Here is a 56,680-nt window from a genome sequence, read left to right as displayed (position 1 = left end):
GGCAGCCGAGTGGCTTGGATCAAGCAGCGATCCTTGCGCGTAACGGCCATGCACTCTGTTTCCTCCGCCGTGTAGCTGCCTAGCTCGCCAAAGGTGGCATCCAAAGCCGCTGCCACATAGCCCACTGCCACGTGGTCGATAGGACGGGTGCGGCTGACCTGTTCCCCGTACTTGCTCAGCCAGCCTTCTGCATAGTGGGAATGGGTAAGTTGCACTTCCCCACCCGAAGCTGTCACGTCAAACTCCAGCCGCCCAAACCCCAAAAAGCTGAAGATCTGAGCCGCCACTGCCAAGCGCTCTTGGGCACTCTGAACACCGAGAGTCCCGAAAGCTCCCCGCAGAAGACTGTAGAAAATCTCCTGAGCTGCCCTACGCAGGATCCCTACGCCATCGATCCATTCGGGATCCTCAATGGTTTGCTGCAGGAAGAGGTTGTAGTGGTGACAGTGAAAGATGACCGGCTCCCCAAACAGAGAGATTAGCTTGCGGTCGCGGTCGAGATGGAGATGTTCAAACATGGGCAAGTGAGTTGAGATAAGACCCATAGGCACGGCAACTGCCCTTAGCCAAAGCTCGCCGGCTATTCTCGACTACTCAGGCCTGTATGGCAATAGGCAAGCGCTCTCTGCCCAAAAGAGCGGCCACCGCTTTATAGAGAGTGCGCAGCTCCTGCCGGCTCAAGTTGCCTTTTTCCAGGCGAATGCGGTCTATGCCTGTTTTCAAAGATAGGCGCAGAGCCACAAAGTTGGGATCTGGAGCGTAGCGCTTGGCGTAGTCCATTAAGGCCTGGGCCGCAGACACAACGCTGTCCTGCACAGGGGGCAACAGGGGCTTGCCGTCAATCAGGATAGCCTTGATGCGCTCGCTGATGCTCTTGAGATCTGTAGTGGCTTTTGTGAGGAACAAAACAAAGTAGGGGCTTTCGGGGAAAGACTTTATTATCACCCGCAGCCGCGGCGAGCCTGCCATGAGGTAGTCCGCTTCCTCCTTGGGGCTAACTATGCGGCAAATGCGGTTATTGGCCTGGAGTAGGTCGCTAGCGTAGGCGCCCAAAAATTCTAGCTCTTTCTCCTCCTGGGCATCGCTAGCGTAGATGACTTTGGCTACTACAGCTCCATCAGTAGCCCTTCCTATCAAGGCAGCAACGACGCCTGGAAGCCCCGCAATGTGCTGCTCGATGACGCTACTAAGAGTTCGAATAGCCATTGCAGCTGAGTCCTTCCTAGAAGTACGGGGAATAATCTAAGTATATACACAGTCTACCCTACCCAACTGTTGCACTTTGTTGTTAAGTGTTTCCAGGGAAGTCTTCTGGCCGGCTTAGCTCCAGGGATCCCAATTTTCATGGAATTTGCCTTCCAGGATGGCCTGGCGCATTTTCTGCATGTAGCGCACTAGCTCAGTGATGTTGTGGATAGAAAGCAGAGTGTAGCCCAGGAGCTCCCCTGCGCGGATGAGGTGACACAGGTAGGCGCGGCTAAAGTGGCGGCAGGTGTAGCAGGGACAGTCGGGATCAATGGGATCTAGGCTGCGGCGGTGTTCGGCATTCTTGATGTTCCAGCGTTTGCCCCGGCTGATTACCGTACCATGGCGAGCATAACGGGTGGGGATCACGCAGTCAAACAAATCCACTCCAGCAGCCACTGCGGCCCGTATCTCAGCATAGGTGCCCACCCCCATAAGGTAGCGAGGGCGATCTGCCGGCAGTAGAGGAGCTACCTGCCGCACCACGGCGTGCATCAGCTCCACTGGCTCTCCTACACTCACCCCGCCAATGGCATACCCCGGCAGATCCAACCGACAGACCTCTTCCACCGCCTGGTGGCGCAGCTCTGGGTAAACCCCTCCCTGGACAATGCCAAACAAGGCTTGATCTGAACGGCGATGGGCCTCTACACAGCGCTTCAGCCACTGATTGGTTCGCCGCACCGCTGCAGCTACCGCTTCTGGACTAGCAGGGTAGGGGGGACACTCATCAAAAGCCATGATGATGTCCGCGCCCAAGGCATTTTGGATTTGAATGGCAAGCTCAGGGGTAAAGCGAACCAGACGCCCGTCGTAGGGGGAGCGGAAGGTCACCCCTTCCTCGTCAATTTTGCGAATGGCGCTGAGGCTGAAGACCTGGAAACCCCCCGAGTCGGTGAGGATGGGGCCCGGCCAGCCCATAAAGTGGTGTAGCCCCCCTGCTTCTTGGATGATGCTCTCGCCAGGCTGCAGGTGGAGGTGGTAGGTGTTGCAGAGAAGGATGGGGGCACCGGTTTCCTTAAGCTGGGCAGGGGTGAGGGTCTTCACGTTGGCCAGAGTTCCCACCGGCATGAAGCAAGGGGTGGGAATTTCGCCGTGGGGGGTGATGAAATATCCCGCCCGCGCCTGTGTGTTGGGGCAGGTGCCCTCGCAAACAAACGTAAAAGCTGCCAAAGTTAGCGCTCTGGATCCATTGCGTGCGCAGCCGAGCTTAGCATAAGAGTAGGATCCCTTTGCAGAACCTGCCTCTGCCCTTGACAGGGATCCTCTTTCTTGGGCAGACTTATAGATCGCTGCGGAACTGGCGGAATGGTAGACGCGCTAGATTCAGGTTCTAGTGGCAGCAATGCCATCGGGGTTCAAGTCCCCGGTTCCGCATCTAAGTACAGCTAAGATCTCTGGCTTCACCTCTACTTCCTCTTACAGAGTCAGCTTCTTTTCAATTTGAGCCAGCTTAATACGGGCAAGGGCCAGGTTTCCTTTCTCTCGATCCAGGGCCAGATAGAAAAACAAGCCAGGTATATTCCTGAGTAGATACATCAGGTGGTACTGAGTCTCCAGAATGATAAGTATCTCTTCAATTCTGTCAGTGAATCCAAGGGACTCCGCAGCTCGCATCTTAGCGCGGATCACCTCTGTGTTTCCGGCAACAGCCAGCTCTAGATTAGCTTCGGGAAAGGTAGGGCTGTTGGTACCCTTGTATCCCAGGCACATCCCGGTTTTCCAATCCCCCAGTGCTACCCCCAAGGCACCATCAATGCTCAAGGCCTCTACCAGGCTATCTTGGAGCTTTTGCATAGCTAAAGCTATACTCCTTTTGCCGAGCTTGTGGTATCATGCTAGGCCCTTTGTTAAAAAGTTTCAACCTGAAGTTCCCATACGAACGATAGGAAATAGCCTGGTCATCCTAACTAACACCATAGGTTGGAGTTTATTGTATCAATCTTCCCTGGCTTTGACACCAGTACGAATGTCGAGACTGAGATCCGACCAGCTTTTTTCTCTTCTGCCTACAGCGGATCTGGATAGGTCAGGTCTGGGCCTGTAATTTCGCCTCGTCTGACGGAGCTGCTGAGCAGGGCGAGAATGCAGACAGCTCATCCAGCAGGAAGCGGGCTTGGAGAGCGGATCCCTGTAGCTTCCGGTGGAGAGGCTTGGAAGTTATGCTGGGGTTACCTCTTTTACCTTGAGACTATCGACCTCCGAGATCGGTGGATCGGGATCCCTTCCTGGCCTATGCCCAAAGCCCCCCTCCCTCCCAACGAAAAAGAGCGGCTGGCTGCCCTGCGGCAGTATCAGATTCTCAATACGGCACCTGAAACTGCCTTTGACGAGATCGTCCGCCTTGCCGCCTACATCTGCGGCACGCCCATTGCTCTGGTCAGCCTTATCGACGAACACCGCCAGTGGTTTAAAGCCAAATTCGGCGTCGATGTGCAGGAGACTCCCCGGGATGTGGCTTTCTGCGCCCACGCCATCTTGTCGCCTAAAGAGCCGCTGGTGGTGCCCGATGCCACTCAGGATCCCCGCTTTGCCGACAACCCTTTTGTTACCCAAGAGCCCCACATCCGCTTCTATGCTGGCATCCCTTTGGTAACTCCAGAAGGGCAAGCCTTAGGCACGCTTTGCGTTGTCGATTATCAGCCTCGGCAGCTTAGCCCGGAGCAATTGGAGCAGCTCAAGGCTCTGGCCCATCAGGTAGTAGCTCAGTTGGAGCTGCGCCGTAGCTTGAGGGAACTGGCTCGGACGCCTTTGCTGCCTAAGTCGGGGGATACTAAACCTGCCCGCAAAAACCGCTTTCTCCTCAAAGTTACCGCCGGTTTTGGCCTAGCTGCCTTGCTTTTGGGCGGGATCACCTACTCAGCTCAGCGGAATGCCTCTCAACTGCCGCAACTGACAAGCCGAGTGGCCCACACTCTGAAAGCAATCCAAAGCTTGGAGGGATTGTTGGCGGAAATCTGCGCCGCCGAGGCCGGTCAATATGGTTATCTTCTGACCAATAATCCTCGCTATCTCAGTGAGTACCAAGCCATCCCTGAAGCCACCTCCACCCATCTGCGCTTGTTGAAAGAGCTCACTGCTGACAACCCCCTGCAGCAAGAGCGCCTGAAGCGCCTAGAGCTGCTGCTGGAGCAACGGCTGAGGGTTTTCCAGGATTTGATCCGGCTGAGGGAGCAAGAGGGGCTACCTGCCGTTCAGGAAGCTCTAGGAAGCAGCGAAGGGCCAAGGTTAACGGAGCAAATTGTCGAGTTGATTCGGGTGCTGCAGCAGGAGGAGAATCGCCTTCTGGAGCAACGCAATCAGGAACTGCAGTTAACCTGGGTGAGAACCAATCTTGTTGCCCTGGGGGGGCTGATTTTCACTTACCTGGTTCTGAGCGCCGTTTACTTCCTCATCCGCCGGGAGACTGCCGAGCGAGAAGAGGCAGAACGATCCCTCAAGCAAGAGCGAGATTTTACCAACGCGGTTATCGATACGGCAGGGGCGCTGGTGGTGGTCATGGATCCAGAAGGGCGTATCCTGCGCTTCAACCGCGCTGCTGAGCAACTCTCTGGCTACTCGCTGGCGGAAGTCAGGGGCCGGCTACTGTGGGAGGTGGGTTTGATCCCAGCGGAGGATTTGCCTGGTGTAAAGCAGGCTTTTGAACAGCTCAGGGGCAATCCCTCCCTATTCTTGAACCGCCATGAAAACTTCTGGCGCACCAAGCAAGGGGCACTGCGGCTGATTGACTGGACCAATACCGCCTTAATCGGTGCCAACGGTGAGGCAGAGTTTCTCATGAGCACTGGCATCGACATCACCGACCGCAAGCTGGCGGAGCTGGCCTTGAAAGAAAGCGAAGAGCGCTACCGGGATCTCTTTGAAAATGCTAGCGACCTCATCCAGAGCGTGGATGCCGAAGGGCGCTTTTTGTATGTCAACCGCGCCTGGAAAGAAACCCTGGGCTACGACGAAACTCAAATCCAGCAAATGAGGGTTTTCGACATCATCCACCCCGACTATCGGCAACACTGCCAGGCTCTTTTCCAGAAGCTTCTAGCAGGGGAGAAACTGGAGAGGGTAGAGACAGCTTTCCTCACGGCCAGCGGTGAAACCGTTTGGGTGGAGGGCAATGTCAACTGCCGCTTTGAAGATGGGGTAATGGTGGCTACGCGAGGCATCTTCCGCAACATTACCGAGCAGAAGAAAGCGGCAGAAGAATTGGAGCGGCAAAACCGCCGGGCTCAGTTGCTAGCCAATCTCAGCTTGAAGATCCGCGAATCTTTGGATATCGCCGAGATCCTAGAGACGGCGGTAACAGAAATCCAAGCCCTGCTCAAAGCCGACCGAGTCTTGGTCTACCGCTTCCAGCCGGATGGATCCGGGATCATCTGCAGCGAGAAAACCCAGCCGGGGATCCCCTCCTTGATGGGAGAGGTGATCGAGGATCCCTGTTTTCAGGAAAAGTACGCCCAGCTCTACAGCCAGGGCCGCGTTCGCGCCGTCAGCAACGTGGAGACCGAAGGGCTGGAGCCCTGTTACCTGGAGCTGCTGCGAAAAATGCAGGTCAAGGCCAACCTGGTGGTGCCCCTATTGATGGAGCAGCGGCTGTGGGGGCTGTTGCTGGCTCACCAGTGCTCGGCACCCCGCCAGTGGCAGCCGTTTGAGATTGAGCTGTTGGCGCAACTGGCCAACCAAATCGGCATTGCCCTCACCCAAGCAGCCCTTTTGGAGCGGGAGAGAAAGCGCAGCCTCGAGCTAGAACAAGCCCGCAAAGCGGCAGAGCAAGCTGCCCAGGCCAAGAGCAGCTTCTTGGCCACCATGAGCCACGAGATCCGCACCCCCATGAACGCGGTGTTGGGGATGACGGGCCTGCTGCTGGAGACCCCCCTCAATGCAGAACAGCGGGATTTTGTGGAGACTATCCGCGTCAGTGGCGACGCGCTGCTGACTCTCATCAACGACATCCTGGACTTCTCCAAATTGGAGGCCGGGGAAATGGAGCTGGAGATCCTGGATTTTGATCTCCGCTCGTGTCTAGAAGAGGTGGCGGATCTGTTTGCTTCCACTGCCCACGCCAAGGGCCTGGAGCTGGCAGTGCTCATGCCGCCGGAAGTGCCGCGCTATCTGCGGGGGGATGCGTCGCGCCTGCGGCAAATCCTCAACAATTTGGTAAGCAATGCCATTAAGTTTACCCATCAAGGGGAGGTGGTCATCCAGGCCGAGCTGATGCAGGAAACAACCACCCACGTCCAGCTCCGGCTTTCGGTAAGGGATACAGGGATCGGGATCCCCAAGGAGGCCCAAGCCAAGCTGTTTCAGCCCTTTACCCAAGTGGATGCCTCCACCACCCGCAAGTACGGGGGCACAGGACTTGGCCTGGCCATTTGCAAGCAACTGACAGAGCTGATGGGGGGCAAGATTTTCCTAGAGAGCGAGGAGGGCCGCGGCAGCACCTTCAGCGTCGAGCTGACTCTGGAGCGGCAGCCCTATGCCCAGCAGCTTTCCCAGCCTGCTGTTCGCATCCCGGTGGATTTGCAGGGCAAGCGGCTGTTGGTGGTGGACGACAACGCCACCAATCGCAAGATCCTGCGCTGCCAGGCCACGGCTTGGGGAATGGTGGTGGAAGAGGCCGAAAATGCCTATCAGGCTATGGACAAACTGCGCCAAGCCGTTCGGGAAGGCAGACCCTTCCCCCTGGCCGTTTTGGATATGCAAATGCCGGAGGTGGATGGGGAGACCTTGGGCCGCTGGATCAAGGCAGATCCGCAACTGGCCGAGACGCAACTGGTGATGATGACTTCACTGGGACTGGGGGAGCACTCCCGCCGCGCCACCGAGATTGGCTTTGCCGCCTACTTGGTTAAGCCGGTAAAACAAAGCCGCCTGCAGGAAGCGCTGGTCATGGCGCTGGGCAAATCCTCTGGCCTGGCCACTTCGCTGCTATCCATGAGCACTGCCGCTTCCCAAAGTGCGCCCTCACCCGGCCGTCCCCAGCAATCCCTGCGCATCCTGCTAGCAGAAGACAACCCCGTCAACCAGAAGGTGGCCCTGCGCCAGCTCCAGAGCTTGGGCTACTTGGCGGATGTGGTGGCCAACGGCCAAGAAGTGTTGGATCTGCTGGAGCAAGTCAAGTACGACCTCGTTTTCATGGATTGCCAAATGCCAGTAATGGATGGCTACGAGGCCACGCGCCGTCTGCGCCAGCGAGAGCAGGGATCTGGCCACCACACCGTGGTGATTGCCCTCACGGCCAACGCTATGCACGAGGATCGGGAGCGCTGCCTGCAAGCAGGGATGGACGACTATCTCAGTAAGCCGGTGCTAAAGGAGGATTTGGAGAGAGTGATCAACTACTGGAGCCGCCAGATCGCCTCCTCCGCACTAGGAGCAGCCAATGGGCCTACCTCCGAGGTGGCTTCGCCCGCTCCGCCTTCTCCTAAGGGTGCCAGCGGCAACTCTGATCCCACGCTGCCCTATCCCATCGACTCGGCTTACTTGGAGCGGGTTACGGCGGGCGACAGCCAGTTTCAGCGGGAGCTGCTGCAGGTGTTCGTCCAGGATTGCCAGAACCTGTTGCCGCAGCTGCGCCAAGCCGTTGCAGCGGGTAATGCTGAAGACTTGAGGAAAATTGCCCACCGCCTCAAGGGAGCCAGCGCCAACGTGGGGGCCCATGCCTTTTCTCAAGCAGCCCGCGAGCTCGAGCACCTGGGGGTGCAACTGGCCCAGCAGGGATCCCTGGACAGTGCTGCACCAGAATGGGCCAGGGCTTCCCAGGGCCTAGAGGAGCTGGAGCGCATCCTAGCCGACATTTGCCAGTACTTGCAGAATTTGTAGGGGGTAGAGCCTTAGCAAAGCAAAAGCTCGGCTGCCAGCCGAGCAGAAAGGGTCTGTGCCAGGGCTTGGGATTACATCAGGCCGATTTGAGAGAGGATCCCTTGGCCCGTGAGCAGCTCGGTCAAAACGCCAATTACAAAGCCCAACATCGCCAGACGGCCATTCCATTTTTCGGCAAAGGGCGTAAAGCCAAACTTAGCTTCTTGGTTTTCCATGGCTGCAACTCCATCAGTAGGTGACATTTCCAATGTGGCTCAGATATTAAAAAGTGTCAAGTTTTGTGTCGAGAGCTAACAAGCCGCAGGCAGTGGATCCCTAGCTGCTTTTGACGGCAGTCCAGACAGCGTCAACCAGACGTAGCTGCTCCTGCGACAGCACTTTGAGGTACTTTAGCCTGGCAAAGGTCGCCTCATCGGGGTATATGGCTGGGTTTTGGCGATCCCGGGGGTTGATCCTGGGTAGGGCAGCAGCGTTGGGGGTGGCAAAGCGGTTGTAGTTGCTCAGTTGGGCGCCAATTTCCGGCTCCAGAATGAAGTTGATGAAGCGGTTGGCCAGCTCCGGGTTAGGAGCTTTGGCAGGGATAGCCATCACGTCAAGCCAAATGTGGGCGCCCTCGCGGGGGACAAAGTAGCCAATGTTGGGATTTTCTTCGGCAGCTTGCAGGGCATCGCCGCTGTAGACAACCGCCACATTGGCTGTCCCGGAGACCAGTTGATTTTTGCCGCCCACCCCGCCAATGAGACCGGCGCTGCGGCGTTTGGCTTGAATCAACAGCTCCTGAATCTGCTGCAGCTCTGCGGGAACGGTAGTACTGGGGTCAAAGCCCAGGTAGAAGGCGGCAGCCGCAAGCATAGAGCGCATCTCGTCGATCATCACAAAGGGGCCGTACTGCTGCTTAGGATCAAAGATCAGCCCCCAGGAACGCTCAAAGTTTTCCGGCAGGCGGTCTTTGCGGTAGCCAATGCCGGTGGTGCCCCACTGGTAGGGAACGGTGTAGGTGTTTTCTGGGTCAAAGGGCAAGCCGACAAACTTCTCGTCCAGGTTGCGGAGATTGGGAATGAGGTTTTTGTTGAGAGGCTGCAGCAGGCCCAGCTCCACCATGTTGGGCACAACGTAGTCGGTGGGCACGACAATGTCGTACTGGCTGACGCCGCCCCCCCGCAGCTTGGCAATCATGTCCTCGTTGGACTCGTACACACTCACCACTACGCGGCTGTTAGTGGCTTTCTCAAAGGCCGTGAGAATGGCTGGGTCAATGTATTCCGACCAGATGTAGAGTTGGAGGGTTGGTTTTCGGGCAGCAGTTCCTAAGCGCCAAAAGAAAAGCAGGGCCAGTAGACAGCAGAGCAAAGCAACGGCCGTGGCAATTCTCTTTTTCATGGGCATTTTCAAACCTAGTGGAGCTGGACGTCGCCCTTACACCTAGCCATGGATCTGGAGCGATCCTGTCCAGCCAATCGCGGTTCAAATCCCTGCTCTAGCCTACCACCTGGACTTCCCCGTTGCTGTTCTCCCCAACCAAGAAGAGCAACTGATATAGCCGCTGCTGCTCGGCAGGGTTACAGTAACGCTGTTGCTGCGTGGGCCAATCTTGGAGAGCCAGCTTCTGTTGTTCCTGCAGCCAGTTCTGCAAGCTTGAGTCGGCAGGTAGCTGGGCCTGTAGAACTTGCAAGTCGTTAAAGCGGCCCAACTGTTCCTGCAGACGCTTGAGGGCCTTCACCCAGCTTTGGAGGGTCTCTCCGTAGAAGGGGGCAAAAAACTCTAGCTGGTAGCGCAGGCGTTTGGTGGCTTTGCGCAGGTCATGCAGTTGTTCAGCCTGAGCTTCGGTTTCGGGGAAGGCCGGGATCCGCCAACCCGGCTGCAGGAACCACGCCGCTACTAGCGGCGCCAAAAGATGGGGCAAGCTCTCCTGCACAGGAAGCTGGGCCGCAGGCCGGTAGCGAGGAGAAATCAGCCACTCTTCGCAAGCAGCCTGGAACTTCAGGAAGTCCTCCTCTGCCAAAATGCGGCGGGAGTGTTTCTCGGCTTGAGCTTGGCGCCGCTGCAGCTTTTCCTTCAGCTCCTCTAGCTCCGCCTGCTGGTCTGCCGGGATCCCTTGCCAACAGGGTTCGTGGAGGATTTCTAGCAACACGTCCAGATCCCGCTGCGGGCCCAGCGTCTTGATCAACTTTCGCAAACGTTTGGGCCTGAGCGGCTTGGGCAGGCGCAGGGATCCCTGAAACACTTCCGCCCAGGTGCCGATGCGGCGCAAGCTCACCCGGATCTGATGAAGGGATTCTGCCGCCTCCGGGTGGTGCTTGAGCACTCTCCCCACATGCTTCTGCAGCCGCTGCCATTGCTGGCTCAGCAGTTGGTGGGCCAAAGCAGCTAGCGGGGGCAAGCTTGAAGACGAGAGCAAGAGTGACTCCGAGGACTCCGCCTTGCCGAGGCTCTCAGTTTTCGATTCAGCAGCAATGATGTCCACCGCAAGTCTCTTCTACCCACGACAACCACTCCAAAGAGCGGCAAGCCCCCCTGCCCTAGCCTACCCAGGCTAGCTTGAGCCGCCCCCTGCTCCCCCCTTTTTAACCAAATCTTAACCTTTCGTCTAGGGCCTTGGGACTGCTGCCGGCAGGCGAGGCTGGACCACCGACCAGATGCGGGCAGCCACCTCCAAGGGGGATCCCTCGGCGTCAATGCGGACAATCCGCTGCGGCTCGGCGGCAGCCAGCGTCTGGAAGCCCTGGTGGACGCGGCGGTGAAACTCCAGGCGCTCCTGTTCGAGCCTGTCGGCAAGCCCAGACCTAGCTAGCCCCACCTCAGGCGGGAGATCCAGCCATAGGGTGAGATGCGGCTGCAGACCGCCAGTGGCCAAGTGGTTAAGCTGGCGAACCTGCTGCAAATCCAGCCCCCGTCCGTAGCCCTGGTAGGCCAGGGTGGAATCGGTAAAGCGGTCGCAAACCACCACCTGGCCGGCTGCCAAAGCCGGAAGAATACACTTTTGCACATGCTCAGCCCGGTCTGCCGCGTACAGAAACAACTCAGCCAGCGGCGTCAGGGGATCCCCATGCAACAAGATCTCCCGCAGCGCCCGGCCTAGCGCTGTCCCTCCCGGCTCGCGGGTACACAGACAGGGATAGCCCGCCTGGCAAAGCTGCTGCGCAAGCAGGGCCTGCTGGGTAGTTTTACCTACCCCCTCCCCACCTTCTAGAGTGATGAACACTTCCCCATCCCTGGCCGAAGGACTAGCGCAGCTCAAGCTGTGGCTGCAAGTCAAAGGAGTGGCCTGGCACCATCACGTACACATCGGGGATGTTGGTGGGCTGCAGGTTTTGCAGGGCCAGCCCTTCGAGGTTGGAACGCAAGGCGTTGTTGATAGTGGTTTCCAGTTGGGATAAAACCTGCGCCTCGTCGCCTTGGGCAGCCAAGCCGGGAAACTGGCTGTAGAGGGCGCGGGCCAAGCTGCTGGCCAAGGGAAGCTGGATGAGGGTGAGGTTGGATCCCCCCAGTTGGGGGCCTAGAGTGTTCGCCCGTCCGCGGATGCCCAAGGCCTGCAGGGCATTGGCCGTTTGGCTGACGGGAATGGTGCAGGTATCCACTTTGTAGATGGGCACCGAGGCCACGGTGAGGGCAGAGACACTGGTGAGTTGGACCACGGTAAAGGAGGCGGTGCCGTTGTAGGCAAAGCAAAAATCCCGAAAAGCCGCCGGCACATTGGCAGCGCGAATGGGGCGCTCATCGTCAAAGCCGCCCGACTCGGCAAAGATGTTGCGGATGGCAAACCCTCCGAAAAAAGCCAGCAGGGCCACCACCAGCAAAGCCGTCAGATCCGAGGAGGAGATCCCCCCTGAAGATCTGCCGCTGCGGCCTCCCCCTCCATATCCTCCTCTTCCCCCGTAGCTGGAGGTGGAGCCATAGTCACCCCTGTAGGAGCCGGCATAGGCGGAAGAGCGGGCGGATCCCTCAAAGCCCCGGTTGCTAGAGACAAGGCGCCGGGGAACCAAGGCTTGTCCAGCAGAGCTGGGCCGAGAGGACGCCGTCCCCCTAATGCGATCAGCAGCCCGCGAAGATCCAGCAGCAGCTTCTCGGCCTGGGGTGGCCCTCTCTTTAGCCTCCTCCGCTGGCAGCGCGCGCCTGGCAAGAGGAGCGGCGGAGGCCTTCCCGTCGTTCTGGGCCTCTTCATCCTCCAGCCAGTCTTCCGCACTTTCCTCAGAGGGGCCAGGACCTTCCTCCGGCAGGGGAGGTGGGGAACGCCGGCCTTGGGACTCCGAGCTGCTGGGAGCAGAGGCATTCCCTTGGCCGCTAGCAGCCGTTGCGTCTGGAAAATGGTTTGGATCGCGCTCCTCAGAGAAGGTCATTTTTCAGGCTCCCAACGCAAGACTGGCACTCCCATCTTCCTAGACCGAGTTAGACTTGCAGCTCTTTCTCCAAGCTAGCCTAGACGGCGCTCCAGGGTAAGCAACTGCTCCTTGAGAGCCCTCAGGGCCTGGCCGCGGTGGCTGACGGCTTCTTTTTGCGTTGGGCTCATCTCAGCAAAAGTCAGCCCCACCTCTGGCACCCAGAAGAGCGGGTCGTAGCCAAACCCCCCCTCTCCCCGGGGCTGGGTCAAGATTTCTCCGTGGCAGAGACCCTCTACCAATGCCTGCACCTGGCCCTGGGGATCCACTACAGCGATGGCGCAGTGGAAGGTAGCTTGGCGGTTGGAGATCCCTTCCATCTCCCGCAGCAGTCGCTGAATGCGGGCGGCATCGTCAGGGGCATAGCGGGCCGAATGAACCCCAGGGGCACCCCCCAGGGCTGCCACCGCCAGGCCAGAGTCATCGGCAATGGCCCACTCCCCCAGAGCCGTTGCTACGGCCTTGGCTTTGAGAAGGGCATTTTCGACAAACGTGCTGCCGCTTTCCTCCACTTCTATCGCTGCCGGCAGGGGACGCAACTCCCACCGGGGAGCATGGGCCTGGAAAAAGGCGTGGAACTCCCGCCATTTACCGGGGTTGCTGCTGGCCAGAACTAGGGAACGGGGCATGGGGAGTGAAACTCATCTGGCTCCGCTATCTTAGCCGAGCGCTTGGCTGCAATCTGCAGGGCTACCCTCTCTGGCCGTTAAGCCCGCGCTCTTCAGTGGATCTCCAAAAGCATGTTGTGCAAGGCTGTGTTGATGACGAGGGTAGATCCCCACCGTTCTACCTTTCCCCCATCCCAGTGCATGTGGCCGCAGATGTAGTAGCGCGGCTGGAGCAGATCCAAAAGGGGACGCAGAGTGGGCATGCGGCGGTGGTACCACTTGCCCCCTTCGTCCAACAAGCCCCGCGGCGGCGCGTGGCTAAGCAGCAGGTCAATGCGATGCGGCAGTTGGCTGTAAAGGGCAAGTAGCTCTTGCAGGTGACTGCGGGTAAGCGTCCAGCTCCAGCCGCAGGGAGGCGTCCAGGGCACTGCCAGCACCTGCAGCCCTAGCCACTCAAAGCAACAGGACTGGGTAATGGCCCGTCCCCAATTGCCGGCAAAGGCATCCAACACCGCGGCGGCTGGGTCATGGTTGCCGGGCAGAAAGAGCCAGGGCTTGCCTAGCCCGTCCACTGCCGCCAGGAAAGACTGCAGCTGGGCTACCTCGGCTGGGGCTGCCGGATGAAAGCCTTGGGTGGCGTTGCGGGAGGGCTTGCCGGCCTTGGAGCAGAAATCGCCGCAGTTGATGTAGCCATCCACCTGCGGCAGATAAGCCAGGGCCTGCCGGATCAGCCGGTCGTTGCCGTGGTAGTCAGAGCCAAGCAGCAGTTTAAGCCCCATAGCGCAGCAGCGGCGTTGGGGATCCCTGAAGCAGAGCGGCCACCTGCTCCCAGGAGCTGCGGTACCAGGCCCGTTGGGCCTCCAGCTCTTCTTCCAGGGATCCCGTTGGACCAAACTCAGGGCAAGCATGCCCCAACGAACGCAGGCCCGCCACCAGAAGCGCTGGCGACAGCCACCACCGCTGGCCTAGGCGCAACAGATCCACCTGGGGATAGGTTTGCAGGTAGTGGCGCAGTTGCCGTTGTAGGGTGGCCGCGGAGGGTAGGGGCACGGTCTGCTGATGCACGGCAATGAGCGGCGCTTCGCCAGAAAGGCAGTGGAGCAGCCACTTGAGGTGCTCCAAAGAGGGGGGCCAGCTCCACAGCCACAATTGGTCGTAGCGGCGGCCCGCCTGGGGGCGGTCGTAGTCAAGAGTCAGCGGAGAGCGCCGCTCAGGTGCCAGAACCAAGGTGGGACGGCGAAAGCCGTAGAAGAGGATGGTTCCCTGCGCCTGGGGCAGGAGGTCAGAAAAGCGGTCCACAACCTGCCACCGCAGCGGTCGGATGAGAGGCGGAGCAGGGCGGTAGAGAAGAAGGGGGGAGAGATCCCTTCTCTGTTGGGAGGGGGAGGATTTTCCGGGACTAGCCGCTTGGGCAGGCCGGATCCCGAGAATTTCCAGCTCTAGTTGGGTCTCGTCTTCCCACCGCTTGGCTTTGAGGGTGTAGGCAACATCAATCCGCTCGGGCAGGGGATAGGCTGCGGCCCCTCGCCAGACAGTGGCCCAGAGGGGACGGCGGCGGGCCCTGGCTCCCAGGGGAGAGCGGCAAGACTCAGGGGGATCCTGCAGCAGCAGCTTCAAGTGACTGGGGGCATTCTCGGCTGAGGAAACACCGCCCACAGCCCCAGGTCGGGGGCCAAATCGCTGCTGTTGCAACACCTGCAGGTTGCGGCTACAGAAGACTGGCTCCGGGTTGCCGATACCGCAGGGCTGGAGGCGCTGCAACTCTTGATAGAGGTCAAGAGTGAGGTCAGCTAGCGCCACCTCCAGGTCAATCTGCACCAGGGGCCGGATTTGTTCTGGCTGCAGGCGCTGTTGGGCCAATTGCCGCAGCCGCTTTTCCAAAAGGGGCCAGTTCTCTGCTTTTAGGCTAAAGCCGCCGGCGGCTGGGTGGCCGCCATGCTTAGTAAACAGATCTTTGCAGAACTCCAGGGCCTGGAACACGTCGAACTCCGGGATCCCCTGCCGCGCCGAGCCAGTAATCTCCCCCTGGCGCGACTGGCTGCCGATAAATACTGGACAGCCAAAGCGCTCCGCCAGCCGCGCGGCCACCAGGCCAATGACCCCTTTGTGCCAGCGCTGCTGGGGGGTTCCCAAAAGGATTAACACCCGCTCCTGCGGCGGATCCCAGTCTCGTTGGGCAATCTGCTCCAAAGCCTCGGCCTCGATGCGGCTGCACATCTCCTGCCGCACCTGGTTGAGGCGTTCACAGCGGCGGGCAAGTTTCTCCGCCTGCTGGGGATCGTCGGTGGTCAGCAGTTGAATCCCCATTGCCGGTCGGCCAATTCGCCCAATGGCGTTGATGCGGGGCCCCAGGCCAAACCCTACCCACTCTGGCCGCAGCTCCTCCGGGGATCCCGTCATTCCCATCACCGCCAAGAGGGCGCGGATCCCGGCCACCTGGGAAGTGGGCAAAAGGGCTAGCCCCTGCTGCACCCAGAGGCGGTTTACCCCTGTCAGAGGGGCCAAATCGGCAATGGTGCCCACTGTACACAGCTCCAGCGCCACTCGCCCTAGCCGTTCATCGCCGCGGCGCTCCGCCAAGGCCTGGGCCAGTAGGTAGGCCACCCCCACCCCGGCCATTCCCCGGTAGGGAGACGACTCTGGGAGCTGCTTGGGGTTGAGGATGGCGTCGGCAGGGGGCAATTGGGAGGGCAGATCGTGGTGATCGGTCACGATCACCGCCAGCCCCAGCTCTTTGGCTAGACGGATGGGCTCGTGGGCAGCAATGCCGTTGTCTACGGTGAGGATAAGGCGCACCCCTTCGCGGTGCAGCTCCTGGACTATGCGGCTGTTGAGACCATAGCCCTCCGTAAGGCGGCTGGGAATGCGGTAAACCACCGGCGTGCCCCGCAGCGCCCGCAGCAGCAGGGCTGTGCTGGTCATGCCGTCGGCATCGTAGTCGCCGCAGATGGCGATGGGCTCCTGCCGGCGCAGGGCTTTCTCCAACAGCTCTACCGCCAGGGGCAGGTCGGCGAAGTCCCGGCTGGGCGGCGGCAGGCAAGAGGGATCCGGCTGCAGGTAGTGGCGAACCTCGGCAGGGCTGCGGAGGCCGCGGTTGAGCAGGATCTGAGCCAGCAGCGGCGAAATCCCCACCGCCTCCGCCAACTGGCGCGCCCTTGGCTGATCCTCAGGCTGGAGTAGCCAGCGCTGCTCGAGGATTGCCGCCATCGCCGGAGGAGATGACAATGCTACAGTTAGCCTAGAGATCCTCCTTGAGCTTACTCCAAAACGCTACTCCGCTGGCTTGCGATGTACTCTCTCCTACTTACCTACAGCCTCAACCCCCTGAGGGGACTGAAGCTGCTGGTTCGATCCTCTGAGCAGGCGTCCCTGGGGAGTTTGGCGCGTCAGCTCTGGAGATCCCGGCAAGGGGGGCCGCGTCTTCAGATTGCGCTAGGCCGCCTGGTGCCCGAGCAAACCAAGCCCCTTTCCCCCTGGGAGGTGCTGCTGCGCTCGCAGTTTTTCATCGCCCTTGAAGCTACCTGGCCGGATCCCTCTCTGCCAGCTCTTCCCTCTGGCCAGGGATCCGCCATTCAGCTTGCCCGCTACACGGAAGGCTCCCAACCCTACAAGACTGAGATTATTCGCTTTTCCCTAGGAGGATCCCCTGCCCCTGCTGCCCCGCGTCGCTACAGCTACCGTCGCCGTCGCTTCTAGGGAGTGCAGGCAGCAAGCGTTGCCAAATCCTCCTCACTATACTGGAGGTAGACCTCATTGCGCTTCTCCTGTGAACGCTGGGCTGCGCCACTGCCGCCAAAGGAGAGACCAACAGTGGGCTAGGTGGGGGGGAGAGACTAGTCTCTTGCCTAGCAGGGCTTGGCCAAGGCTGACAATGGCGGCTTGGTGGGGCAGCTCTCTGGTGGCTAGTCTCCTTGCCTTGCCGCCTGCCTTTGCCCTCATCCGTTACCAAGTCCATGTCCTGGCTGAGCGACCAGAAGCCTTAGCTCAGGTGCGCAGGCAGGTGCCGGATGCCTATTTTGTGCAGGGGGATGGCCAGGTCTTCATTCTGGCGGGAACGTTTGTCAACCGCAGCCACGCCCAACGCCGCCAGGCCGAGTTGGAACAGCTAGGGCTGCCCGTGCGGGTGGTGAGCCGCCAAGACAAGGATCCACCCCTGCCGCCGGCCTTGCTTGCCCCGCCAACGGCTCCCCCTTTCGACCCGCAGCGGCCTTTTGCCACCCAAGTGCCCAACCCCAGCAGAGATCCACGGCTGGAGGAGCGGGTGCGCCGCTTCTTTCCCCAGGCTATAGAGGTGCGTTACCGCGGCCAGCCTGCCCTACAGACGGGGACTTTCTCTCGCCTATCACTGGCGCAGGAACAGGCCCGTTGGCTGACTGCTCAGGGCTTGCCGGCAGTGGTCGTGTCGCTGGCAGAAGAGAATGCCGCTTCACCACCGCCTGCCCAAGGGGAACGCTATTGGGTGTTGGTGGCCGATCCCAGCGGCGAAAAATTGGCTGCTTTGGAGCAACTGCTGCCGGGATCCCTGCCCCTAATCTACGACAGCCGGCGGGTTGTGCGCACCGGCGGCTTTGCCGATCTGGCAACGGCCAGCGAGCAAGTGCGTTACCTAGCTAGCCACGGCTACGAGGCAGGGATCTTTCCCGCTGACCTGCGCCGCTCCCAACCTATCCTGGTTCGGGACTCTCCTCCCTCCTTGCCTGAAGCTAGCTCGGCCGGGTTTTGGGTGGTGGTTCAGGCTGGCGAAGAGGCGCTGCCCAAGGTGCGGCAGTTTGCGCCCGATGCCTTTGTGCGCGGCTCAGTGATTCAGGTGGGCACCTACCGGCAGCGGGCCAATGCCGAACGAGCGCGGCGCAGCCTAGCCGAGGCGGGGTTTGATGCCCGCATTTTGCCGGTGAAGTAAATGCTCCCCCTTCAGGCCTGCCGTGCCGTGAGAGGGAGACAGGGGTGGAGTCCTAGCGAGCCTGCTTGGCCTGTTGCAGCGTCTGCTCAAACACTTCCAAAGGCTGAGCCCCCGAGAAGGCAATGCCGTTCAAGATGAAATGGGGGGTACCGCTGATGCCCAGTTGAGAGGCCAGATCCATGTCTCGCTGTACAGCCCGCTCTGCCGACCGGCTGCGCCGATCCCGATTGAACTTCTCCACGTTCAAGCCCAGCTTTTGGGCTGTAGCTACGTAAAACTCCTCCCCTAGCTGGGACTGGTTGGCAAACAGCTCGTCGTGGAACTCCCAAAACTTGCCCTGGCGGTGAGCAGCCCAAGCGGCGCGCGCTGCCGCCATCGCCTCAGGGTGAATGCTGGTCAAGGGTAGGTGCTTGTACACCAAGGTTACCTCGTCCCCATGTCTAGCCATGAACTCCTTCAGAGTCTGATGGGCACGGGCACAGAAGGGACACTGAAAGTCGGAAAACTCCACCAAAACTAGCCGCAAGGACTCGGAGCCGGTTCTGGGGGAATCGCCAATGACAGCGCGGGGGTTCTGCCGCAACTGCCGGCCAAACTCTTCTGCTAGCTTCTGCTGTTGCCGCTGCTGCTCTTCATACTGCCGCTGCTGGTACTCCTGCACGGCCTCCAGGATCACCTGCGGATTCTTGCGGATGATCTCCAGCACCTGCTTCTCCAGGTCTGCCGGAGCTGCAAAGACAACAGGTGCCGTGCCGCTCATTCCCAGCCAAACTAGGAGCATGCCGAGCAGGCCGAGCTTGGCCAGCCCTTGTCCCCACCTGCCAAAAGCCCTCGCCAGACTTCCCATCCCAACTCCCCCTCGAGTACAAGCTTTTATTAGGCTAAGCCCAGGCAGCAGCCCTGTCTACCACCCCTTCGGGGGGTTAGGAGTGGGTGGCTTGCAAAAGCTGCTCCTTGATCCGCTGCAACTGGCTGGCCCAGCGGGGATCCGGCTCAACAGCCTCTTTTGCCTCAGGGCCCGCCTTGACACGCTGGCGCTGCTTCTTGCCTGAAGTAGACTTCTCCCCTGCTGTTTTGGAACCTTTGGCCGGTTCCCGGGCGGAGTCCTTGGCGGGGGAAGGGGAGACTGCTGCTTTGGCTTCGGCACCTTCCCGTTTCTCGCGCGGCTGGGCAAGTTCAATGCGCAAGTTGACGTCACCAAAGCTGTGGCCGTTGAATTTCTCGATATACTGCTGCGCCTGTTCCTCAGTGCTTACCGTAACAAAACCAAAGCCGCGGCACTTGCCGGTCTTCCGATCCCGAATGACCTTGGTGGAAATGACCTCACCTGCAGATCTGAAGAGCTTCTCCAGGGCCTCGCGATCTACCTCTGCCGGCAGATTTCCAACGTACAGACGAACGGGCATAAAACCGTGAAGCTCCTTAGCGAGAGGACAGAAGTCCAGCCTGCACAGGGCCAATCCAGAAGCGCCGCATAAGGCCACCTTTTAGAAATTTACCTCAACTTTTAGCCAAAAAAGTTAAGACAACCCAGCTGGTCAAGGGGATCCCTTCTAGGCTAAGCCGGTAACGTTTAAGCGATCCCGATGCAGGAAGGGACGGGCCTGAGGGCCGGTATAGTCAGCTACAAGATGGCCTCGCCCCCGCAGTTGGTAGCGGTAGGTTACTAGGCCTTCCAAGCCTACCGGGCCCCGGGGTGGCAGCTTTTGGGTGCTAATGCCCACTTCTGCCCCAAAGCCGTAGCGAAAGCCATCGGCAAAGCGGGTGGAGGCGTTGTGAAAGACCCCTGCTGCGTCCACTTCGTCGAGAAAGCGCTGGGCAGCGACGGCATCTTCGGTCACGATGGCCTCGGTGTGCCGGGATCCGTACCGTTGAATGTGGGCAATGGCCTCGTCGAGGGAATCCACCATTTTAATGGCTAGAATCAAGTCGGCGTACTCAGTGCTCCAGTCAGCTTCAGTGGCCGGGATCAGATCGGGCACCAGCTCGCGGCAGCGGGGATCCCCGCGCAACTCTACCCCTTTCTCGCGCAGCGCTTGCACGGCCAGAGGCAAGAACCGGGGAGCAATCTCTGCATGGACTAGCAGGGTCTCGATAGCGTTGCAGGCGGCAGGGTACTGGGTTTTGCTATCTAGGGTTAGCCTCACCGCCATGTCCACATCAGCAGCCCGATCCACGTACAGGTGGCACAGCCCATCCGCATGGCCCAGAACCGGGATGCGGGTATTCTCCATAATGTAGCGGACAAAGCTGCTGGAGCCGCGGGGAATGATTAGGTCCACCAGACCTTCCAGTTGCAGCAGCTCTTTAATCTCCTCGCGACGGGTGAGCAACTGCAAAGATCCCCTAGGAAAGTCGGGAACTTGCCGCAGCCCCGCCTCCAGCGCGGCCATCAACGCTTGGCAGGAGTAGAGCGCCTCCGATCCGCCTTTGAGCAGGACGCTGTTGCCCGTCTTGACTGCTAGGGCAGCAATTTGCACCAGGGCGTCGGGCCGCGACTCAAAGATGACGCCTAGCACTCCCAGGGGATAGGTGCGCCGCTCCAGCACCAGCCCCTCGTCCAGCTCGCGGATGAGGAGGGATCGCCCTACCGGGTCGGGCAGCCGCCTCACCTGCTGGACTCCGGCTACCATCTCCGCCAACTTGTGGGCATCCAACTTTAGGCGGGCATAGGCCGCAGCCGACAACTCCCCCCTTTTAACCGGCTCCGCTGCCCGCTCCAGATCTTCCCGATTGGCCGCTAGGATGGCCTCTTGCTGTTCCAGTAAAGCTGTGGCCATGGCCTCGAGAGCCGCATCCCGAACCTCAGTGGGCAAGGTGGCTGTGCGCTGAGCGGCAGCTCGAGCCGTCTGCACCTGGACTAGCAGGGAGGAGTTGGCAGTTCTTGCAGGAGCTCCAGGAGACATGGGCAGAGAGGCAACAAAACCCAACCCAAAAGGCTACAAAAAGTTCCAATCTAATGGGATCCTGGGAGCAGCCTTGCCAGAATCCCTATGCTAGCTTGGGCAAAACTGGGCAGCACTCTCAGCAGCCTATCAGAATTTGGGCACTGCTAGCTGCCCCTAGAGGATCCTAGTCTGGCGAAACCCAGCCCATCTTCAACCAGTACTGTGTTTTCCAGGAGGGTCAATGAGAAAGCGGGGGTTTGTGGTGAGTGCAACGGCTGCCGTGGTTACAGCCGTGTCGTTGGTTGGCGTGCAGCTATCCATGCCAGGTTGGGCGGGGTTTCGCCGGGATCCCAAAGAAGTGGTGGACGAAGTTTGGCAGATTGTCAATCGGGAGTACGTCGATCCTTCCTTTAACTCCGTCGACTGGGAAGCGGTGCGCCGCGAGCTGCTCAGCAGAGAATATGCCACCCGCGAGGAGGCCTACAAGGCCATTCGCGAGGCCCTCAAGAAGCTCAACGATCCCTACACCCGCTTCTTGGATCCGGAGCAGTTTGCCAGCATGCAGATCGACACCTCGGGGGAGCTGACCGGCGTGGGGATCACGCTGGGTGTGGATCAGGAGACCAATGAGCTGGTTGTGATCTCGCCAATTGAGGGATCCCCTGCCGATCGCGCTGGGATCAAGTCCAAGGACGTTATCGTGCGTATCGACGACAGATCCACCGAGGGCATGGACACCAATACTGCCGTCAGCCTCATTCGCGGTGAGCCAGGCACCCGGGTGCGGCTAACCATTCGCCGCGAGGGAGAAGGGCTGAAGGTGTTTGACTTGGTGCGGGAGAGAATTGAGCTAGCTACAGTACGCCACGAGGCTCGCAAAGAAAATGGCCTGCTCATTGGCTATATCCGCATCACCCAATTTTCCGGCAACGCCGCCGAAAAGGTGCGCCAGGCCATTCGCGACCTAGAAAAACAAGGGGTGGCTGGCTACGTGCTGGATCTGCGGGCCAATCCTGGGGGGCTGCTCCACGCCAGTGCCGAAATTGCGCGCCTGTGGATCAATCGGGGGAGCATTGTCTCGACGGTGAATCGGCAAGGGGAGCAGGATCGCCTTGTGGCCAACAACAGCGCCCTCACCGACAAGCCTTTGGCGGTCTTGGTGGATGGGGGTTCTGCCAGCGCCAGCGAGATCCTCTCCGGCGCCTTGCAAGATAACCGGCGCGCTGTGATCGTTGGCACGCAAACCTTTGGCAAGGGCCTAGTGCAGTCGGTGCATCCCCTCTCCGACGGGTCGGGGTTGGCAGTCACCATTGCCCGCTACCGCACTCCCAAGGGCACCGAGATTGACCAAAAGGGTATCACTCCCGACATTGTGGTGGAGCTGTCGGAGGCAGATCTGAAGCGCCTCAGCAAGAACCGCGAACTGGTAGCCACTGCCGCTGATCCGCAGTATGCGGCTGCCATTCGCGCCCTCCAGGCCCAAATTGCGGCCCGCCGGCAACAGGCTTCCAGCGTCGTTCGTTCCTCTTCTCAGTAGGCGGTGCTAACCCTAGGTGGGAAAGGCTTTATCGTCGGCAGGCAGGGTAGGCGAGGATGGCAGGATCCATGAATTTGAACTTGGCCGGACGGGATCTGCTCAAACTCAGCGACCTGAGCCCGGCGGAGCTGGCGGCCTTGCTGGCCCAAGCGGCAGAACTGAAGCGGGATCCCTACCGGGCAGACCTGCGGGGTCGAGTGCTGGGACTGCTATTTCAGAAGGCTTCCACCCGTACCCGGGTTAGCTTTACCGTTGCCATGGCCCAGTGCGGGGGCAGCACCCTGGACTTGGTGCCAGCGGCAATGCAAATAAGCCGCGGCGAGCCCCTGTCGGATACAGCCCGCGTCCTCTCCCGCTACCTGGACGCCATTGCCATCCGCACCTACGACCAGCGGGAGCTGGAGCTCTTTGCCGAGTATGCCGAGATCCCCGTGATCAACGCCCTCACGGATCAGTTTCACCCCTGCCAAGTTTTGGCCGATCTGCTCACCATTCAGGAGAACTTCGGGCAACTGGCAGGCCTGACCTTGGCCTATTGTGGCGACGGCAACAATGTTGCCCATTCCCTCCTGCTGGGCTGTGCTCTAAGCGGGATCCACATCCGCGTTGCCACACCCCCTGGCTACGAGCCGGATGCGGCAGTGGTGGCAGAAGCGCAAGCCTTGGCCCAGGGATCACAGGTGCTGGTTTTGCGGGATCCCTACGAAGCCGTTGCGGGAGCCCAGGTGGTCTATACCGACGTCTGGGCCAGCATGGGCCAAGAGGATCAGGCGGCAGCCCGCAAAGCCCACTTCCTGCCCTACCAGGTCAATGCCGAGCTCATGAAACACGCAGATCCAGAGGCGATTGTGCTCCACTGCCTGCCCGCCCACCGGGAGGAGGAGATTACTGCCGAGGTTTTGGAGGGATCCCAGTCCCGCGTTTGGGATCAGGCGGAAAATCGCCTTCACGTGCAAAAGGCGCTGCTAATCCAACTGCTGGGAGCAGGGTGAGGATCCTCACCCCCGGCTCGAAGAGAGGGTCAGCGGTTGTTGGGGCGGCGGGCAGCGATCGCCAGGCTGACGTTGGGCAGCCGCTGCAGAGCATCCATGACCTCCACCACCTTGCCGTGGGAGAGGGCCAAGTCAGCGTTGATGACCACTAAGCGCCGCCCTTCAGCCGGCTTCTCGGCCAGAATACGTTCCACCGTGGGGATCAGGGCACCAAGATTGGCAATTTTCTGCCGGTTGACAGCAATTTGGCCTTCGGCCGTGATGCTCACCGTAACGTCTGGCTGACGGCGGGCTTCGGCTGTGGAGGCCTCTGGCAAGTTGACATCGAGCGCCTCGGACCGGGTAAGCACTAGGCTGGCGATGACGAAAAACACCAAGATCGAGAAGATGACATCGATTAAGGGCACGATGTTGATCTCGGCGGGCCTGAAGTTCTCCTCTGGGATGCGCATAGGCTAGGAGGGCTCAAGCGGGGAGTAGGGAGGCAGAGTGGAGCTGGGGCCGGGCTTGGCGTAGGAAGACTGGGGAAGCTGCTGGGCTTGCATCTCTAGCCGCTGCCGATGCAGCAACTCCAGCTCGCCGCCGTACTCCTGGATCTTGGAGAGTTGCCGCAGGTACAGAGAGCGAAAGACATTGGAGATCAGCAAGGTGGGAATAGCCACGATCAACCCGAAAGCCGTCGAGTAGAGGGCTTCGGCGATGCCTTGTCCCACCCCCTGCGTATTGGTGCCGCCAATATCCCCCAGTTGGATGGAGCTGAGGATTTGGATGATGCCGGTAACCGTGCCCAAGAGGCCTAGGAAGGGAGCAACGGTAATCACCGTGTCAAAGAGAGTGTTGAAGCGCTTTAATAGCGGCACCTCTGCAGCCAGGGCTGTCTCAAGGGCCAGTTTAAAATCCTCAGGGCTGGCTTCGTTGAGCTCCAGGGCAGCCAAAAAGATGCGCGCAATGGGCAGGTCGGCATTTTGCTCCAGCAGGTACTGGGCGGCCCTGGGGTTGCGGCGGTACTGGCTGAGGGCTTGCCGCACCACCTCCTCCTGCCGATGGGTAACCTTCCACCAGAACAAGGCCCGCTCGAGGCAACAAGCCACCGAGAGAACCGAGAAGGTCAACAGGGGGATGGAGTAGTACCAACCCTGGATCAGAAGCTGCAGGACTCTCGCCATAGGATCCGGATGACCCCCTCCCAGCGGCACCTCACGCTCATCCTGTCATAGCACTTTCCCGCCGGAGCTGGGATCCCTTTTTGCCCACTTGGGGTTGCTTTCTTTCCCAGGGCAAGCTGCTGATTTTCCAGCAAGGGCGCTATCCTAAGGCGTGGAATCCAGAGGCTGCCGGCGTATTCACTGACAACCTATGCCTACTCAGCCCTTCCCCCCTTTGGCCCTCCTCAGTGTCTCTGATAAAACTGGCCTTGTCCCCCTGGCTAAGGCACTGGTCCAGGAGCACGGCTTTCAACTGGTCAGCAGCGGCGGTACGGCCAAGGTGCTCTCTGAAGCTGGGATCCCGGTTACCCCCATCTCGGCCCACACCGGTGCGCGGGAGATTCTGGGGGGACGGGTGAAAACGCTGCACCCCCGCATCTACGGCGGCATTTTGGCTCGCCTGGAGCGCAGCGAAGACCGGGCAGACTTGGAGGCGCTGGGGATCCCGCCCATCCAACTGGTGGTGGTCAACTTCTACCCTTTCGAGCAGACGGTGGCCCAACCCGGAGTGGCTCTGGAGGAGGCTTTGGAGCAGATCGACATCGGCGGGCCGACGTTAGCGCGGGCAGCGGCCAAAAATTATCCCTATGTTACGGTGCTCACGGATCCCAGCCAGTACCCTCAGTATTTGCAACTGCTCTCTAGCTCCTCCAGCGAGGCGGAACGGCTGGCCTTTCGCTTCCAGTGTGCCCGCCGCGCCTTTGAGCGGGTCTTAGCTTACGACCGCGCCATCGTCAACTACCTGGCCCGCTCAGAGCTGTCCCAACCCTCTCAACCTCCAGCTTCTGCAGGCGCTGCTGAACAGGTTTTTCACCTGCAAGGAATCCCGTGGCAACGCCTGCGCTACGGGGAAAACCCCCACCAGGCTGCCACCTGGTATGTGGTGGATGCGGCTGCCCCTGGCTGGCATCGGGCCAAGCAGTTACAGGGGAAAGAGCTGAGCTACAACAACCTGCTGGATCTGGAAGCGGCCCGCGCCCTGGCGGCAGAACTGAGCATAGGACTTGCCAACGGCTCTAAGCCAGCGGTAGCGGTGGTTGTCAAGCACAACAACCCCTGTGGGGTAGCCGTTCGCCCAACCCTAGCTGCCGCTCTGGAGGCTGCTTTGGCTGCCGATCCCGTTTCCGCCTTCGGGGGCATCGTTGCCCTCAACCAAACCTTGGATGCGGAGACCGCCCGGCGGCTGGCGGGGCCTTTTTTGGAGTGCGTGGTCGTCCCGGGCTGCACGCCTGAGGCAGCTGAGCAGCTGGCGGCCAAAAAGAACTTGCGGCTTTTGGTTCTGCCGGACTTTGAGGTGGGGCCAGCCCAAACCATTCGCACCTTGGCCGGCGGCTTTCTGGTGCAAGAGGCCGACCGGCTGCAGGGATCCGTTCGCCAACCCTCCTGGCAGGTGGTGACCGAGCGCCAGCCTACCCCCGAGGAGTGGGCGGATCTGGAGTTTGCCTGGATAGTCTGCAAACACGTGAAATCCAACGCCATCGTCGTTGCTCGCCAGGGGCAAACCCTCGGCATTGGAGCAGGCCAGATGAACCGGGTGGGGGCCGTCGAGCTTGCCCTTCGCCAGGCCGGTCCACGGGCCGCGGGAGCGGTTTTGGCCAGCGACGGCTTTTTCCCCTTTGCCGACAGTGTCGAGGCAGCAGCCCGCGCTGGGATCCGCGCCATCATTCAACCGGGAGGCAGCATCCGCGATGCCGACTCCATTGCCGCCGCCAATGCTGCGGGTATCGCCATGGTCTGCACCGGCATTCGTCACTTTTGGCACTGAGGTCAAGAGCTCAGGGCAGACCCCAGGCTCTGGCCCGCTCTGCCAGCCAGCCCTCGGCACGCAGGTTTTCTAGCTCGCGGCGCACCCGCAGCCGCAATTCAGCGTGATCTAGCCCTTTGGGCATGGCAATCCCCAGCCCCACCGCCCCCAGGGGGGATCCCAAGAACTGAAACTGGGGGTGCTCCGCTAGCCACCCGGCCAGCACCGATCGGTCTGCTGCCCAGGCCTGCACCGATCCTTTGAAGAGCAACTCCGCCCCTTCCCGATAGGAATCCACCGGCACCAACTCGACCCCTGGGAGGTAGCGATTGAGGTGAGGAATAGCGGCAGATCCGCGCAGGACGGCAACGCGAGCGCCGCGTAGCTCCGACCAGCTTGTCCAGTTCTGGGAGCGGGCCACCACCAAGCTGGGGCCATCCTGATAGTAGGCAGAGGTAAACTCCACCTGGCGGGCCCGATCCGGCGTGATGCCAATCTGGGCAATGGCCAGGTCCACCTCCCCCGCGGCCACTGCCTGCAGCCGCTCCACATTGGCCACCGGCACCAGCTCCACCGCCTCTCTCGACCCCAGGAGCCGGGATCCCAGCTCGCGGGCTAGCTCAATCTCAAACCCCTGCAGCTTGCCCTCGGGATCGCGAAAGCCCAGCGGCCTCAAGTTGTCTTTGACTGCAACTCGCAACTGTCCCGAACGGACAATCTCCGGCCAAGGGCGGGCAGCGGCAGGGCTCCCCCTTCCCAGGCAAACCAAAGCCAAGCTGGCCGCCAAGCAAGATTTCTGGATTGCCGCGGCCAACGGAGACCAGGATCCCATTCCCCTTAGGAAGCGCGGGACTGGCGGGCTGCTTCCACCACCCGGGTAAAGGCCTCGGGATCCAGGAAAGCCAGGCGGGCCAGCATTTTGCGGTTGAGCTGGATATTGGCTTTTTTGAGGCCGTCGATGAACTCGCTGTAGCGCAGGCCCTGGGCGCGGGTGGCCGCATTGATGCGGGCAATCCAGAGGCGGCGGAAATCCCGCTTCTTGCGGCGGCGATCCCGGTAGGCGCTGCGCAGGGCTTTCATCACCTGCTGGTTAGCCGTGCGGAACAGCTTGGAGCCAGCTCCGCGGAAGCCTTTGGCCAGCTTGAGGATCTTCTTGCGACGCTTGCGAGCAACGTTGCCGCGTTTAACTCTCATAGCAGTAACCCAATACCGGCAAGTACACCTTGCAGTTGACAAGCCCAAAGACTTTTGGCTGGGCCGCAACCGGTGAGGACCTAGTGGGCGTTGGGCAGCATCAGGCGCACGTTGGCCAGATCCTGTTTGCTCACCAGGGCCACGCCAGCCAACTTGCGTTTGCGGTTGCTGGTTTTGTGCTCGAGCAAGTGGTTGTGCCCCGCCCGGCGGCGCATAAACTTGCCGTTGCCGGTGAGGCGAAAGCGTTTTGCAGCGGCTTTGCGAGTTTTGATTTTGGGCATGGGAGTGAGCTGGAGCAAAGTCACAGCCTTCCAGCATAGGGTAGAAAGGCCTGGGGGAGCAAGTTTTCTCCGCGGCTAAGTGGCGAGGGCGCTCAAAAACCGTTCTCTTGCGGCTCCAACAGCAGCACTTGCCAGCGCAGCAACTGCTGTAGCTGCGACCAGCTTAGGGGAGAGGCTAGGCTCTCTTGAATGGCTTGGACGGTGCGGATCCCGTCTACCTGCTGCAGGAAGGCAAAGGCCTCCTCGCTTAGGGAAATGGCCTCGTAGGCGTAGTTGAAAATGCTCCGCCCCGGCCACAGGCCCAGGCAGGGACTGAGGTGGGCCACAGCTGAGGCCACAGCTTCTGGACTGGTCCATTCCCAGCGGGGGAGGGGGGGCCTGCCAAGAAACAGCTCGTAGTGGGCCACCACCGGGTCCAGCAGCTCAATCAAGCGGTAGCGCTCCAGCTCCGGCAGTTGAGCCGCCTGGGCCAGGAGGGCCTCGTCCTGCCCCAACACCCGTTCCAGCCGCCAGAACTCGGGGTTGGAAAAGCGCAGAAACTGCAGCCCTGAAGCCCGAATGAGCTCAAACAGGGTCTCAATGTTGTAGTCCACCTCCTGCGGGTGCAGGTACATGTCAGCAAAGCATTCGTCGTCCACGTTCTCGAGGGCCCAGCGGGCCTGTTCCTGCTGCTGGATGCGGTTGCTTGCTGGCAGGATCTCGAAAAGGCGGCGACCTACCTGGAGGCCCTTTTGCAGTTGCTCGGGGGAGGCGAGAGGTTGGTGTTCGGAGCCGGTGACCAAGAGGCGAATGGCCTTCTGCATCAGGCGAATCTCATGGCGGCCCAGCTCGCCGTAGACAAACAAATGCAGGATCCCGCCAGGAGCTAGTTTGCTCGCCAAAGCCTGCAGCCCCGCCACCGGGTCCGGCAAGTGGTGGAGCATGCCCACGCAGTTGATGAAGTCGAACTGCCCTGGCAGCCGGTCGATGTCGTAAACGTTGAGCTGGCAAAACTGCACTGGCGGCGCCTGGGAAGCCCGACAGCGAGCCTTGGCAATTTCAAGGGCGCGGCTACTTAGGTCAAAAGCCCAAATTTCCGCGTCGGGATTCTGGTGGGCGATATACTCCGTCCCTACTCCTGAGCCGCAGCCGGCATCCAAGATGCGCACCTTGCGCCGGCCCGGATGGGATCCCGTGCAAAAGGCATAGGCCTGGGGCCAACTCCAGCGCCAGTTCCACCCCGGCGGGGGAACAGTGCCGATGGGCTGCGGTGGGAAAGGGTAGAGCTCGTAGAGCTGCCGCACTTGCTGGAGGATCTCTTCTGCACTGCGGGAGGAGGGCTGCATAGGCGCTGTCGGGTTAAGCTGGACCTCAAGACTCCAGAGACGATATCCCCCTGCAGTTTAAATGGTTGTCCGCTCCTCTCACCTTTTGCAAACCGGCCTGACTTTCGATTGGATCAAGCTGACGGCTGAGCTGAAAAAGGTTTTGGATCCCAAGCGGGTGATTAGCAAGCCGGAGGAGCTGCTGGTCTACGAATGCGACGGGCTGACCAGCTACCGGCAAAGGCCGGCTCTGGTGGTATTGCCGCGCACAACAGAAGAGGTGGCCCAGGTGGTAAAGCTGTGCAGCCGCTACGGGGTGCCCTTTGTGGCGCGGGGATCCGGCACTGGGCTATCGGGGGGAGCGCTGCCTGTGGAAAACAGCGTCGTCATCGCTACCACCCTGATGAAGCAAATCCTGGAAATCGACTTGGAGAACCGCTGCATGGTGGTGCAGCCGGGGGTGATTAACGCCTGGATTACCCAGGCAGTGGCTGCCCAAGGCTATTTCTATGCCCCGGATCCCTCTAGCCAGTCAGTTTGCTCCATCGGCGGCAATGTGGCGGAAAACTCCGGCGGCGTCCACTGCCTCAAATACGGTGTAACAGCCAATCACATTCTCGGCCTGACGGTGGTGCTGCCGGATGGGGAGGTGGTGCGCTGGGGGGGCAAGATCCCGGAGATGCCCGGCTACGACTGGGTGGGCCTGTTTGTCGGCTCCGAGGGCACCCTGGGGATTGCTACCGAGATTACCCTGCGCTTGCTCAAGGCGCCGGCCCAGGTGCAGGTTTTGCTGGCGGATTTTAACAGTGTCGAGGCAGCAGGAGCTGCCGTTTCCGACATCATCGCCGCCGGGATCATCCCCGCCGGCCTGGAGATCATGGACAACTTCAGCATCAACGCCGTTGAGGATGTGGTGCAGTCGGGCTGCTACCCACGGGATGCGGCGGCCATCTTGCTGGTGGAGGTGGACGGCCTGGAGCTGGAGGTGGAGGAAGCCAGCCAGCAGGTAAAGGCCCTGTGCCTGAAAAACGGGGCGCGCCAGGTGCAAGTTGCCTCCAGCCCAGAAGAGCGGGCGCGTCTGTGGAAGGGGCGCAAGGCAGCCTTTGCCGCCATGGGCAAGCTCAGCCCCAACTACTACGTCCAAGATGGGGTGATCCCCCGCAGCCAGCTAGCCTATGCCCTAAGAGAAATCGAGCGCCTCAGCCGCGAATACGGCTACCCAGTGGCCAATGTGTTTCATGCCGGCGACGGCAATCTGCACCCCTTAATCCTCTACGACGAGTCAGTGCCGGGATCCCTAGAGCAGGTGGAAAAACTGGGGGGCGAGATCCTCAAGCTCTGCGTGCGTCTAGGGGGCAGCATTTCTGGCGAGCACGGCATCGGTGCCGACAAGCGCTGCTACATGCTGGAGATGTTTACGCCCAGGGACTTGGAGAGCATGCAGTGGGTGCGGCAGGTGTTCGACCCGCAGCGCCTCGCCAACCCCGACAAGATCTTTCCCACTCCCCGCACCTGCGGCGAGGCAGCCCACGCCCACCGGCAACCGGAATGGCAAGGGATCCCCGTTTTCTAGCTAACCTGTCGCTGCTGCTGTAGCTCGGCAAAGGCCTGGGCAAAGTCTTCCTGGCGGATGACCAGAGCCTTGGGATCCACCTCCTCAGAGGTGGCCCGGTGGCGGCGGATGGCAGCGATGGCGGCGCGGTTGCTCAATAGAGCAAGATCGGCCCCACTCCAGCCTTCCGTGCGCTCGGCCCACACCTCCAGATCCACATCTGGCCCTAGGGGCCGCCTGCGGTTGTGCACGGCCAGGATTTCCCGCCGTGCGGCGCGGTCCGGCAGTTCCACGCTTAGGTGCAGCTCCAGCCGGCCAGCGCGGGTGAGGGCGGGATCCAAACTGGCTTTGCGATTGGTGGCAGCCACCACCAAGACTCCCTGGCTGGGGCGGATCCCATCCAGTTCGGCCAGCAGTTGGCCCAGGACGCGGTCGCTGACGCCGCTATCCCCGGAGTAACTGCCCCGCGCCGGCGCCAGGGTGTCGATCTCGTCGATGAAAATCACGCAAGGAGCGCACTGGCGGGCACGGGCAAAGAGTTCCCGCACCGCCTGCTCGGAGGATCCCACCCACTTGCTCAAGAGCTCTGGGCCGGAGACGGCAATGAAGTTGGCCTTGGCCTGGGAGGCAATGGCCTTGGCCAAGAGGGTTTTACCCGTGCCGGGCGGCCCGCTGAGGAGGATCCCTTTGGGCGCATGGGCCTGGGCCTGCTCGTAGAGCTCTGGGTGCAGCAGGGATCCCTCAATGGCCTCCTGCAGCACCTGCTTGGCCTGCTCCAGGCCGCCAATTTGATCCCAGCTCACCTGGGGCGACTCGACTTCCACTGAGCGCAACACCGCCGGCTTCACCTGTTGCAGAGCTTCCTGAAAGTCCGCTGCCGTTACTTTCAGGGATTCTGGGATAGGGGATTCCAGATCCGGCACCTGGCGCCGTAAGGCCGCATAGGCCGCCGCCTGGCACAGGCCGCGCAGATCTGCCCCCACAAAGCCCAGCGTTTGCTCTGCCAGGCTATCCAAATCCACATCCTCTGCTAGGGGCATGCTGCGAGTGTGAATGGCGAGAATTTCCCGCCGCCCCTCCCGATCCGGCACCTTGAAGACAATCTCGCGGTCAAAGCGCCCCGGTCGCCGCAGGGCCGGATCCAGGGCTTCGGGTCGGTTGGTAGCCGCTAGCACAACAATGCCTTTTTGGGCCACAAACCCGTCCATTAGCCCCAGCAGCTGGGCCACCAGGCGTTTCTCCACCTCCCCCTCAACGGTGCTGCGGTTGGGCACAAGGGCGTCAATTTCGTCGATAAACACCAGGCAAGGGGCAGACTTAGCCGCTCTCTCAAACAGCTGCCGCAGGCGTGCCTCCGCCTCGCCGTAGTACTTGCCCATTAGCTCCGGGCCAACCACGGCAATGTAGTTCACCCCCAGACTCTCGGCCAGGGCGCGGGCCGTCAGGGTCTTGCCAGTGCCAGGGGGGCCAACCAACAACACCCCCCGGGGCGGCTCTAGCCCCAACTTGGCCAGTAGCTCGGGCCGCTTGAGGGGGATCTCCACCAGCTCCCGCAAGGCTTGGAGTTGCTCCTTGAGTCCCCCCACGTCCTTGAGGCGCAGCCCCGACCTCGACTCTGGGCGCTCAGCGGAGATTGGCCCACTAGCCTCGGGGGCTTCCTGAGAGCAGTTTGCAGCCATCCCCTGGAGCTTGCTGCTCCAGCCGGGATCCCCTGTCTGGAAGTGGCGGGGGATAGAACCAGAGCGAGGGATGGAGGTCGATAGAGGCCGGGTCTGGATGCGGATCTCGGTTCGCAGTTCTCCACTTTGTTTTTTCTCCTCCAGCTTTTGGGCCAGCTCGATCAACTGCTCTATGCCCTGGATAAAGTTGCTGAGATCCACCATAGCCGGGCTTTCCCCACCAGTTGACCTGCCAATGGAATCCTCCCCAGCCTTCCAGCCAACTCCCAAGAGGGGGAAGCTGGCGCCTAAGCCGCCGCTGGGCTGGGAGAGGGGCTGGGCGGGAGTTTGCGCACCTCAGAGCAGAAGGAAGCCATGCTAAAGCCGCCGAAGCGCTTCACAAGGCTGGTCCGCAGGCGCAGGTTGGGGCTGGCAAACCAAATGCGCTCCTCCGACTCAGTCATCTCGTACTCGGTGTAGAGGGTGAGGGCGCCATCGGCTCCCATCACGTAGGTACCGGCCACCGGCACTTTCTCGGCATAGCCTTGATCCCGCAACAGTTGCCCGCGCATGGGGTTGTCAGGATCGGGAATTGGGACCAGCACCACCTCGCCCTTGTACTCTTCGTTGTCCCAGTCCTGCTCCCCATTCCACTGGACTCGCGCCGCCCCCACGGCTCGCCGTGGATCTACCTTGAACAGCTCGCAAACCCGAATGACTTCCGGATCGGTTGCTGCCAGGGTAACAATTTGCAGCTGCGACCTTCCCCCTTCAGAGCGGCGAAAGGCCAGGTGATGGCTGGTGCGCTGACACATCCACTCGCCAGCGCTGAGGGCAAAAAACTCCATTACGGTCATCATGGCCGACGCGGATCCTCATCGATAGCAACCGGGATTTGCCGATTCTAGCTTGGGCTGTAGCTAGCGGTTTGTTCTTGCCGAGTTTGCTGTTGCCGCCAGAACTGCTCTGCAAAGGCCACGGTCGGATGGAGGGGAGCTCGCGGCTTACTGCGCAGGATCATCCCCGCCTCTTCGGGGGTGCGGTCGCCCTTGCGCTGGTTGCAGCGCTCGCAGGCAGTCACCACATTGTCCCAGGTGTGGGAACCACCGCGGGAAAGAGGGATAACGTGGTCTAGGGTCAGGTTATGGGTGCTGCCACAGTACTGGCAGGTGTAGTGATCCCGCCGCAGAACCTCGCGCCGAGTAACAGGGGGCACCCGCCAGGGCCGCTCTTTGCCCTTGATGGTGAGGCGAATGTGCTCAGGCACCTCGATGACCCGGCTGGGGGAGCGCACCTGCCACACCCGCACATCCATCATCCTCAGCGGCTCTGCTTTGCCTGTTAGCAGCAGGACAATCGCCCGCTTAATATTGACCCGGCTAATGGGCAAATAGTTTTGGGAGAAGACGACAATCGACTGTTCTAGAACGTTGGTGGCAGCAGTCATGGCCTGGCTTTTCCATCTGCCGCCATTGTCTTGGGAAATTGGGCCAATGGCAAGTTGGTTCCCTAGAGACCTAGACAGATGGGCTACTATCCGGGTGATGGTTGGAGCCCGTGCCTCCCATGACCCACCCCCTGTATGTTGCCCTGGTTTGGCACCAACACCAGCCCCTCTACAAAAGTCCGCTGGCAGGCAAGTATCGCTTGCCCTGGGTGCGCCTGCACGGGATCAAAGACTACTTGGACTTGGTTTTGCTGCTGGAGCGCTATCCCCGCTTGCACCAAACGGTTAACCTAGTGCCTTCCCTGATGGTGCAAATTGAAGACTACGTGGCCGGCTCGGCCTTCGATCCCTACTTGGAACTGACCCTCTCCCCCGTTGAAAAGCTTACCCTGGAGCAGCGGCGCTTTATTGTCGAGCGCTTCTTCGACAGCCACTACCCCACCATGATTGAGCCCTACCCCCGCTATCGCCAACTCTACGAACAGCGGGAATCCCAAGGGATCAACTGGTGCCTACAGTACTGGACACCGCAAGACTTCAGCGACCTCCTGGCCTGGCACAATCTGTCCTGGTTTGATCCCCTCTTCCACGAAGATCCCGAGATCGAGGGCTGGATCAAGATGGGATCTGGCTTTACCCTTTCGGATCGGCAGCGGATCTACGCCAAGCAGCAGCAGATCCTGGCCGCCATCCTGCCCCAGCACGCCAAGTTGCAAAGTAGCGGCCAACTGGAGCTGACCACCAGCCCCTACACCCATCCCATCTTGCCTCTATTGGTGAGCGAGCGCTCGGCGCGGGTGGCTCGGCCTGGCCTGCCCCTGCCCCGCTACCCCTTCCACTGGGATCAGGATGTCCACAGCCAGCTGGAGCGGGCCAAGCAGATCTACCGGGAGCGCTTTGGCCGCGAGCCGCGGGGGTTGTGGCCTTCCGAACAGGCGGTCAGCCCCGCTATCGTGCCTATCGTGCGCAAGCAGGGCTTTGAGTGGATCATCTCTGACGAGGGAGTGCTGGGCTGGAGCCTGGGCCAGCCCTTTCACCGCGACGGGCAGGGCCATGTCCTCGAGCCGGAAAAGCTCTACCGCCCCTACCGTCTGGAGAGCGAGGCAGGGGATCTGGCCATTGTCTTTCGGGATCACCGCCTTTCCGATCTCATTGGCTTTAGCTACAGCGCCATGCCTGCCGACGCTGCCGCCAAGGATCTCATTGGACACTTGGAGAACATCCGCAACCGCCTGCCTCCCGAACAGCCTTGGCTGGTCACCATTGCTCTGGATGGGGAAAATTGCTGGGAGTACTACCCCCAAGATGGCCGGCCCTTCTTGGAAAACCTCTACGCCCGCCTCAGCCAGCACCCCGCGCTGCGCCTAGTGACGGTCTCGGAGTTTTTGGAGCAGTTTCCCCCCACCGAGTTTCTGCCCGCAGAACAACTGCACAGCGGCTCCTGGATTGAGGCCGACTTGACCACCTGGATCGGGGATCCCGTCAAAAACCGCGCCTGGGAGCTCTTAGCCCAGGCCCGTCAGGTGATTCAAGATCACCCCCGCGCCAACCCCCAAGCCTGGGAAGCTCTGTGGGCCGCCGAGGGATCCGATTGGTTCTGGTGGTTTGGGGCAGGGCACTCTTCCGCCCACGACGCCGTTTTCGACCAGCTGTTTCGGGAACACCTGCAGGCAATCTACATCGCCCTGGGGGAGGCGGTGCCGGCGGTGCTGCAGTTTCCCCTCGAGGATCACGACGGCCTAGGGGATCGGCTGCCGCAGGGGTTTATCCATCCCGCCATCAACGGCCGTCCCAGCGAACGGGAGTGGAGCCAGGCCGGGCGGGTGGAGATTAGCGCCGCCAGGGGTACCATGCACCGCAACAGCGCCGTCCGCCGCCTCTGGTATGGCTTCGATCACTTCCACCTCTATCTGCGGCTGGATTTTAACTCAGTGGTGCAGCGGCCCAAGCAATTGCTGGTGCTCTGGTTTTATCCCAACTGCATTACCCTTAACAGCCCCATCCCTCTGCAGGGACTACCCGCAGAAGCCCCTCTCAACTACCTCTACCGCCACCTGTTGAGGCTGTCGCTGCCGCCCCCTAGTCAACGCCCGGCGGAGGTAGAGGCTCAACTTCTCCAAGCAGGGGAGTACCACACCTGGCACTCCCTCAGCCATCAGGTCAAGGCCGTGGTAGATACCTCCCTGGAGGTGGCCATTCCCTGGAGCAATTTGGGCGCCCAGCCAGGGCAGGAGCTGCAGTTTGCCATTGTGGCTGCTGACGGCGAAACCTTTCTGGAAGGGATCCCCCCCAAGGCCACCATTGCCCTGCGTAGACCCTAGCAAGTATCCCGCCTATGCAGCGCGAGCTTTACCTTCCCATCGAGCCCTACGACCAGGGCTTTCTGCCCGTCTCTTCCCTGCACACCCTCTACTACGAGCAGTGCGGCAACCCAGAGGGCAAGCCAGTGGTGTTTCTGCACGGGGGCCCAGGGGGCGGGATCGAGCCTCTCTACCGCCGGTACTTTGATCCCCGCCGCTGGCGAGTGGTGCTGTTTGATCAACGCGGCTGCGGCCGGAGCCGCCCCTACGCCGAGCTGCGGGAGAACACCACCTGGGATTTGGTAGCCGATATTGAGAAGCTGCGCCAGCACTTGGGCATTGAGCGCTGGTTTGTCTTCGGAGGGAGCTGGGGCAGCGCCCTCGCCTTGGCCTATGGCCAGACCCACCCCAACTCCTGCCTGGGCTTTATCCTGCGCGGTATTTTCCTGCTGCGCTCCTTCGAAATTCGCTGGTTTTACCAGGAGGGGGCCAGCTACCTTTTCCCCGATGCCTGGCAACACTACCTCGAGCCCATTCCCCCCGAGGAACGGGGTGACCTGCTGGCAGCCTACTACCGCCGCCTTAACGACCCCAATCCGCAGGTGCGCCTGAAGGCAGCCCGTGCCTGGGCCATCTGGGAGGCCAGCACCAGCAAGCTTATCCCCAGCCCTGAACTCGTCGAGCGCTTTGGCCAGGAGAGCTTTGCTGAGACCCTCGCCCGCCTCGAGTGCCATTACTTCATCCACCGCGGTTTTTTGGAGACAGAGGATCAACTCCTCGAGGGGGTAGAGCGCCTGCGCCACCTGCCAGCCGTCATCGTCCAGGGGCGCTACGACGTCGTCTGCCCTCCTCTTTCCGCCTGGGAGTTACATCAGGCCTGGCCGGAGGCAGAGTTTCACCTGATCCCCGACGCTGGCCATTCCATTACCGAGCCTGGGATCCGCACCGCCCTCCTGGCGGCCACCGATCGCTTTGCCCAGCTCTAAGAACGGCTGCAAAGAGGGCCTGCCGTTGCCTAGCAGCAAGCCTCAGCCTGACTCAAACTGAAGGGCTTCAGGATCTACGTAGTAGCAGCGGGCATTGTCCACACAAATGAGCGCCCAGCCGTTGCAGTTAGCCTCGACTAGGATGTACTCCGATTGCGGGATAAAATGACCTTGATGGTTGCGGGTCTCCTCCTTGATCCAGACCGTCTGATAGTTCATCCCAGCGTCCCTCCAACTCCTCCTCAAAAAGACTTAAGAACAGGACTTAACCTTGCTGCAAGCAGTGGCAAAGCCAGGCAAAAACTAGAGGTAACAAACCCAACCTCTCCTCGAGCTTCAGTAACAGAGCGCTCGGGTTTAGGTCAGCTAGGCAATACCTTTAACTGGGTAAGAGAAGTCTAGCACTGCCTCTATGAGAAGAGCGTTAAGAGTTACAGACTAAGGCAAAAAGCTCTGGATTTTCGTAAACTCTTGTTGCAAAATTGGCTCGAGCCCGCTTAGGCTTCTTCAAATGACCCGTGGTGAATCCTACAACCCATTGAGGCGGCGATTCCCTCCCTCCGTCAAGTTGGCTTTGACGCCAGCAATCTGCTACCAGCGTGCCCCTGTTTTTTTCAGTTCCAGCGCCGCCAAGGTCAAGTCTACCCCGGGTTTTAGCTCAGCGCGGAGCTACGGGCACAGAGCTGCTCTTGCCTGCTCGCTCATCTGCTGAAGTGCACCGAGGTCGGGGAGAGGGATCCCTTCCCCTTCAGCAAGCCATAGCCAGTACTCGATGTTGCCGGCAGGGCCAGTGATAGGCGACCACGTATAGCCCTGCACCCGCCAACCGCGACTCACTGCCGCCTGCATCACCGTCTGGAGCACGCGAGCGTGGATAGCCGGATCCCGCACTACCCCCCTTTTGCCCACCTGGCCTCGGCCCGCCTCAAACTGCGGCTTGACTAGCAGCAAGGCTTCCCGCGGCGAGCGCAACAGCTTCCACAGAGGATCCAACACCTTAGTCAGGGAAATAAAGGAGAGATCCACCACTGCCAGATCCGGCCAGTTGGGAGTGGGCACCTCGGTTCCGTAGAGATCGGCTGGCTGAAGATAGCGCAAGTTGGTTCGTTCCTTAAGGATTACCCGCGGGTCAGTTCGCAAAGACCAGGCCAATTGGCCATAGCCCACATCCACCCCATAGACCCGCTGCGCCCCTCGTTGCAGGAGGCAATCGGTGAAGCCCCCAGTGGAGATGCCAGCATCCAAACAGATGCGACCCTGGACTTGAATGGGAAAAGCTTGCAGTGCCCCCTGAAGCTTTTCTCCTCCTCGCGAGACAAAAGCAGACTTGGCCTGGATGTGGACTACAGGATCTCCGCTTACCCACGTCCCGGCTTTTTCCGCCCGTGCTCCGTTGAGGAAGACTTCTCCCGCCAAGATAGCCCGCTGCGCCTGCTGGCGCGAAGAAAAATACCCTCGCTCCACCAGCCAGGTATCCAGGCGAACTCGATCGGCCATGCACTAGCCACTGGCCTTCCACTCCATCAGGATAGACGACCGGGATCCCTTCTGTCAGCCGCGACTTAGCCAAAGCGCCCGCTCACATACTCTTCCGTCTCGCGGTTGGCGGGAGAGTTGAAGATCTTCTCGGTGCGGTCAAACTCTACCATTCGTCCGTAGCGGATCCCTCTCTCGTCAAGTTCAGTGTTGAAGAAGGCAGTGAAGTCGGACACGCGAGCTGCCTGCTGCATGTTGTGGGTGACGATGATGATCGTGTAGCGACGGCCCAATTCCTTAAGCAGCTCCTCAATGCGCAGCGTAGAAATCGGATCCAGCGAGGCGCAAGGCTCGTCCATTAGAATTACCTCCGGCTGAATGGCCAGGGTGCGGGCAATGCAGAGGCGCTGCTGTTGTCCACCGGAGAGGGAAAGGGCGCTCATCCTCAACTTATCTTTCACCTCATCCCAGAGAACGGCCTGGCGCAGTGCCCGCTCCACGAGCTCGTCCAGATCCCCCTGGTAGCCATTAATCCGGGGCCCAAAGGCAATGTTGTCGTAGATGGATTTGGGGAAGGGGTTGGGCTTCTGAAACACTAGGCCAACCCGCCGCCGCACCTCAGAGGGATCCACATCCGGGTCGTAGATGTTTTTCCCGTGGAAGATAACGGAGCCTTCTACCCTTGCCCCTGGGATTAAGTCATTCATGCGGTTGAAGCAGCGCAAAATAGTGCTCTTGCCGCAACCTGAGGGTCCAATAAAGGCTGTGATGTGATTTTTCGGGATCTTCAGGGAAACCTGCTTAACCGCCAGGTGGGAGCCGTAGTAGACGCTCAGATCCCGCGTCTCTAGTTCAACCTCCAACCGGGTGGATTGCTCAGGAGAGCCCGACTTGTCAGAGAGTGGAGAGCGCATAGGCGTGTTGAAAAGAGGATAACGTTGCTGCAAGGCTTAGATAGTGATGGCTTCTTGGCGACGACTCACAAGGAGCCGGAAACTGACGGTGGTAATCAGGACCAAAATCACCAGAGCCAAAGCCCCTCCCCAGGCAAGCTTCTGCTGGTTTTCAAAGGGGACAAGGGCAAAGTTGTAGATCAACACAGCCAGCGAGGCCACTGGCTTCAACAAACCGCTGGGCCAGAGAAAGCTAAACAAAGCCGTGAAGATCAGGGGCGCCGTCTCACCTGCAGCGCGGGCAATGGCCAACGTCACCCCCGTCAGGATCACCGGCAGAGCCGCTGGCAACACCACGCGAAACACCGTCTGCACTCGCGAAGCCCCCAACGCATAGGCAGCAGCCCGCGTATCGGCCGGCACCAGGCGCAGCGCCTCTTCACAGGACAAAATGATGATAGGCAGGGTCAGCACCGATAGAGCCATCCCGCCGGCAAGGGCCGAGAAGGTTTTGGAGGAAAGCACCAGCACCCCATAGGCAAACACCCCGGCAATGATGGAGGGAACCCCCGTCAACACCTTGATAACGAAGCGCAGAAAGGAGGCCGCGGGGCTGTTTTTGCCAAACTCCGAGAGATAGATGGCTGCGAATAGACCAATGGGGAATGTGATGGAGATAGCAATCGACACCACAATAATCGTCCCCAGCACCGCATTGCCAAATCCGCCCACCTGATCGCCCGGAGGAGGGGGAAGCTGGGTCAGCGTCTGCCAGTTCAGGCGCTCGATGCCCCTGGTGAAAACGTAGTAGAGGATGAGAGCCAGCACAAAAATGGCAAAGATGCTGGAGATAGCTGTCAGCGCTGTCATTCCTACATCCAAGAAGATGCGCTGCCAGGGCTTCGCTCTGCGCTTAAACCAATTGCCTTGCTCTACCGCCTGCACTTGCGCCGTCATGTTCCTCTACTCCCACGAAGCTGTTAGCGCAAACTTGACACGGCGTATCATCAGCTCCGCCGCAATGTTAACCACCAGAGTGATGGCTAACAGAATCAAGGCCAAATACATAAGTGCTGCAACCTGCTCGGGGCCCGCTTCCGCAAACTCGTTGGCCAATAGGGCTGGGATGTTGCTGGCAGGAGCCAGAAGCGAGATGCTAATGCCGCGGGCATTCCCAATCAGCATCGCTACTGCCATCGTCTCCCCTAGGGCGCGTCCCAAACCCAAAACCACCGCTCCCAGGAGGCCGCCAATTGCTGCCGGCAGCACGACACCAAAGATGGCTTCCCAGCGAGTGGCTCCCATCGCATAGGCAGCCGCCCGCAACTCTGGCGGAACGGACACCAGCATTTCCCTGGCGATGGCAGTAATGATGGGGATGATCATGATCCCCAAGACAACCCCCGCTGTCAGCATCCCAGGCCCTACTGGTGGTGTGCTGAAAATGGGCAGCCAGTTGAAGTGCTGGAACAAAAACATCTGTATAGGGCGGAAGAAGGGGATGAAGATAAACAACCCCCAAATGCCGTAGACCACACTGGGAATGGCTGCCAGCAGCTCCACCACGATGATCAAGGCTGTGCGCAAAGGCTTGGGCAAAAAGTCCTCGCTCAAAAAGATGGAGATGCCAAAGCTTAAGGGAACGCCCACGATCAGAGCAATCAGAGAAGTTACCAGTGTGCCGTAGATCTGGGGCCAAGCACCGTAAATTTCCTCAACAGGATCCCAGGTGGTGCCCCAGAAAAAGCCCAGCCCGAACTTCCGAATGGCAGGTAGCGCCTGAATCCCAATCTCCAGGGCAATCCACAACAGTAGGAAAGCCGAGAAAAAGACGGCGATCCGCGTTGCCCAAATAAATAGCCAGTCGCGCCGGCGCTGGAAGACGGGCCGGGGCCGAAATAGAGAACTGCTCTCCGAAAAGGTAGTGGTCATCTGCTGGGTAGGGGTAGTGGTCATCTGCTGGGTAGGGGGTACAAACCTCTACGGAGTGATTTTTTCCAGGGCAGCCAGAGCTTTCTTCCGCGTTTCCTCCGGCAAAGGCACATAGCCCAGCGGCTCCGCAAAGGATTGCCCTTCGGTGAGGCCGTAGCGAAGAAACTCTTTGACAGCCTTGGAGGTTTCAGCTTTGGGGTAGACTTGGTAAGCCAAGATCCACGTGTAGCCCACAATGGGGTAGGAGTCTTCCCCTTCGGGATCTGGGTCAACCCCCAGCAGCCGCTCGTCGAGCTTGATTCTCGCCAGCGCTGCCTGCTCCGTCTCAACTTTGGGGACGACGAACTTGCCTGCCCGGTTTTCCAGGCGAGCGAAATTTAGGTTGTTGAGCTTAGCAAAGCCGTACTCCACATAGCCGATTGAGCCACGAATCTGCTTGATTTGTTCAGAAACGCCTTCGTTACCGCGAGCTCCCACGCCAGTTGGCCAGTTCACGGAAGAGCCACGGCCCACTTTTTGCCGCCATTCGGGGCTAATGGCGCTGAGGTGGGTGGTAAAGATGTCGGTGGTGCCACTGCCATCAGAGCGGTGCACAACAGTAATCGGCAGATCTGGGAGAGTCACCCCTGGGTTAAGGCCAGCCAACAGCGGATCGTTCCATTTCTTGATCTTGCCCAGGAAGATATTGGCCAGCGCCAGGCGAGAGAGGCGAAGTTCAGGACCTACGCCGGGGACGTTATAGGCTGCCACCAATGCCCCGCCCACCATAGGCACGGCCACCATGCCCTTGGGAGGGTTGGCTTCACCCTCAATCTTGCTAATCTCCTCAGGACGCGGCACGCTATCACTGGCGCCGAAGTCGACAGTGCGGGCCACAAATTGCTGACGGCCAGCGCCGCTCCCCACCGATTGGTAGTTGACTTGGATGTTGGGGTTTTTCTTGCCAAATTCTTGGGCCCACGTTTGGTAGAGGGGGGCCGGGAAGGTAGCTCCAGCGCCGTTGATGGTTATCGTCTTCTGCTGGGCAAACACTCGCTGCCAGCCGGCCTGACTTGCCGCAAAACCAGCAGCAACTGCCGACAAGGACTTAAGGAAAGAACGACGACCCAAGGAATGCGACACCAACATACAGAGATCTCTCCACTGAAGAGCGTGTCCTAGCCCAGGTCAAAAAGCTGCAACTGTGAAACCTAACTCCAAGAGTTCAGTCCACCGGGCCGAAGAAAGCACAGGATCTCGTTGAGACCCCAGCCCTTGCAACTCAGTCGCTAATCGGCTGTTGAGTGTAACGTAAGGTCAACCCTTTTTGGGTTAACAAGAGGTTAAATTCAGGTTATTTCTAGGTTATCTCTAGGCCCAGCAGCCGAGGTCGCGACTGTCGGGCTTAATCAGGGTAGAGACCCCAGGGGGAGGCTGGGGCTGGGCTGACATTGGTCGGGGGAATGCCTAGAATAGAGGGCTGTCAAGAGAGTGGGTGCCTTCCTCCTATGGCAAAAGATGTGCAGGTGATGCTGCGCCAGGCGGTTCCTGGGCTCGGCAAGCCGGGAGAGGTGGTGAGTGTCAGGCCGGGCTATGCCCGCAACTACCTTTTCCCGCGGCAGATGGCGGTGCGGCTTACGCCTGGACTTCTCAAGGAGCAGCAGATGCGGCGGGAGCAGGAAGCAGCCCGCAAGCTGGCTGAGAAGCAACAGGCGGAAAACTACAAAAAGGCTTTGGAGACGATTGGCCGTTTTGTCATCCGCAAGAAGGTGGGCGAAAAAGACCTGCTCTTTGGACAGGTAACTGCCAGCGATATTGCCGAGGTGGTGCTGGCTACCAGTGGCCTCGATATCGACCGCCGCAATGTCCTACTCGATGAGGAGATCAAGAAAACTGGGGTTTACCTGGTGCAGGTGAAGTTACACCCCGAGGTTACCGCTACGCTGCGCATTCAGGTCACGCCTGAGTAGAAAAGAGGTTCTGGTTCAGACGGCTATGCCCACTTGGCCCGCTGCGCTAGGGTGTGCAGCCTAGCAGTCGGAGAGCGGGGGAGAGCTTGGTTTTTCTACCCTGGCTGGTGGTGATTAGCGATTACGACCTGACCGGTGGGGATCGGCTTCCGCCTCAGAACATAGAAGCTGAGGAGGAGATCTTGGGCGGCATCCTCCTTGACCCTGAGGCGATGGCGCGGGTGGCGGAGCTCTTGCGGCCTGAGATGTTCTACCTCTCCGCCCACCAGGAGATCTACCGGGCTGCTCTGCAGTTGTACAGCCAGGGCCAGCCCACTGACCTGACCACTGTTTCTGCCTGGTTGGCAGATCACCAGCTCTTGGAGCGGGTGGGAGGAACGGCGGCAATTCGCCGCCTAGTGGAGCAGACGGTTAGCAGTGTCAACATTGACCAGTATGCCCGTCTGGTGGTGGACAAATACATGCGCCGCCGGCTGATTCAAGTCAGCAACACCTTGGCGCGTCTGGCCTACGACACTAGCCAGCCTCTCCCTCAGCTCCTGGATCGAGCCGAGCAAGAGGTGTTCAGCCTCACCCAGGAACGGGTGCAGCGCAGCCTTGTTCCAGCCTCGGAAGTTTTGGTAAACATCTTCTCAGAGTTGGAGGAGAGGTTCCAGAGCGGGGCTCAGATCCCTGGGATCCCGACCAAATTCATTGACCTCGACAACCTGACCCAGGGCTTGCAGCGGTCGGATTTGGTCATCCTAGCCGGCCGTCCCTCGATGGGAAAGACCAGCCTGGCTCTTAACATTGCCCAAAATGTGGCTGCCTACGTCAAGCAACCGGTGGCCATCTTCAGCCTGGAGATGTCGCGGGAGCAACTGGTGCAGCGGCTCTTGGCCAGCGAGGCGCGCATTGATAGTAGCCGTCTGCGATCCGGGCGCATCAGCGAGAATGAGTGGCAACGCCTGGGGCAGGCGATTGGCTTTTTGTCGCAACTGCCTTTGTTTATCGACGACACGCCCAACTGCACGGTTACAGAAATTCGCTCTAAGGCGCGGCGTCTGCAGGTGGAGCAAGGAGGGACGTTGGGGTTGGTGTTGATCGACTACTTGCAGCTAATCCAGGGATCTGAGTCCGACAACCGGGTGCAGGAATTGTCGCGCATTACCCGCGGCCTCAAGGCGCTAGCCAAAGAGCTGATGGTGCCGGTGCTGGTGCTATCTCAGCTCAGCCGGGCAGTGGAGTCGCGCTCAGACAAGCGTCCGCAACTGGCAGATTTGCGGGAGTCGGGTTGTCTAGCCGGCGATACCCGCGTGAGGGACGTGGATCGCGGCAAGATCTGGCGGCTGGAGCAACTGGCAGCCCTGCCGCCTTCAGCAGAACTGCCGCGCCTGCTCAGCCTCAATGGGCGCGGGCGGCTGGTGCCCCAACAGCCAGTGAGGGTATTTTGCAGTGGGCGGCAGCCCACATGTCTTCTAAAAACTCGCCTCAACTTTTCCATTCGTGCCACTGGCAACCACCCTTTCCTAACTCGGGACGGCTGGAAAACCCTCGACGAGCTGCAACTGGAGGAGGAGGTGGCGGTGGTGGTGCAGGAGGGGTTGATCTGGGATCCCGTCGTCTTCATTAGCGAGCCGGGGGAGCCGCAACCGGTTTACGACATCGAGATGCCCCGCCACCACAACTTTGTGGCCAACGGCCTGCTGGTGCACAACAGCATCGAGCAGGATGCCGACGTGGTGATGATGATCTACCGGCCCGAGTACTACGATCCCAACACCAGCGATCGCGGAATTGCGGAGGTAATTGTTGCCAAACACCGCAACGGCCCCACGGGCACGGTGCGCCTTTTGTTTGAAAGCCAGTACACCCAGTTTCGCAACTTGGCGGATCCCTATCGGTGAGCGAAAGCCGCAGCAGAAGTAGATCGGGACTCCTTTCAAGGACAGGTCCGGGGTGCGAGGTGTTAGCCTGAGATTGCCCCCCTAGGGCAGGTCGCTGTTGCTGGCTACCTCCCTCTGCCTAAAGCCATATGTTCAAAAGCCTGTTGATCGCCACCGATTGCCGCGATGGACTGCAGCGTTTTGGCAAATGCCTAGAAGAGCTTTACCTGAATGGGATTGAGCGCGTTGCCTTTGTGCATAGCGTCGCTCGGCAGGACGACGACATTGGCCTTCCCGAAGACCTCACCCCCAAAGTGCAGGCGCAACAGGCTCGCTTACAAGAGGTGTTGAGCGCCGTTCCTGCAGGGCTGGAAGTCGAAGTCTTGGTGCAGGCGGGCAAGGCGGTGGATCTGATTTTAAGAGGGATCCAAACCTGCAGCTCCGACTTGCTAATCACAGGCATGGGGATCCACAATCTGCTCACCGAAAAACTGTTTGGAAGCACCACCTTGGAGCTGCTGCCGAAGCTGACCATCCCGGTAATGGTGATGCGTCCGCAACTCATCGCCGCCTTTACTCTGGAAGAATTGCGCCTGCGCAGCCGCCACCTATTTCGCTCCCTCCTAGTGCCTTTTGACTTTGAGGAGCCCCGCCGGCAGCTCCTCAGCCGTCTTGGCCAACTGCTGCCAGGAACTTCCCAGTGTCAGGCCATTACGCTGCTCTATGTGGTGGATCCCAGCGCCCGCCGCAACCAGGGATCGCCGGCAGAAGAGCTCAAGCGCAGGGCCGAGGCCGACTTGGCCCGGTTAGTCGAACCGCTGGTCGAGCAGGTAAAACCGGTGCAGTTGCGGGCCTTGGTGCGGGTGGGATCCCCGCTTCAGGAAATCCTAGCCACCGCTGCTGAGGAGGACATGACCGCCATTGCCACCGCCTCCCCACGGGTGGGGACCTTTTGGGAGTGGTCAATCCGTAGCCTCACCGGCGAGATTCTACGGCAAAGTTGGCATCCGGTGTTGTTTTTCCCGCGCGGTTCCTTAGCGTAGTAGAGCTGCCCAACCCCCCTTCTATGCCGCTTGACCAAACCTTGAAGGAACTGTTCCAGGCGGTGGCTCAGGGGAAGCTCTCTCCCGAGCAGGCCCTGCAAGCCTGTCGCTTCCTGCCTTTTGAGGCGGTAGGAGACTTCGCCCGTGTGGATCACCATCGCCTTCTGCGCACCGGCTTTCCCGAAGCCGTGTGGGGGCCGGGCAAAACTCCCGAGCAGATTGCCCAGATTCTGGAGCGGCTGCACCGCCAGGGATCCCTAGCTTTGGCCACCCGCGTCGATCCCTCGGTCTATGCCCAAGTTCGCTGCCGCTTGCCCCAGGCCCAGTATTCTCCTGTAGCGCGCTTGTGCTGGATCCCTCCCCAAAAGGTGCATAGCTATCCCGGCCAGATTAGCGTGATCTCCGCTGGCACTGCCGACGTGCCGGTGGCTGAAGAGGCCGCTCTCACCGCCGAGCTCTCCGGGTTTCAGGTCAACCGCCTCTGGGATGTGGGAGTGGCCGGGATCCACCGCCTGCTGCACCACCGCGCCGCTCTGGAAGCCGATGTGCTCATTGTAGTGGCAGGCATGGAGGGAGCCTTGGCCAGCGTGGTGGCGGGCCTGGCAGACTGTCCGGTAATCGCTGTGCCCACCAGCGTTGGCTACGGGGCCAGCTTCCAGGGCTTGGCTGCCCTACTGACCATGCTCAACTCCTGTGCGGCGGGAGTGGGAGTGGTGAACATCGACAACGGCTTTGGGGCGGCCATTTTGGCAGGCCAGATCCTGCGCTGTGGACAGCGGCTAGCGACGCGATTGCCTTCGCCTGCAACCCCTGGAGATAGGGAAGGTTAAGAAATGTAAAACGATCCTGAGCTGGACAAGCTATACTCGGGCCATAGCTATGCTGGAGCTTTGAATTTCTCCGCTGGGAGGAAGCTGAGGGGTCGAGCCTTTCTCCAGCTACCCTTCTTGGGGCGCTTCCTCAACGACCACAAAAATCTTCCGAAAGGGGGGTTATGGACGTAGGATAGCAGTCTGGGGTTGGCTGCACGGGACGAACAACTCTTTGACCGGAGCACAGGAAGCTTGCTGCTATGTCAATCAAGGCAATAGACACCGCTGTGGCTCTTGTTCAAGGGATAATTCAGTCCTTTAGTTGGGCGGATCTCTTTTTGGTGGTGGCTCTGGTGTTTTTGGAGGCGGCGCTCTCTGCCGATAACGCTGTCGCCTTGGCTGCTTTGGTCAAGCATTTGCCCACCCCCCAGCAGCAGAACCGGGCTTTGCGCTGGGGCATTGTCAGCGCCTATGGCTTTCGTATTGCCATCGTGTTTGCAGCGGTGTGGTTGGTCGAGTACCCGCCCGCGCGATTCTTGGGGGCCTGCTACCTGCTCTGGCTGGCCTGGCAACATTTTCGCGGGGAAGAAGAAGGCCCAGCGCAGGACATCACTCGCCAGGCCAATTTTTGGCAAACGCTGGTCATGGTAGAGCTCACCGACCTTGTGTTTTCCTTCGACAGCATTGCTGCTTCCGTGGCCGTCTCCCGCAAGGCGTGGGTGATCATCCTTGGCGGCATCCTCGGCATTACCCTGATGCGCTACATGGCCTCTTTGTTCTTGCGCTGGCTGGATGAGTTTTCCCGCCTGGAAGATGCTGCCTTTGCCATCATCGCCCTAGTGGGAAGCCTCATGCTGCTGGAGGTGTTCTTCCCCCAGATCGAGATCCCGGACTGGGGAATGGTGGTGGCTGTGTTCCCTGTGTTTGTCTGGGGCTTCTCCCAGCGCCGCAGTCCTTCTCCCCCAGCCGTGGCCCAGCCAGATTCGGCTCTGCCCCGTCTAACAGAGGAGGTCCCTGCCGGCTTAGCCGCTCTTGCTGAAGTGGAGTCTGCCGCCGAGCTACAGTTGGACTAAATCGCCAGCAGGTTGTCCGGGCAGGGGAAGGGCCTTGTAGACTAGCAGTGGAGGCAAGCCACCGGAGGAACGTACCCTGATTCCGCAGTTTTGCCGGAAGTGGTGGACAAAGTGCTGCCAGCAAGCCATTGCCACCAGCAAGGACAACCACCAGAAGCCCCCAGCAGGGGTAGAGGGTGGACACTCTCCAGCCAAGGTAGAAGAGCCGATCCCTCTGGTAGAGCTGCGGCAGGTCTCTAAGCGCTTTGGGGCTACGGTGGTGCTGGATCGGATTGACCTCAAAGTGTACCGGGGCGATGCCCTAGGACTGGTGGGGCCTTCCGGCACTGGCAAGTCGACCCTGTTGCGCATCATCGCGGGCCTAACGGAGCCCGACGCTGGCGAAGTGCTCTGGTGCGGTATTCCTTTGCCAGAGATTCAGGCCGGCCACTGCACTCCTCCTTTGCGGCTGGGCATGGTATTTCAGCAAGCGGCTCTATTCGACTCCCTAACGGTGGAGGAAAACGTCGGTTTTTTGCTCTACGAGCACTCGCGGCTGCCGCGAGCCCGCATTCGGGAACTGGTGGCGGCCAAGCTGGAGGCGGTGGGGCTGGCGGGTAAGGAGAACAGCCTGCCGGAAGAGCTCTCTGGGGGGATGCGCAAACGGGCTAGCTTTGCCCGCGCCATCATAGAGGATCCCTCTCTGCCCCAGGACGAGCCGCAACTGCTGCTTTACGACGAACCCACGGCGGGCCTGGATCCCATTGCTTCCACCGTAATCGAAGACCTCATCCGGGATCTGCAACAGGTGAAAAAAGCTTGCGAGAGCTACATCGTCGTAACCCACCAGCACAGCACCATCTACCGCGCCACCGACCGCGTTGTGCTCTTGGCCCAGGGGCGAGTGCAGTGGGAGGGATCCGTGCAAGAGATTGAGACGAGCGACAACCCCTTTGTGCGGCAATTCTTCAGCGGTAGTGTAGAAGGGCCAATTCAAGTGGCAGGGCAGGTGTGATGCGTTCGCGAGCCATCCGAGAAGGGGCAGTGGGCCTGTTGATCTTGGCGGGGGCGCTGATCTTTGCCGGGCTGTTTCTGTGGATCTACAACCTGCGCTTTGGCAGCCGCGGCTTTCGGTTTACCGTTACCTATCCCGGCGTGGCCGGCCTGGCGGAGGGCTCTAGCGTGCGGCTGCGGGGGGTAGCTGTGGGCCGGGTGGAGCGCATCGTGCCTCAGGCAGCTCAGGTGGAGGTCCAGGTGGCCATCGACCAGCCCTTGATCATCCCCCGCGATGCTCTGTTTATTACCAAGCAAACAGGGTTGGTGGGGGAGACGGTGGTGGACATCTTGCCTAGGGGGAGTGTCGAGGGGGCAGTGGGATCCCCCCTAGCTGCCGATTGCGACCGCAGCCAAATCATCTGCGATGGCGATGTGGTGGAGGGCACACCGGGGGTGGATTTTGGCCAGTTGCTGATTCCCCTGGAGCGGTTGCTTGCACGGGTTAACGATGATGAGGTTTTTAGCACCCTTAACGCCACCCTAGAAGGGATCACCCGCGTTGCCGACAGCGTGGCCAACCTCTCGGAAACCCTGGAAGAGCGGGTGGCAGCCCTGCGCACGGAAGATCTGGACTTGTTGCAATTCACCGAGGCGGCTAGAGCAGTGAGCCAAACTGCCGCAAGTCTCCAGGAGGCTGCCGACCAGTTCACGGCCCTGCTTCTAGAAAATCGCGCCTCGCTCCAGGCCGCCCTAGAGAATATCCAGCAGGTGAGCGCCGATCTGGAGGCGATGTCGAGCGCGGTTCGCCCGCTGCTTACCGATCCGCAACTGCAGGAGGAGGTGCGCCAGATCCTAGTAGGGGCGCGAGTAACGGCGGAGAACGCGGCCAAGGCCACTGAGGATCTGCGGCAGCTTGCGGCTGCCCTAAGCGACCCGGGCACCCTAGCAACCTTGCGCCAAACCCTGGACTCCGCCCGCATCTCCTTTCAGAACGTGCAAAAGATCACGGCTGACATCGACGAGCTTACCGGGGATCCCCAGTTTCGCCGCGCCCTGCGAGAGCTGGTGTTGGGGCTGAGCAACTTGGTTTCCAGCGCCCCTTCCGACAACGGGATTCAGCCCACTGCCGTCCAAGTCGCGCCCGTTTCTTTTACCCTCGCCCCTATGGGGCAGCAGCCGGTTCCCCAAGAGGAAGCCAAGATCCCTGCCGAGATCCGCTCCCCTAGCAGCGGCAAAAGCCATTGAAGGGATCCCGAAGCTGGGGTAGGCTTTGCGGGTATAGGACGCCGCGCCGTCGACCAGGGTTGAGGTGTGAGGAATGTGTGGCATTGTCGGCTATGTGGGCTTTCAGTGGGCTGCCCCCATTCTGGTGGAGGGCCTACGCACCTTGGAGTATCGCGGCTATGACTCCGCAGGCATTGCCACCGTGGATCCAGAAGAAGGCTTGAGGATCGTGCGGGCCACCGGCAAGCTGCACAACCTGGTGGTGAAACTCACTACAAACATGCCCACAGCCAAGGTGGGGATTGGGCATACCCGCTGGGCCACTCACGGCGGCATTAGCGAAGAAAATGCCCACCCCCACTGCGACGTCCAGGGGCGCGTCGTGGTTATTCAAAACGGCATTGTGGAGAACTACCTGGAGCTAAAGGAAGAGCTGCTGCGGCGAGGGGTTACCTTTCGCTCCCAAACCGATACCGAAGTCATTGCCCAACTGCTCGGTCTCTACGTCGAGGAGCTGGGATCCTTTGAGGTGGCCTTTGGCAAAGTGATGGGACGGCTGCGGGGGGGAAATGCCGTGGTGGCTTTGGATCGGGAGGCGCCGGATCGGCTGATTGCCGCCCGCCTGGGCAATGCCGGGGCTGTGGTGATTGGGGAGGGGGAAGGGGAAAATTTTGTGGCCTCAGATCTGCCTGCCATCATCCGCCACACCCGCAGGGTGGTGTTTCTGGAAGATGGAGAGATGGCCATCCTCACCGACTCCAGCGTGCGCTATCAGCGCATTACCGGCGAGGAGCTGCGCAAAACCCCCCTTACAGTGGCCTGGGATCCGGTCTCGGCGGCCAAGGGCGGCTACAAGCACTTCATGCAAAAAGAGATCCACGAGCAGCCGCGCACCATCACCGAGACGCTGCGGGGGCGGGTGGATCTGGAAGCAGGCCGGGTGAACTTGGAGGGGCTGGCCCTGACAGAAGCGCAACTGGCTCAGGTGGAGCAGATCCACGCTGTGGCCTGCGGCACTGCCTGGCACGCCTGCCTGGTGCTCAAGTACTTCATTGAGAGCCTGGCCCGCACCCCGGTGCAGGTGGACTACGCTTCCGAGTTTCGCTACCGCCAGCCGGTGCTGCGTCCCCACAGCCTGCTTTTGGCTCTTACCCAGTCCGGCGAGACGGTGGATACGCTGGCAGCCATGAGCGAGGCCCGTAGCCAAGGGATCCCCACCCTAGCCATCGTCAACGCCATCGGATCCCAGGCCACCCGCCTGGCGGATGCGGGGGTTATCTACATCCACGCCGGGCCGGAGATCGCCGTGGCTTCCACCAAGGTCTTTACCGGCATGTTGGTGGCAGGGTACCTGCTGGCCCTGCAACTGGCCCGGGCCAAAGGGATCCTCAGCCCAGCCCAGATCCAACCCCACCTGCAAGCTTTGATCGAGCTGCCAGCCAAGATCAGCCTCTTGTTAAAAGACGCCGCCCTCTACGACCACCTGGCGGAACAGTACCACCATGTCACCGACATGCTCTACCTGGGCCGCTGGGTCAATGCCCCCATTGCTCTAGAGGGGGCGCTAAAGATGAAAGAAGTGAGCTACATCCATGCCGAGGGCTACCCAGCAGGGGAGATGAAGCACGGCCCCATTGCTCTCATCGACGAGCGCATGCCAGTGGTGTGCATTGCCACCCGCGATCCTGTCTACGAAAAAATGCTCTCCAACATCGAGCAGGTGCGGGCGCGGGGCGGGCGGGTCATTGCTCTAATGAACCCGGAAGATACCCAGGTGCGGGAGAAAGCCGACCACGTCATCGAGGTGCCCAGCACCACTCCTCTGCTGTCAGCGGTTTTGAACGTCATCCCCTTGCAGTTGTTTGCCTATGCCATGGCCCTCCGACGGGGAGCCGACGTGGATCAGCCGCGTAACTTGGCCAAGTCGGTTACGGTTGAATGAGCAGCGTTTGGTGAACCTTTCACCTAATCTAGGTTTTGCACAATTCGGGAAAGCTCACTTCTCTCGTCCACACTGATTCGGGTCGGGGATCCGCTGATAATCCGCTCGTAGCCGCGGAAGGAATCGCGAATTTCAATGCCCGAGTTGGAGATGACGTACTCGCGGATGCCCTTGTCGTGCCAAGATCCCCGCATCTTAAAGACGTTGAGGGCCCGCGCCATCTCGCCCCGAATCTCCACGTACTGCAGCAGAATAATTGTGTCGGTAATGGTGGAGATGTGGGACTCAGTGATGGAGTGGGATCCCATGAATTGGTCAGTAGTGTTGGTGAAAAAGCCAGTGATCTCCTCCTGCTTGGCTAGGCTAGTTACACCAATAACAAACTGCCGAAAAGCATCTGGGCTTACGCCCCGCGCCAGGGCCGAGAGGGAGTCAATGGCCATGCGGGAAGGTTTGAAGGCCATCATCTCCGCTTTGATCCGCTGCAGATGGTCTTCCAGACCGGCAGACTCGGGGTAGGCGCAGATGATCTTGAGGAGGCCCTGCCGTTCAAACCCCTCTAGGTCGATGCCCCAGGAAGAGGCATTGCGGGCAAGCTGCGCCCGCGACTCTTCATAGGCAAAGAGAAGGCAGCGCTCCCCATTCAGGCAGCCCCGCTCGAGGAACTTGCTCACTAGCGAAGTCTTGCCAGTTCCCGTGGCGCCGGTGGCCAGGATAATTGAGTCCTTGAAGAAGCCGCCGCCGCACATTTCGTCCAGCTTCTCAATTCCAGAAGAGATGCGCAGATTGGAGGAGCGCTGAGTAAGTTGCATCGCCCCCAAGGGGAAGATGCTGATCCCCTCGTGGGTGATGGTAAAGGGATATTCGCCCTTCATATGGGTGGTGCCGCGCAGCTTCAAGATCTCAATGGTGCGCCGCCGTTTCTCTCCTTCCAGGATGTTGCGCAGGATTACCACGTTGTCGGAGACAAATTCCTCCACCCCGTAGCGAGCAATTGGGCCGTACTCGTCCGTGCGCTCCGTGGTCATGACGGTGGTGACGTTGGCCTGCTTGAGGCGGGCCGTCAAGCGGAAGAGCTCCCGCCGCACCACGCCGGCAGGGTCGTACTGCTGAAAGATGGCGGTCACCGAGTCGATGGCAACCCGCTTGGCCTTGTATTTGCGAATGGCGTACTGGATGCGTTCGATGAGGCCAGACAAATCGAAGTTGCCGCTGACCTCGTAGCCCTCCGGGTCTGGAGAAGCATCCAAGATAAAGAGCTGACCTTTGTCGATGAGGGCCTGCAGATCCCAGCCAAAGCTGGAGGCGTTGCGGATAATGTCGGCAGGGGTTTCCTCAAAGGTAACGAAGATTCCCGGCTCTTGGTACTTGACGATGCCGTTGTAGATAAATTGCAAGGCAAACAGGGTCTTGCCCGTACCCGAGGTGCCGCTGACCAGGGTGGCGCGCCCCAGGGGCAGGCCGCCGTGGCTGATGTCTTCAAAACCTTCGATGCCCGTTTGCTTCTTGGGGATCCCGCGCAGCTCTGGGCTGCCGTTGCGGCGGCTAAGGATCTCCTCGGCAGCATTCTCCTGCAGGTTTTCCGGCCCAGAAGGTTCCAATGGCTGGCTCATCCTGCTCTCTCCTCTTAATCCTCTTCGTCCGCTTCTTTGCAGAGTAGATCTAGGCCGATGAGCACCTTCTCGCGGTTGGACAAGTCGCCAATGATCTTCCGTACCGGCGGCGGCAAAACTTTGGTCAGGGTTGGTGTCGCCAAGATCTTATCCTCCTCTGCCAGTTGCGGGCTCTTCAAGACATCGATTACCTTCAGGCTGTAGACGCCGCCGAACTCCTTTTCCAGGATCTCTTGCAAGGTGTTGAGGGCGCGCAGAGAACTGGGCGTATTGCCCGCCACATAGAGCTTGAGGACATAGGCTTTGCGACTGGACATGGCTAGGGATCTCTTGGAGCAGGTTGGGGAAGGGAGCGGCGGTACATTTCACTGAGGTGAGCCATCACGTCGATGAGGGTAAGGCGGTAATCCAGCAGGATCTCTTCGCTGCGACCCTCCAGCTTCAGTTGTTTGGCAAAATCCTCCATCAGGTTCATGTGCAGCTCCAAGAGTTGAGCGGCACTGATGTCGGCAAAAAAGGCAAGCGCCACCAGCTCGTCAATGCGGGCATTGACCGTCTCAGGAGATTGGAAATAGTCCAAGACAATGGCCTGGTAAAGATTGCGCAGCCGCCGCATGAGGGCCTGTTGCTCCTCGGGGGGCAGGTGGCGATAAAACAGGGCTGGATCCCGATGGTAGTACACCCCGGCATAGCCCAGCCGCTCCCGCAGCTTTTCTGCCAGCCGCTGCTGTTGCCGGTAACTGTCCTCGGGGTGGGGGAGGGCTGGGGGCAAGCTGCAGATGGGAGAAACCTGGAGAAAGAAGGCAATGGCCCGACTAACAAGCAGCTCCAAGGTGGAAGGGGAAGTCGGGGTCGGGGGGCAAAGCAGCTCTTGGGGGGCGACAAGACGAACCAGGGTAGCGTTGTGGTAGAAAAATTGCTCTCGCTTCAGCAAAGCTCTGGCCTCTGGAGAAAGGGGGGGCGCGGCGGAGAGGCTGGCAGCCTTTTCTGGTTGGAGCTCTGCCGCCTCTGCAACCATAGCCACCACGGCTGGCAACAGCAGCCCCTGCTTGCAGAGCTGTTGGCCTAGCGCCTCCAGCGTGGGTAGCCGCTCCAGGGCTACCAAGAGCACCAGGCAGTCTGGATGGCTTTCTTCCTGTTGCAGGGCTTCCAGGAGAGTCTGGGGATCCTGGAAAACCTCAGTTACAAAACGGTCTGGCGGCAGCAAAACCTCTAGCGCCAGCTGCTTTCCTCCAGCCGGCTCCCAGGCGAGCAAAAAGCAAACGTGCAGCGGATAGGCGCTGGTCTCCAACAGGATATAACGATAAGAACTGTCTCTAATCTTAAATCTTCCTAAACGGCCTGGAATCTGCCTCGCGCTCAAGAAGCCTACACTGGGGGTGCCCCATGCTGCCTTTGATTATCGACTGTGACCCTGGCCAAGACGACGCTGTAGCCCTGCTGCTGGCGCTGGCCTCGCCTGAGCTAGAGGTGCTGGGCATTACCACGGTAGCCGGCAACGTCTCTTTGGAGAAGACTAGCCGCAACGCCCGGCAGATCTGCGAGTTGGCCGGCCGCCCGCAGGTGGGAGTTTATGCCGGCTGTCCCCGCCCGCTGTTGCGCCCCTTGGAAACCGCGGAGGAGGTGCACGGCAAAAGCGGGATCGACGGGGCCAATTTGCCGGAGCCGCAGATGCCGCTGGGATCCCAGCACGCGGTGCAGTTTCTCATTGAGACCCTTAGGGGGGCGCAGCAGCCCGTAACCTTGGCGTTGTTGGGCCCGATGACCAACCTGGCGGTGGCCCTAGTGCAGCAGCCCCAGATTGTGGAGCGCATCGGGCGGCTGGTGTTTATGGGAGGATCCGCTTTTGAGGGCAATGTCACGCCGGCTGCCGAGTTCAACATCCTCACTGATCCCCACGCCGCCCAGATTGTCCTCAGTGCCGGGATCCCCGAAGTCGTCATGCTCGGCCTAAATGTTACCGGACAAGTCCTCAGCACCCCAGAGCGGATCGAGCGCATCCGCGCTCTGGGCACTCGCGTTGGGCAAACGGTGGCCGACATGCTTACCTTCTACGGCAAGTTTGATGTCCGGCGCTACGGCCTGCCAGGAGGGCCCTTGCACGATCCCTGTGTCATTGCTTACCTCCTGCAGCCGCAGTTGTTTGAGCTCAAACCCTGCTATGTAGAGGTGGATACCGTCAGCCCGCTCAACCTGGGCCGGACGGTGGTGGATCGCTGGGGCCTCAGCGGCCGCCCGGCCAACGTGCAGGTGGCTTTTGGGGTGGATGCAGAAGGGTTCTACCGCCTGCTCACTGAGCGCTTGGGCCGCTATCGCTAGCTAAAGAGGAAAACAATGAGCCAGACCCTCCCAGCTCCCTTTGGCAAACCGGCGTGGCTAAACCTGCCCACGGCTTTTACCCTGCTGCGCCTAGTAGGGATCCCCTTCATCCTGGGGGGACTGAGCCTGAGATCCCCAGAGGGGGAGAGACTGGCCCTCTGGGCGTTTCTAGGGGCAGCGGCAACCGATTGGCTGGATGGCCACCTGGCCCGCCGCTATGGGCTGGTCACCGACCTCGGCAAGGTCTTGGATCCCTTGGTGGATAAGCTGCTGGTGCTGGCGCCGCTGCTGGGCCTAGTGGAGCTGGGGCGGATCCCGGCCTGGGGGGCTTTCCTGTTGGTGGGGCGAGAGCTAGCCATCGCTGGCTGGCGGGCCAACCAAAGTCAGGTTCACAGCGCCAATTTCTGGGGCAAAGCCAAGACGGCAGTCCAAATCCTAGCCATCGCCCTGCTAATCCTCAATTGGCCGGGTGGGATCCCCTGTTTTTGGGTGGCGGTGGCCCTTACCCTGATTTCGGGGCTAATCTACTTG

At 60.3% G+C, this 56,680-nt stretch carries 52 protein-coding genes and 1 tRNA gene (1 of these 53 cut by a window edge); 20 read left to right on the top strand and 33 right to left on the bottom strand.

Features of this window, described 5'->3' with window-relative positions:
• The 3 genes from NW833_RS08945 to tgt all read right to left on the bottom strand — a co-directional run.
• Positions 1-545, bottom strand: the 5' portion of a protein-coding gene (locus NW833_RS08945; RefSeq protein ID WP_414412242.1) for a hypothetical protein. Its footprint begins 748 nt before the window's first position; 545 of the gene's 1,293 nt are visible here — the first part of the coding sequence; its start codon is at positions 543-545; the stop codon falls past the left edge of the window.
• 49 nt (positions 546-594) lie between these two features.
• Positions 595-1,206 (bottom strand): hypothetical protein, encoded by a 612-nt coding sequence (locus NW833_RS08940; RefSeq protein ID WP_414412241.1) that lies wholly within the window; start codon positions 1,204-1,206, stop codon positions 595-597.
• Positions 1,207-1,320: 114 nt separating this feature from the next.
• Entirely contained in the window at positions 1,321-2,418 is a 1,098-nt protein-coding gene (gene tgt, locus NW833_RS08935; protein WP_414412240.1) for a tRNA guanosine(34) transglycosylase Tgt, read from the bottom strand.
• Positions 2,419-2,539: 121 nt separating this feature from the next.
• On the opposite strand from tgt, the gene NW833_RS08930 reads away from it, so the two are divergent.
• Positions 2,540-2,622 (top strand) — tRNA-Leu (locus NW833_RS08930).
• Between the two features lie 42 nt (positions 2,623-2,664).
• On the opposite strand, the gene NW833_RS08925 is transcribed toward NW833_RS08930, so the two are convergent.
• A complete protein-coding gene (locus tag NW833_RS08925; RefSeq protein ID WP_414412239.1) occupies positions 2,665-3,042 on the bottom strand; it encodes a hypothetical protein in 378 nt (125 codons plus the stop codon).
• A gap of 438 nt (positions 3,043-3,480) precedes the next feature.
• On the opposite strand from NW833_RS08925, the gene NW833_RS08920 reads away from it, so the two are divergent.
• Complete coding sequence (locus tag NW833_RS08920; RefSeq protein WP_414412238.1) at positions 3,481-8,061, top strand: PAS domain S-box protein; 4,581 nt, start codon at positions 3,481-3,483, stop codon at positions 8,059-8,061.
• 71 nt (positions 8,062-8,132) lie between these two features.
• Here the strand turns inward: NW833_RS08920 and NW833_RS08915 are convergent, their stop codons facing one another.
• The 8 genes from NW833_RS08915 to recJ all read right to left on the bottom strand — a co-directional run bounded on the left by NW833_RS08915 (position 8,133) and on the right by recJ (position 16,252).
• Positions 8,133-8,276 (bottom strand): high light inducible protein, encoded by a 144-nt coding sequence (locus NW833_RS08915; RefSeq protein ID WP_414346668.1) that lies wholly within the window; start codon positions 8,274-8,276, stop codon positions 8,133-8,135.
• 100 nt (positions 8,277-8,376) lie between these two features.
• Positions 8,377-9,441, bottom strand: a complete 1,065-nt coding sequence (locus NW833_RS08910) for a spermidine/putrescine ABC transporter substrate-binding protein (RefSeq protein WP_414412237.1) — start codon at positions 9,439-9,441, stop codon at positions 8,377-8,379.
• A gap of 97 nt (positions 9,442-9,538) precedes the next feature.
• Entirely contained in the window at positions 9,539-10,525 is a 987-nt protein-coding gene (locus tag NW833_RS08905; RefSeq protein ID WP_414412236.1) for a CHAD domain-containing protein, read from the bottom strand.
• Positions 10,526-10,648: 123 nt separating this feature from the next.
• The gene (gene tmk / locus NW833_RS08900; RefSeq protein ID WP_414412235.1) at positions 10,649-11,263 is read right to left on the bottom strand and encodes a dTMP kinase; all 615 of its coding nucleotides are present in this window, start codon (positions 11,261-11,263) and stop codon (positions 10,649-10,651) included.
• 22 nt (positions 11,264-11,285) lie between these two features.
• Entirely contained in the window at positions 11,286-12,398 is a 1,113-nt protein-coding gene (locus NW833_RS08895) for a hypothetical protein (protein WP_414412234.1), read from the bottom strand.
• 74 nt (positions 12,399-12,472) lie between these two features.
• Positions 12,473-13,066: an RdgB/HAM1 family non-canonical purine NTP pyrophosphatase gene (gene rdgB, locus NW833_RS08890; RefSeq protein WP_414412233.1), complete on the bottom strand. Its 594-nt coding sequence runs from the start codon at positions 13,064-13,066 to the stop codon at positions 12,473-12,475.
• A 92-nt stretch (positions 13,067-13,158) separates the two neighbouring features.
• Positions 13,159-13,824 (bottom strand): metallophosphoesterase family protein, encoded by a 666-nt coding sequence (locus NW833_RS08885; protein WP_414411076.1) that lies wholly within the window; start codon positions 13,822-13,824, stop codon positions 13,159-13,161.
• Positions 13,814-16,252, bottom strand: coding sequence for a single-stranded-DNA-specific exonuclease RecJ (gene recJ, locus NW833_RS08880; protein ID WP_414412232.1), 2,439 nt, complete (start codon positions 16,250-16,252; stop codon positions 13,814-13,816). The genes NW833_RS08885 and recJ overlap by 11 nt, the downstream gene beginning before the upstream one ends.
• Before the next feature lie 81 nt (positions 16,253-16,333).
• Here recJ and NW833_RS08875 point away from each other — a divergent pair, with 81 nt between their 5' ends.
• Together NW833_RS08875 and NW833_RS08870 are read left to right on the top strand one after the other, a co-directional pair.
• Positions 16,334-16,741 (top strand): hypothetical protein, encoded by a 408-nt coding sequence (locus tag NW833_RS08875; protein ID WP_414412231.1) that lies wholly within the window; start codon positions 16,334-16,336, stop codon positions 16,739-16,741.
• Positions 16,742-16,943: 202 nt separating this feature from the next.
• A complete protein-coding gene (locus NW833_RS08870; RefSeq protein WP_414412230.1) occupies positions 16,944-17,945 on the top strand; it encodes an SPOR domain-containing protein in 1,002 nt (333 codons plus the stop codon).
• 52 nt (positions 17,946-17,997) lie between these two features.
• Here the strand turns inward: NW833_RS08870 and NW833_RS08865 are convergent, their stop codons facing one another.
• From NW833_RS08865 to NW833_RS08855, 3 genes are all read right to left on the bottom strand, one after another.
• Positions 17,998-18,792, bottom strand: a complete 795-nt coding sequence (locus tag NW833_RS08865) for a DsbA family protein (RefSeq protein ID WP_414412229.1) — start codon at positions 18,790-18,792, stop codon at positions 17,998-18,000.
• 76 nt (positions 18,793-18,868) lie between these two features.
• Positions 18,869-19,351 (bottom strand): RNA recognition motif domain-containing protein, encoded by a 483-nt coding sequence (locus tag NW833_RS08860; RefSeq protein ID WP_414395138.1) that lies wholly within the window; start codon positions 19,349-19,351, stop codon positions 18,869-18,871.
• A 147-nt stretch (positions 19,352-19,498) separates the two neighbouring features.
• Positions 19,499-20,851, bottom strand: a complete 1,353-nt coding sequence (locus tag NW833_RS08855) for a glutamate-5-semialdehyde dehydrogenase (RefSeq protein WP_414412228.1) — start codon at positions 20,849-20,851, stop codon at positions 19,499-19,501.
• Positions 20,852-21,074: 223 nt separating this feature from the next.
• Here NW833_RS08855 and ctpC point away from each other — a divergent pair, with 223 nt between their 5' ends.
• Together ctpC and argF are read left to right on the top strand one after the other, a co-directional pair.
• A complete protein-coding gene (gene ctpC, locus NW833_RS08850) occupies positions 21,075-22,370 on the top strand; it encodes a carboxyl-terminal processing protease CtpC (RefSeq protein WP_414412227.1) in 1,296 nt (431 codons plus the stop codon).
• A 74-nt stretch (positions 22,371-22,444) separates the two neighbouring features.
• Positions 22,445-23,362, top strand: coding sequence for an ornithine carbamoyltransferase (argF, locus tag NW833_RS08845; RefSeq protein ID WP_414395162.1), 918 nt, complete (start codon positions 22,445-22,447; stop codon positions 23,360-23,362).
• A gap of 29 nt (positions 23,363-23,391) precedes the next feature.
• Here the strand turns inward: argF and NW833_RS08840 are convergent, their stop codons facing one another.
• Both NW833_RS08840 and NW833_RS08835 read right to left on the bottom strand, forming a co-directional pair.
• Complete coding sequence (locus NW833_RS08840) at positions 23,392-23,814, bottom strand: ExbD/TolR family protein (protein ID WP_414395132.1); 423 nt, start codon at positions 23,812-23,814, stop codon at positions 23,392-23,394.
• Between the two features lie 3 nt (positions 23,815-23,817).
• On the bottom strand, positions 23,818-24,504 hold the full coding sequence (locus NW833_RS08835; protein WP_414412248.1) for a MotA/TolQ/ExbB proton channel family protein: 687 nt from the start codon (positions 24,502-24,504) through the stop codon (positions 23,818-23,820).
• A gap of 214 nt (positions 24,505-24,718) precedes the next feature.
• Between NW833_RS08835 and purH the strand changes: the two genes are divergently transcribed.
• Positions 24,719-26,332 (top strand): bifunctional phosphoribosylaminoimidazolecarboxamide formyltransferase/IMP cyclohydrolase, encoded by a 1,614-nt coding sequence (purH, locus tag NW833_RS08830; protein ID WP_414412226.1) that lies wholly within the window; start codon positions 24,719-24,721, stop codon positions 26,330-26,332.
• 10 nt (positions 26,333-26,342) lie between these two features.
• Here purH and NW833_RS08825 read toward each other — a convergent pair whose 3' ends face one another.
• The 4 genes from NW833_RS08825 to NW833_RS08810 form a co-directional block, all read right to left on the bottom strand.
• Positions 26,343-27,086, bottom strand: a complete 744-nt coding sequence (locus tag NW833_RS08825) for a transporter substrate-binding domain-containing protein (RefSeq protein ID WP_414412225.1) — start codon at positions 27,084-27,086, stop codon at positions 26,343-26,345.
• A 62-nt stretch (positions 27,087-27,148) separates the two neighbouring features.
• Positions 27,149-27,505 (bottom strand): 50S ribosomal protein L20, encoded by a 357-nt coding sequence (rplT, locus tag NW833_RS08820; RefSeq protein WP_414395127.1) that lies wholly within the window; start codon positions 27,503-27,505, stop codon positions 27,149-27,151.
• A gap of 80 nt (positions 27,506-27,585) precedes the next feature.
• The gene (gene rpmI / locus NW833_RS08815) at positions 27,586-27,786 is read right to left on the bottom strand and encodes a 50S ribosomal protein L35 (protein ID WP_414395125.1); all 201 of its coding nucleotides are present in this window, start codon (positions 27,784-27,786) and stop codon (positions 27,586-27,588) included.
• Positions 27,787-27,878: 92 nt separating this feature from the next.
• Positions 27,879-29,111, bottom strand: coding sequence for a class I SAM-dependent methyltransferase (locus tag NW833_RS08810; RefSeq protein WP_414412224.1), 1,233 nt, complete (start codon positions 29,109-29,111; stop codon positions 27,879-27,881).
• Between the two features lie 61 nt (positions 29,112-29,172).
• On the opposite strand from NW833_RS08810, the gene glcD reads away from it, so the two are divergent.
• A complete protein-coding gene (gene glcD, locus NW833_RS08805; protein ID WP_414412223.1) occupies positions 29,173-30,663 on the top strand; it encodes a glycolate oxidase subunit GlcD in 1,491 nt (496 codons plus the stop codon).
• Here the strand turns inward: glcD and NW833_RS08800 are convergent.
• From NW833_RS08800 to NW833_RS08790, 3 genes are all read right to left on the bottom strand, one after another.
• Positions 30,660-32,525, bottom strand: a complete 1,866-nt coding sequence (locus NW833_RS08800) for an AAA family ATPase (protein WP_414412222.1) — start codon at positions 32,523-32,525, stop codon at positions 30,660-30,662. The two genes, glcD and NW833_RS08800, sit on opposite strands and share 4 nt — an antisense overlap.
• Before the next feature lie 83 nt (positions 32,526-32,608).
• Complete coding sequence (locus tag NW833_RS08795) at positions 32,609-33,157, bottom strand: phycobiliprotein lyase (protein WP_414395120.1); 549 nt, start codon at positions 33,155-33,157, stop codon at positions 32,609-32,611.
• A gap of 47 nt (positions 33,158-33,204) precedes the next feature.
• Positions 33,205-33,747 carry an HNH endonuclease gene (locus NW833_RS08790; RefSeq protein WP_414412221.1) on the bottom strand — a complete coding sequence of 181 codons (543 nt, stop codon included), beginning with the start codon at positions 33,745-33,747 and terminating at the stop codon, positions 33,205-33,207.
• Positions 33,748-33,866: 119 nt separating this feature from the next.
• Here NW833_RS08790 and NW833_RS08785 point away from each other — a divergent pair, with 119 nt between their 5' ends.
• Together NW833_RS08785 and pip are read left to right on the top strand one after the other, a co-directional pair.
• Positions 33,867-36,068: a glycoside hydrolase gene (locus NW833_RS08785; RefSeq protein ID WP_414412220.1), complete on the top strand. Its 2,202-nt coding sequence runs from the start codon at positions 33,867-33,869 to the stop codon at positions 36,066-36,068.
• Positions 36,069-36,082: 14 nt separating this feature from the next.
• Positions 36,083-37,033: a prolyl aminopeptidase gene (gene pip / locus NW833_RS08780; protein ID WP_414412219.1), complete on the top strand. Its 951-nt coding sequence runs from the start codon at positions 36,083-36,085 to the stop codon at positions 37,031-37,033.
• A gap of 42 nt (positions 37,034-37,075) precedes the next feature.
• Here the strand turns inward: pip and NW833_RS08775 are convergent, their stop codons facing one another.
• From NW833_RS08775 to pstS, 6 genes are all read right to left on the bottom strand, one after another.
• A complete protein-coding gene (locus NW833_RS08775; RefSeq protein WP_414412218.1) occupies positions 37,076-37,252 on the bottom strand; it encodes a hypothetical protein in 177 nt (58 codons plus the stop codon).
• Positions 37,253-37,702: 450 nt separating this feature from the next.
• Positions 37,703-38,530: a TlyA family RNA methyltransferase gene (locus NW833_RS08770; RefSeq protein WP_414412217.1), complete on the bottom strand. Its 828-nt coding sequence runs from the start codon at positions 38,528-38,530 to the stop codon at positions 37,703-37,705.
• 65 nt (positions 38,531-38,595) lie between these two features.
• On the bottom strand, positions 38,596-39,423 hold the full coding sequence (pstB, locus tag NW833_RS08765) for a phosphate ABC transporter ATP-binding protein PstB (RefSeq protein WP_414346613.1): 828 nt from the start codon (positions 39,421-39,423) through the stop codon (positions 38,596-38,598).
• A gap of 36 nt (positions 39,424-39,459) precedes the next feature.
• Positions 39,460-40,359 carry a phosphate ABC transporter permease PstA gene (gene pstA, locus NW833_RS08760; protein ID WP_099883929.1) on the bottom strand — a complete coding sequence of 300 codons (900 nt, stop codon included), beginning with the start codon at positions 40,357-40,359 and terminating at the stop codon, positions 39,460-39,462.
• Positions 40,360-40,365: 6 nt separating this feature from the next.
• Positions 40,366-41,358, bottom strand: coding sequence for a phosphate ABC transporter permease subunit PstC (gene pstC, locus NW833_RS08755; protein WP_414412216.1), 993 nt, complete (start codon positions 41,356-41,358; stop codon positions 40,366-40,368).
• A gap of 24 nt (positions 41,359-41,382) precedes the next feature.
• A complete protein-coding gene (gene pstS / locus NW833_RS08750) occupies positions 41,383-42,462 on the bottom strand; it encodes a phosphate ABC transporter substrate-binding protein PstS (RefSeq protein ID WP_414412215.1) in 1,080 nt (359 codons plus the stop codon).
• A 359-nt stretch (positions 42,463-42,821) separates the two neighbouring features.
• On the opposite strand from pstS, the gene rplI reads away from it, so the two are divergent.
• The 8 genes from rplI (at position 42,822) to glmS (ending at position 52,217) form a co-directional block, all read left to right on the top strand.
• A complete protein-coding gene (rplI, locus tag NW833_RS08745) occupies positions 42,822-43,283 on the top strand; it encodes a 50S ribosomal protein L9 (RefSeq protein ID WP_011430393.1) in 462 nt (153 codons plus the stop codon).
• Between the two features lie 128 nt (positions 43,284-43,411).
• The gene (gene dnaB, locus NW833_RS08740) at positions 43,412-45,169 is read left to right on the top strand and encodes a replicative DNA helicase (RefSeq protein WP_414402224.1); all 1,758 of its coding nucleotides are present in this window, start codon (positions 43,412-43,414) and stop codon (positions 45,167-45,169) included.
• 128 nt (positions 45,170-45,297) lie between these two features.
• A complete protein-coding gene (locus NW833_RS08735) occupies positions 45,298-46,191 on the top strand; it encodes a universal stress protein (RefSeq protein ID WP_414404744.1) in 894 nt (297 codons plus the stop codon).
• Positions 46,192-46,214: 23 nt separating this feature from the next.
• Positions 46,215-47,021: a nickel pincer cofactor biosynthesis protein LarB gene (gene larB, locus NW833_RS08730; RefSeq protein ID WP_414395101.1), complete on the top strand. Its 807-nt coding sequence runs from the start codon at positions 46,215-46,217 to the stop codon at positions 47,019-47,021.
• Positions 47,022-47,290: 269 nt separating this feature from the next.
• Positions 47,291-48,076 carry a TerC family protein gene (locus NW833_RS08725; RefSeq protein ID WP_414412214.1) on the top strand — a complete coding sequence of 262 codons (786 nt, stop codon included), beginning with the start codon at positions 47,291-47,293 and terminating at the stop codon, positions 48,074-48,076.
• A gap of 256 nt (positions 48,077-48,332) precedes the next feature.
• A complete protein-coding gene (locus NW833_RS08720) occupies positions 48,333-49,070 on the top strand; it encodes an ABC transporter ATP-binding protein (RefSeq protein WP_414404741.1) in 738 nt (245 codons plus the stop codon).
• Complete coding sequence (locus tag NW833_RS08715) at positions 49,070-50,296, top strand: MlaD family protein (RefSeq protein ID WP_414412247.1); 1,227 nt, start codon at positions 49,070-49,072, stop codon at positions 50,294-50,296. Before NW833_RS08720 ends, NW833_RS08715 begins: the two co-directional genes overlap by 1 nt.
• A 73-nt stretch (positions 50,297-50,369) precedes the next feature.
• Positions 50,370-52,217, top strand: coding sequence for a glutamine--fructose-6-phosphate transaminase (isomerizing) (gene glmS, locus NW833_RS08710; RefSeq protein ID WP_414412213.1), 1,848 nt, complete (start codon positions 50,370-50,372; stop codon positions 52,215-52,217).
• Positions 52,218-52,240: 23 nt separating this feature from the next.
• Here glmS and kaiC read toward each other — a convergent pair whose 3' ends face one another.
• From kaiC to NW833_RS08695, 3 genes are read right to left on the bottom strand one after another with little or no spacing between them, the layout of a single operon-like run.
• A complete protein-coding gene (kaiC, locus tag NW833_RS08705; protein ID WP_414412212.1) occupies positions 52,241-53,830 on the bottom strand; it encodes a circadian clock protein KaiC in 1,590 nt (529 codons plus the stop codon).
• 14 nt (positions 53,831-53,844) lie between these two features.
• Entirely contained in the window at positions 53,845-54,147 is a 303-nt protein-coding gene (gene kaiB, locus NW833_RS08700; RefSeq protein WP_414395092.1) for a circadian clock protein KaiB, read from the bottom strand.
• 2 nt (positions 54,148-54,149) lie between these two features.
• Entirely contained in the window at positions 54,150-55,037 is an 888-nt protein-coding gene (locus NW833_RS08695) for a circadian clock protein KaiA (RefSeq protein WP_414412211.1), read from the bottom strand.
• Between the two features lie 179 nt (positions 55,038-55,216).
• On the opposite strand from NW833_RS08695, the gene NW833_RS08690 reads away from it, so the two are divergent.
• Positions 55,217-56,149, top strand: coding sequence for a nucleoside hydrolase (locus NW833_RS08690; RefSeq protein ID WP_414412210.1), 933 nt, complete (start codon positions 55,217-55,219; stop codon positions 56,147-56,149).
• A gap of 15 nt (positions 56,150-56,164) precedes the next feature.
• On the top strand, positions 56,165-56,680 hold a 516-nt coding region (gene pgsA / locus NW833_RS08685), incomplete at its 3' end, for a CDP-diacylglycerol--glycerol-3-phosphate 3-phosphatidyltransferase (RefSeq protein ID WP_414412209.1).

Origin of the sequence: Synechococcus sp. O70.1 (genome assembly GCF_047462215.1) — a bacterium.
Classification (GTDB): Bacteria; Cyanobacteriota; Cyanobacteriia; order Thermostichales; family Thermostichaceae; genus Thermostichus.
Note: the sequence above shows the minus strand (reverse complement) of the source record. Positions and strands in the feature narration are given on the sequence as shown.

Excerpts from the sequence above, each read along its gene's own strand:
- NW833_RS08940 (WP_414412241.1), bottom strand. The coding sequence starts at position 1,206 with ATGGCTATTCGAACTCTTAGTAGCGTCATCGAGCAGCACATTGCGGGG.
- NW833_RS08925 (WP_414412239.1), bottom strand. The coding sequence starts at position 3,042 with ATGCAAAAGCTCCAAGATAGCCTGGTAGAGGCCTTGAGCATTGATGGT.
- NW833_RS08920 (WP_414412238.1), top strand. The coding sequence starts at position 3,481 with ATGCCCAAAGCCCCCCTCCCTCCCAACGAAAAAGAGCGGCTGGCTGCC.
- NW833_RS08915 (WP_414346668.1), bottom strand. The coding sequence starts at position 8,276 with ATGGAAAACCAAGAAGCTAAGTTTGGCTTTACGCCCTTTGCCGAAAAA.
- NW833_RS08910 (WP_414412237.1), bottom strand. The coding sequence starts at position 9,441 with ATGAAAAAGAGAATTGCCACGGCCGTTGCTTTGCTCTGCTGTCTACTG.
- NW833_RS08895 (WP_414412234.1), bottom strand. The coding sequence starts at position 12,398 with ATGACCTTCTCTGAGGAGCGCGATCCAAACCATTTTCCAGACGCAACG.
- rdgB (WP_414412233.1), bottom strand. The coding sequence starts at position 13,066 with ATGCCCCGTTCCCTAGTTCTGGCCAGCAGCAACCCCGGTAAATGGCGG.
- NW833_RS08885 (WP_414411076.1), bottom strand. The coding sequence starts at position 13,824 with ATGGGGCTTAAACTGCTGCTTGGCTCTGACTACCACGGCAACGACCGG.
- recJ (WP_414412232.1), bottom strand. The coding sequence starts at position 16,252 with ATGGCGGCAATCCTCGAGCAGCGCTGGCTACTCCAGCCTGAGGATCAG.
- NW833_RS08875 (WP_414412231.1), top strand. The coding sequence starts at position 16,334 with ATGTACTCTCTCCTACTTACCTACAGCCTCAACCCCCTGAGGGGACTG.
- NW833_RS08865 (WP_414412229.1), bottom strand. The coding sequence starts at position 18,792 with ATGGGAAGTCTGGCGAGGGCTTTTGGCAGGTGGGGACAAGGGCTGGCC.
- NW833_RS08860 (WP_414395138.1), bottom strand. The coding sequence starts at position 19,351 with ATGCCCGTTCGTCTGTACGTTGGAAATCTGCCGGCAGAGGTAGATCGC.
- NW833_RS08855 (WP_414412228.1), bottom strand. The coding sequence starts at position 20,851 with ATGTCTCCTGGAGCTCCTGCAAGAACTGCCAACTCCTCCCTGCTAGTC.
- ctpC (WP_414412227.1), top strand. The coding sequence starts at position 21,075 with ATGAGAAAGCGGGGGTTTGTGGTGAGTGCAACGGCTGCCGTGGTTACA.
- NW833_RS08840 (WP_414395132.1), bottom strand. The coding sequence starts at position 23,814 with ATGCGCATCCCAGAGGAGAACTTCAGGCCCGCCGAGATCAACATCGTG.
- purH (WP_414412226.1), top strand. The coding sequence starts at position 24,719 with ATGCCTACTCAGCCCTTCCCCCCTTTGGCCCTCCTCAGTGTCTCTGAT.
- rplT (WP_414395127.1), bottom strand. The coding sequence starts at position 27,505 with ATGAGAGTTAAACGCGGCAACGTTGCTCGCAAGCGTCGCAAGAAGATC.
- rpmI (WP_414395125.1), bottom strand. The coding sequence starts at position 27,786 with ATGCCCAAAATCAAAACTCGCAAAGCCGCTGCAAAACGCTTTCGCCTC.
- NW833_RS08810 (WP_414412224.1), bottom strand. The coding sequence starts at position 29,111 with ATGCAGCCCTCCTCCCGCAGTGCAGAAGAGATCCTCCAGCAAGTGCGG.
- glcD (WP_414412223.1), top strand. The coding sequence starts at position 29,173 with ATGGTTGTCCGCTCCTCTCACCTTTTGCAAACCGGCCTGACTTTCGAT.
- NW833_RS08800 (WP_414412222.1), bottom strand. The coding sequence starts at position 32,525 with ATGGTGGATCTCAGCAACTTTATCCAGGGCATAGAGCAGTTGATCGAG.
- NW833_RS08795 (WP_414395120.1), bottom strand. The coding sequence starts at position 33,157 with ATGACCGTAATGGAGTTTTTTGCCCTCAGCGCTGGCGAGTGGATGTGT.
- NW833_RS08790 (WP_414412221.1), bottom strand. The coding sequence starts at position 33,747 with ATGACTGCTGCCACCAACGTTCTAGAACAGTCGATTGTCGTCTTCTCC.
- NW833_RS08785 (WP_414412220.1), top strand. The coding sequence starts at position 33,867 with ATGACCCACCCCCTGTATGTTGCCCTGGTTTGGCACCAACACCAGCCC.
- pip (WP_414412219.1), top strand. The coding sequence starts at position 36,083 with ATGCAGCGCGAGCTTTACCTTCCCATCGAGCCCTACGACCAGGGCTTT.
- NW833_RS08775 (WP_414412218.1), bottom strand. The coding sequence starts at position 37,252 with ATGAACTATCAGACGGTCTGGATCAAGGAGGAGACCCGCAACCATCAA.
- NW833_RS08770 (WP_414412217.1), bottom strand. The coding sequence starts at position 38,530 with ATGGCCGATCGAGTTCGCCTGGATACCTGGCTGGTGGAGCGAGGGTAT.
- pstB (WP_414346613.1), bottom strand. The coding sequence starts at position 39,423 with ATGCGCTCTCCACTCTCTGACAAGTCGGGCTCTCCTGAGCAATCCACC.
- pstA (WP_099883929.1), bottom strand. The coding sequence starts at position 40,359 with ATGACGGCGCAAGTGCAGGCGGTAGAGCAAGGCAATTGGTTTAAGCGC.
- pstC (WP_414412216.1), bottom strand. The coding sequence starts at position 41,358 with ATGACCACTACCCCTACCCAGCAGATGACCACTACCTTTTCGGAGAGC.
- pstS (WP_414412215.1), bottom strand. The coding sequence starts at position 42,462 with ATGTTGGTGTCGCATTCCTTGGGTCGTCGTTCTTTCCTTAAGTCCTTG.
- rplI (WP_011430393.1), top strand. The coding sequence starts at position 42,822 with ATGGCAAAAGATGTGCAGGTGATGCTGCGCCAGGCGGTTCCTGGGCTC.
- NW833_RS08735 (WP_414404744.1), top strand. The coding sequence starts at position 45,298 with ATGTTCAAAAGCCTGTTGATCGCCACCGATTGCCGCGATGGACTGCAG.
- larB (WP_414395101.1), top strand. The coding sequence starts at position 46,215 with ATGCCGCTTGACCAAACCTTGAAGGAACTGTTCCAGGCGGTGGCTCAG.
- NW833_RS08715 (WP_414412247.1), top strand. The coding sequence starts at position 49,070 with ATGCGTTCGCGAGCCATCCGAGAAGGGGCAGTGGGCCTGTTGATCTTG.
- glmS (WP_414412213.1), top strand. The coding sequence starts at position 50,370 with ATGTGTGGCATTGTCGGCTATGTGGGCTTTCAGTGGGCTGCCCCCATT.
- kaiC (WP_414412212.1), bottom strand. The coding sequence starts at position 53,830 with ATGAGCCAGCCATTGGAACCTTCTGGGCCGGAAAACCTGCAGGAGAAT.
- kaiB (WP_414395092.1), bottom strand. The coding sequence starts at position 54,147 with ATGTCCAGTCGCAAAGCCTATGTCCTCAAGCTCTATGTGGCGGGCAAT.
- NW833_RS08690 (WP_414412210.1), top strand. The coding sequence starts at position 55,217 with ATGCTGCCTTTGATTATCGACTGTGACCCTGGCCAAGACGACGCTGTA.